Here is a 57,671-nt window from a genome sequence, read left to right on the forward strand (position 1 = left end):
ATTACTATTATAATCTCTAAAAACTTACAAATCATTAATTATTAAAATAAAATACTTGAATATCATTATATAAACGAATAATATTACTTATAAGAGGTGATTATTATGTATCAAGAAGAACGATTATTGAAAATATTAGAATATTTAAAACAGCATCAATCAATGAGCGTAACTGACATATGTACTGAATTTGAAATATCCAAAGATACAGCCCGTAGAGATATTGTTAGATTAGTGCAAGAAGGAGTCGTTATCCGTACTCATGGCGGAGTCTCTTTACCTCAATTAAAAAAAGAAATATTATCGTACCAAGATCGTCTTATTGATGAAGCCGAACCTAAACGAACAATTGGAATGCTTGGCGCTCAACTTATTCAAGATCATGAGACTGTTATTTTGGATGTATCCACTACGGTACAATTCGTCGCAGAACACATCAAAGCTCAACATCTTACAGTGATTACACACTCTATTGATAATGTAGGGATTTTATCAGATAGAGAAGATATGCAGATTTATTTACTTGGTGGCTATTTGAATGTAAAAAATCGTTCTTTATTTGGCCCCTCTATTCTCGATAAGCTTAGTCAGATTCGTGCAGATAAAGCCTTTATTGGGGCTGTAGCTATCGGTTCAGATGGTATCTACTACTCTTATGAAGAAGATGCTCGGGTGAAGCAAGAAATGGCTAGAAGATCAGATCAAGTAATTGTGGTAGCAGATCATACTAAATTTACAAGTAAATCATTTTATCGATTAGATTTTGATTATATAGATATTTTAATTACGAATCAGCCTGTTCCTAACCCCTTAAAAGAAATACTTAGTCAGAACAATATTACGGTTATTACGTATCAAGATGAGGAGCATGGAACAAACTATAATGACTAAGTCATATGATGAGGATGAGAATATTGATGTATACTATTTTGCAAAATGTAGAACTGGTACTTCCAAATAAAATTCTATCAAACGTTCATGTAGGGATCGAAAAAGGAAAAATCGTAAGGATTGATGCAGATCCTATTTCTACATATGAAGAATATCAACAAATCGATTGTAAAGGGAAACGGTTAATCCCTGGCATGATTGATGTTCATATTCATGGAGCGAATGGCTTTGATATGATGGATGGTCGTGAAGAAAGTATACAAGAAGTCTCTCGTACGTGTGCTTCTACAGGGTGTACCTCTTTTCTAGCTACTTCTGTCAGTTCTACGATTGAAGATCTTTTAGCGATGATCCATAGTGTGAAACGCGTCGTCGGTCATGAAGTAGGCGCCAAAATCGCAGGGATTCACTTAGAAGGACCATATTTGAATCCAATACGTAAAGGTATGCAAAATGAGAAGTATTTACGTCATCCTGATATCGAAGAAATGAAGATGATCTTTAAAGAAGCCGACTCTCTTATTCAAATGGTGACGATTGCTCCAGAGTTACCGGGAGGGATGGAATTAATCTCATTTCTCAAAGAACAAGGTGTCATTATATCTATTGCACATTCGGATGCGACTTATGAAGAAGCCAAAAAAGCGTTTGAAGCTGGTGCAAGTCATGTTACACATTGTTTTAATGGGATGCGACCGATCCATCATCGTGATCCGGGAATTGTCGTTGCGGCTTTTGAAGAAGAACATGTCAGTCTTCAAGCTATTGTAGATCATATTCATTTGCATCCTGCTATTATTCGATTAATGCATCGTTCAAAAGGACCTGAAGGAATGGTCTTGATTACAGATGCTTTACAAGCGATGGGTATGGGAGACGGTGATTATCTGTTTGGAGGTCACCATGTAACTGTAACCGATGGTGTCGCTAGATTACATGATGGAACGTTAGCCTCGAGTACAGTTACGATGAATGAAGCACTCCGATATACGGTTGAAACAGGGATTTCTTTAACAGATGCTGTGCAAATGGCTTCGACTACACCAGCACGTATTTTGGGTCTACACCAAAAAGGAGCAATTGCAGTAGGCATGGATGCAGACTTAGTGCTACTGGATGATGCTTTTCAAGTGCAATGGACTATGATCGATGGTCACATAGTATAATAGTGTTAAACAAAAAAGATTACTTACTGTATGCTAGGAAGTAATCTTTAATTTTATTAGGATCAATATAAAGAAATATATTATGCACAAGGTTGAAATACATTGCAAACTCATTAGCGGACTAAGAACTTTCTCTTTAATTTACAGTATATGTTACAAAAGATCTTCACTTCCATCATAGAGAAGAAAAATATTTAAGTTAGATTTAAGACACGTTAAGCTATTTGATCAAAAAACAACAACTTGAATTATTACAAACAGATCATCAAGCCACTAACTAAGACGAAATGCATAAATTATGCATTTCGTCCTTTTTTTATTTATATAATAAAAATCATACTCATTTTATAAATTATAATTGTCTTTTAATACTCCAATTATCACCTGATTATAAGAATATAGTTTACCATCAGCATTTGGTTTTGAATATTCATCTATCAAGTCTTCTAATGAAATATTTTCTTCTTGTTCAATCAAATACATTATACCCTCAATTATTTTACTACGTATTGCATTTAATTTAGCTATATTTAATCCTAAGTTCATTATTGTATTAGTAGTACAACTATCTTTATCATTGCTAGCAATAATTTGTCCATCTTCAGTATATTTAAATTTCAAATTACAATCTTTTGCTAATGGTGATACAGTTTCATTTTCAACATACCAATTAGCTTTTTTATGTCCACAATGTGATTTACTATTACATGATACTAGAAGGTTCTCATACGCTAATTCCATTTTTGGAAATCTATCTTTAGGTTTATGATGTTCAATATGGCTATTTTCTATACTTACTTCCACACCGCAATAACAACATACATAATTTTGTTCTGTTATTATTGATTCTTTTAATTCACATTTAATTATATCTGGAATATCTTTATAATTAATTGATATTCTACGATTTGCATTCTTCCACTTACTGAAATTATGGGGGGGAGGATTCTTAATTATTTCATTCATTATTTGATTTTCTCCAACGTTTTAAAATTACATCAGCTTTAATAAGTTCAGGCTCTTCATCACCAAGTATTTCTATTAAGCGATTTTGAATTTCTACTGCTTTATCTAGATTTTTATGAGTGATCATTTTAAATAGTTCTTTAATTTTATCATCTATTACTTTATCTCTGGAATTTGAATCCATGTAATCTTCTAAAATTCTATTTGTATCCCGTCCATATAAAGATTCTGATTTGTTTATTGAAATACTATTTTCATTCCATTTTAAAATATAAGTATTCATTTTTTTAGTTTCTCCTAGAACTTGTGGTGAGTGAGTAGTAACTATAAATTGCAAATTAGGAAATGTAGTTGTTAAAATATCTAGAATTTTACGTTGCCATGAAGGATGTAAGTGTAATTCTATCTCATCTATAAGCACAAGACCTTCTCCCATCAACGGCTCTTCCAAGTTAGGATTTGCAATAGCCAGTCTTCTTGCTAGATCTCCAACCATTGCTAACATGCACTTTTCTCCTTGAGAAAGTTGATTAACTTCTAAAGGAATATTTCCTTTATGAATTATCATTCTCAAAGGATAACGACTAACTTGTATATCAGTAAACCCAGGTAAAAATGAATAGATGGCTTTCCTTACAGCATTTAATAAAGGATCAATATAATTTTTTGTTGTTCTTACTCTAATTTCATTTTCTAAATCTTCTTGCGCACGAAACCACTCAAAAAAAACACGAAAATCTGCCCCACTTGTCAGAGCACCTTCATAAGAGGAAATTTGATCAAAAAAATGTTTTTTTCTTATTCTTAATGGTACATCTAAAACAGCGCGATTAACTGGATAATAAACAGATAACGGAATATTAGCTTTAGAATTGGCTTCAAGCTCTTCATTTATATTATGAACAAGCATAGAAAGCTGATTATTTTTTTTAATAGTAGTTTTTCTTAAATCTTTATTTTTTGAGAGTGACCAAGTATAAAAAGAATTATTATATTTTACATTTAATTGTGATTGAGAAACTTTATACCCAATTTGTATGTCACTTTCTTGAAACTGCCTTCTTCCTGCTCCAGCACGATTATTAGAAACTCCTGCTGCTACACGCGATAACATAATAGCTAAGCAATCTAAAACGCTAGATTTCCCTGTTCCATTCTCACCGAATAAAACACTACTTTTTCCTTCTAGATGCAATTCGGTTCTACTAATACCACGAAAATTTTCTATTAAAATATTGTGTATTTTCAATTGGTTTCCTCCTATTTCATTTATATATCATAATAATATATTTAACTTATTATATATCAGCATAATATTAAACATTTTTAATTAACCTTTATAAAAAAGAGGTTGCCCTCAGGTGATTAAGCCTGTGGACAACCTCTTTTGTTGAAAGAACAGTTGGATCATGTAAAAGATTCAAAAGAATCTTATTACATCATACCTCCCATTCCCCCCATACCGCCCATACCGCTCATATCAGGAGCGCCACCAGCACCAGCTGGTTCTGGTTTGTCAGCAATGACTGCTTCTGTTGTTAAGAACATAGCTGCTACAGAAGCTGCATTTTGTAGTGCAGAACGAGTTACTTTCGCAGGGTCAACGATACCCGCTTCAAACATGTTTACCCATTCGCCTGTAGCTGCATTGTAACCAATACCAACTACTTCTTTTTTCAGACGCTCAACAATAACAGAACCTTCTTGTCCAGCATTCGCAGCGATTGTGCGGATTGGCTCTTCAAGCGCACGTAGTACGATGTTTACGCCTGTTTGCTCGTCACCTGTAACTTGTACAGCAGATACTGCTGCATATACGTTCACAAGCGCTGTACCACCACCAGATACGATACCTTCTTCAACCGCAGCGCGAGTTGCGTTCAAAGCATCTTCGATGCGTAGTTTGCGCTCTTTCAATTCTGTTTCTGTTGCTGCACCGACTTTGATTACTGCAACGCCACCAGCTAATTTAGCTAGACGCTCTTGCAATTTCTCTTTGTCGAACTCGGAAGTTGTTTCTTCCAGTTGTGAACGGATTTGGTTCACACGAGCATCGATATCCGCTTTGTCTCCAAAACCGTCTACGATGATTGTGTTTTCTTTCGTTACACGTACTTGGCGTGCTGTACCCAATTGCTCGATTGTTGCTGTTTTTAGGTCTAGACCCAATTCTTCAGTGATCACTTGACCACCAGTAAGAGCAGCGATATCTTGCAACATTGCTTTACGACGGTCACCAAATCCTGGAGCTTTAACAGCTACAGCATTGAATGTACCACGCAATTTGTTCACAACTAGCATAGCCAAAGCTTCGCCTTCGATATCTTCAGCAACCAATACCAATGGTTTGCTTTGTTGTACTACTTTTTCAAGTAATGGCAAGATTTCTTGTGTGTTTGTGATTTTTTTGTCAGTGATCAAGATATATGGATTTTCTAGAACAGCTTCCATTTTATCTGTATCTGTAATCATGTATGGAGAAAGGTATCCACGGTCGAACTGCATGCCTTCTACCACTTCAAGTTCAGTAGCGAATCCACGAGATTCTTCAACAGTGATAACACCGTCTTTACCTACTTTTTCCATAGCTTCAGCGATCAATTGACCTACTTCTTCGTCAGCCGCAGAAATAGAAGCAACTTGAGCGATAGACTGTTTGTCTTCTACATGTCTAGAGATGTTTTGCAATTCTTGAACAGCTGCACGAACCGCTTTTTCAATCCCTTTACGGATAACCATAGGGTTAGCACCAGCAGTTACGTTTTTAAGACCTTCACGAATCATCGCTTGAGCCAAAACAGTTGCAGTTGTTGTACCATCACCAGCTACATCATTGGTTTTAGTTGCTACTTCTTTAACCAATTGCGCACCCATGTTTTCGAAAGCATCTTCAAGTTCGATTTCTTTTGCAATCGTTACACCATCATTTGTGATCAATGGGCTACCGAATTTTTTCTCAAGAACCACGTTACGTCCTTTAGGTCCCAATGTTACTTTTACTGCATTTGCAAGAGCATCTACACCACGAAGCATTGCGCGACGAGCATCTTCACTGAATTTAATTTCTTTAGCCATAAGAATAGTTACCTCCTTGATATTTTAAAATCATTATAATGACAGACCGGCTTACACCGACTGTGTACATGTATATTCGTTGGTATTAAGATAGAATAGCGTGAATATCGCTTTCTTTCATAATCAAATATTCTTTACCTTCGAATTTAATCTCTGTTCCAGCATATTTGGAGAAAAGGACACGATCGCCTTCTTTCACTTCCAAAGGAATACGCACTCCATCTTTTAATTGACCGCTACCTACAGCAATAATTTTGCCTTCTTGCGGCTTTTCTTTAGCAGAGTCTGGAAGGACAATACCAAATGAAGTTGTTTGTTCCTGTTCGATCGCTTCTACCAATACACGTTCACCTAAAGGTTTGATCATGAAAAATAGCCTCCTTAAAATAATATATTGATTTGTTTCATGTGATGGTTGTTATTTATGTAATTAGCACTCGACACCTTTCAGTGCTAACAACCAACTTTATGATACTCAACTTGAGCGATAATTTCAAGTCTCTTTGTGTAAATTTATAAAAGTTAGGTTCAAAATAACGATTATTCTACCATACAATCACTCTTACAATTACCCAATCCGAGGGAATAAAACATCAATCGAGTTATAAAAAAAGAAATCAACGCGATTTGGATACATTCACGTTGACTTCTTTTTTCTTACAATACATTGATCGTGATGCAGTTTCTACCTTTGGTTTTGGAGCGATACAAGGCTTCATCTGCTAATCGGTAAATCTTCTCTTCGGTTAATTCATCATCGACAGCCGTCACTACAGCTAGACCTACTGAAACAGTAATATATGGACTGGCATCATTTTGATTATGAGGAATATGAAGATCTTCAATACAAGCACGTAAAGACTCTGCAAATTCATGTGCTTCTTCAATCCCTGTACTGATATGCAAGATCGCAAATTCTTCACCACCCAGACGAAAAGCCATATCTGTTCTTTTTCGCATCTGAGCCGTTAATGTGGAACCGATCATTCGTAGTACATGATCACCTTCATAATGCCCGTAGGTATCATTGTATTTCTTATAATGATCGATATCGAGCAACATAAAAGCAAGCCCTTTTTGCTCTTTGGCTGCTTTCAAAATTTTGTGCACAATACGATCATTAAAATGTCGGCGATTATACAAACCAGTCAAATCATCAATAATAGAGATGCGTTCAATTTGCTTTTTGTCTGTAATATTATGACCGATAAAGGTATATCCTGTAATCTGATTATGATTCAAAATAGGCTCAATAATCATATCCAGCCACAGTAAACTTTCATCTTTTTTCGGTTGAATTAATTCGCCTGTCCATGTATTTTCTTCGTTCATGACAAAGACCTGATAAGAGCCTTCGCGACGATCTTTGGCATATAAGAAACGATGCTTTTTACCAATTAATTCTTCCCGAGAATAGCCAGTCATAATGCAAAATTCTTCACTCACCATCGTGATCTCATCATGCAGATCTGTCTGCACAATAATGACATTTTTATCAACAATGTTAAAGTATTTACTTAGTTGTTCATTTTTGATCGCTAGCTCTTCTGTACGTTCTGCGACCAAGTTTTCCATGTTCGCATACAGACTTGCATTTTCGATAGAATAGACCATATCTCGTGATAGCAAGTTAATCATTTTCAGACGTTCATTGGTAAATGCACCTGTCATCAAATTATTTTCCAGATAAATAATCGCAATCAACTTATTCTGATTATAAAGAGGCATACACAACATCGATTTTGGCTGATATTCTGCAATATACGAGTATGCTGCTAGACCAATTCCTGAACGTGCATCACTATGAAGTAAGATTTGCCCGCTTTCCGCTACATAATCAATAATGTCCCATGGGAAATGCTGTTGCTGATCTCTATGTTGTTCGTGATGAAGCAAGACTTCGATCTGATTTTCGGTATGTTTGTATTCTCCCTCAACCCACAAAGAAAAATTAGACTGCATCACCATACAACCACGTTCTGCGCCTGCGTTCATAATCACAACTTCCATAATTTTTTGTAGTAACTGATCCAATTCAATCTCTTTGGAAATAATCTGCGATGCTTTGAACAACAGATGAATATCAATATTTTCTGTAGAAGAAGTGAGCGTATTCTCGGTATGAGAAGGAATCCATTGCACATGATACATCAGATCCTGATAACGTTTCTCTAGATGCTTAACTTTGGCTTTGGCTCCCCAGACAGAATAATAATAAGAAGCCTGCTTGAAGAAGTAAGCTGCCAGTTCATTTAATCTTCTGGATTGGTAAAAGCGAGCCATAAGTTCACTTGCAATCGCTTTGTATCTTGTAAAGTTACCATGTCCACCTGTAGATAAAGCAAGATGATAATACTTTTCAGCTTCCTTGTGTCTTCGATTAATCCGTAACCATTCTGCTTTCATCATATACTGCTGTGTCAAAAAGTTATGAGGAGAATGAATTGCCCATTTTTTCATTTTTCGGTACTCTTTGCGCATACGTAGACGAGCAGTCTGCTTTTCTCCTACACTCATATGTTCATAACAAGCCGCTATGTTCATAAAGGTGTAAAAAGAGAACTCTTCCAAAAAGGTTGAACCTGCTAATGTGCCTACCACTTTATACGCTTTGTCGATATCACTCAACGATTCACGATAATTTTCAAAAATAAATGCAATCTGGATCTTATTAATATAATAAATAGCGATGCCTGAATAATAATTGGCTTCTGTTAATTGTGCTAAATAAGCTTGTTCGCTAAAAGATTCATCATCAAAAGAATCGGTCTGCTTCAACTCTCCAGCCAGTATCCGGAACTTTTGGCGTGATAACTGAGCGGTTGCCAGCGCTTCTTTATACTTGGTATTTTCGATCATAGAGATCATCTGATCGCTTTCTTGCAAATACTTTTCAATCTCAAGTGCTGGATTCCAGAGATTCATATAATAACAAGCATGTGCCAGATAGAGCATATCACCTGACAATATACTGGAATCGATTGCCTGACTGTATTGTTCCTCTAGCAGTTCCCACTCATGACTCCAACTGTAACAAAACAGTGTGTAGAGCACTTTTACAAGGCTACGCCACTGTAGATCATTGAATTTCTCGTTGATATCCATTGCAAGCTTGCCGTATTCTTGTGCGCCTTTGAGATCACCCATACCAGAGAGCAACATGGCATAACCGATATAAGCACCCGCCGATTCTGGGCCATTTCCATATTGGATAGATAAATAAGCTTTTTTCAGAACTGCCCATGCGAATAAGGTCTGTTCTCCTGAAATAAAGGCAGGTGGAATAAAGCTTACTAACAATCGCATAACCAACTTAATCTTCTCATCTTGTACTTCAGGGCCATGTAATAAGTCATGAGTGGTTTTGCCGCGGAGCTTGAGCTTGACGCGTATCATTTCTTTACCTACAATCGCCATATTGAGCTTAGTGGGCACATATACACCTAGACTCGCCAGACCTAACTTCCCTGCTTCAATCGCTTCTTTCATCATTCCGAGGTACATATAATGATTAGACTGCATCTCATAGATTCTAGCCAGTTCCATCGGAATCTGTACATGTTCGATCAGTGCACGACAAGCTTGATCTCCTGACTCTAGCTGATGAATCAAATACGAACATTCACTGTACAGATAATAAATATCAAATGTAGTCTGATAATGCGTTGTCCAGCTATTGGAGCCTAATAGACTGAGCGCAGTCTCCAAAAACTGACAAGCAATCTCATAGCCAAAAGATTCTTTAGCGCGCTTAGCTGCTTGAAGGTTGATGATAATCATACGTTCGCGCTCTTCTACAGAGTCCACTAGAGATACACCTTTATTCAAATGCCCTGCTATTTCCATACTATTTTCGCGGACTTTATCTACTGACCAATGATCTAATAATAACCAGCCAATCCGAAGATGCAGACTTTGACGGCTCTGTGGATCTATCATTTGGTACAAAGCTTGTTGCAATTTATCATGTCCAAACGCAAACGGAATATCCAACTGCTTCAGTTCAGTACTGACTTCTTCTACACTGCTTAACATTTGGTAATTCGAATGAAGTGGTGTAATGATATCTTCTTGTACTGCGTGTATTAAAGATTCTATGATAACTGTCGTTGTCTCATCACTGACCAGATGAAGAATCTGCCAATCAAAACTACGACCGATCGATGCCGCTAATCCTAAAATATGCTGCATATGGACAGGGAGCGTTTGCATTTTCTGAATCAGATAATCAATCAAATCTTCATTCATTGTCATCTGTTTCACCTGAGTCTGATTCAGGTTCCATGTGCCTAATTGATCATCGAAAAAGATCGCTTTATTTTTGTACAAATCTTTAAGGATTTCATGAATAAAAAATGGATTCCCTTTGGTCTGATGATAAATATTTTCACGCAACGGCTCAATAATATCCGTATTGGTTGTATTTAGCGTATCTTCAATCAGATATTTTACATGTTCAGCAGATAAGGTAGTCAATTGAATATGATGAATCGTCATCTGCTTTTCAATTTCTTCCAACGTAGTTGCTAATGGATGTCCTGGATTCACTTCATTGGGACGATACGAACCGATAATAAACAGCTTTTTCAAACTGCTACTTTCCATCAATCGCCCTACCAATTGAATACTGGCTACATCTGCCCATTGTAGATCATCTAGAAATAATACAAGCGGACGTTGCCCTACTGTTAATCCTTCAAGAAAGCGAATAAACGATAAGAAAAAGCGATTATTTTCTTCGGTTGGATTAAGGGGTTCGACCATTGGCTGTATGCCTAGTATTTGCTCAAGTTCTGGTAACCATTTGGTAATTACACCTGCATTATTCCCTAATCCATTGCGAAGAGCCAATTGTAACTGTTGGGTTTCTTCAGGCAATCCTTTAAGATACTGCACCAACAATGTACGAAATGCTTGAATAATCGCACTATACGGGATGTTTTTATTGTATTGCTCAAATTTACCTTGAATAAAATAACCGCGTTCTTTCGAAATAAAGCTGTGCAACTCATTAACAAAAGCAGTCTTTCCGATTCCTGCTTCTCCAGATACCAGAGCCAGCTGAACATGCTCTTGAATACCTTCTGTTAAAATGTGCTTCATCCGGGCTAATTCTTCATCACGTCCATGCAATCGTTGTGGAATATGAAATAGACTTAAACGATCTTCATGTCCTATTTGAAACTCAGCTTGAGGATCATAACATTTTCTAAGATCCGCTTTGATTCCATATGCACTGCGATAACGATCTTCCGGTGACTTTTCTAACAATTTCATAATGATATCTGATAGCGAGCGAGATACTTGCCCCTGTGTAAGGTCATAAGGAGATGTTGGCTTCTTCGCTATAATCGAATAAATTTGCTCGACAACCGAATCCGAAGGGTATGGCTTTTGACCAGTGACCATTTCGTACAAAACAACACCCAACGAATAAAAGTCAGAACGATAATCGATATTCCGATTAATGCGTCCTGTCTGTTCAGGTGAAATATAAGATAATGTACCTTCCATCACCCCTGCATTTTGAAATTCTTGCTTTTCATTAGTCAGTTTGACAGATAGATCAAAATCGATAATTTGAATCTGGTCACTTTGACGATTCCAGATCAAATTGGCTGGTTTGAGGTCTTTGTGAATAATCTGTTGCTCATGAATACGTCCGACAATATCTACAATCTTTATAGCTAGCCGTAAAATAGTTGATAATTCTAGTTGTTCATCCCGGATTACATTTCTTAGCGATTGCCCGTCGATATCTTCCAAAGTTAGTACAAAAAAACCACCGCGTTCTTCCAGCTGAATCGGTTGAATAACCCCTTCAACTACACCTTTTAATTCGGATAGCATTTTGTATTCTTTTTTGATACGCATCACTGCTTCATATGTGGATGCTTTGGCTCCTAGAACCTTGGCAATGACTGTCTGTCCGGAAAGATTATCAATGCAACGATAGATCGCTTTACTGCCATTATCGGCGATCTCTTCGACCACTGTATATTTCTGATCTTTCCATATCATTAGTGTTCCCTCGCTTTATCCCCTGTTCCGACAATTTCAAAATTAGGATCAAATTTAAATACGTATGCACCTGTCAGCCAAATAATCCAACAATTGACACCAAAGAATAGATAGCCAAAATAACCTAAGATCGGCATTTCTGAGAAGATGTGAATCTTATCTAAATACGGTACAGAATATTTCCAGTAATTCGGATTGACTGGAATCCCTTGATTAAACCATTCACTACCAAAGTTCCACATTTCCCAAAAGAAACCGTTCGCTACTGTAGCAATAGCGATAAGCAGTAATGGTGACCAGTTTCCGTTTTTGATCGAGGTAAATGGTGTCCAAAACCCGATCAGACCCATAGCCGCAGACAACATAGGTACTAAAGCTACCCACAGTACAAAAAATAATTCGAATGGGAAATACCCCATCGCAAAAGCAAGAATTAAACCTACAATGTAAAATGCAATCAACAATGGCTTATTCAAATGAATCTTAGGTCCATTGCTGTATCTTTTTTTCAAGCTTGGGAACGTTTGTAGTAACAAATACCATTCAATAATCGCTGGAAGTACTGTGGTATACGATAACGCAAACCAAAAGATATTACCAAAATTAGAAAATACATCTTTATTCGGATAATACCAATTTTCCATCACGAAAAAGTTCAAATACTCAAATGCAAACCAACTAAAACAAGATACGATTGCCAGCAACTGCATTATGTATAGCTTGCTGGATAAAAGAGATACACCGTTATTTCTTTTGTATACGATACCATCCAGAATCAGAATGAATGCCCACCATAAGGGTACAAAAGTATACGGCTCAAGTAAACTAACAAATCCAGCACGTGACCATATAATAAACCAACAAATCAGCAATATTGGGAAAGCAGCCCAGAACCAGATCGGAAAAGGTACACTTGTTTTGGCGACACGTACAATCTTCTCTTTTTTAAATCCGAACAAACGTGGAAATAATAAAAATATAAGTATGAATGCTGCGATACAACATGCACCTATAAAATAAATTAAATTAAACCCCGGATCTTGTACATTATTTTGTACAGGAAATACTCCATATCCCGGAGGCAATCCATCCCATTTCGCCAAACTCCCCAGTAATGGCAAAATAAAAATCAACGCAAATGTAGACAATAAAAATATGATTTTTTTCATGATACTTATCCCCTTTTTTCGTTCCTTACCTTATCATTTTAAACCAACCACTCTGTACAAATACTGAACAAAACACTCTCTTTTTTGCTTTATCTATGCTTTTATGCAGTATTTGTCATATTTTGACGATTATTTTATTTTCCTTTCTAAAATAAGTTATTTTTTCTATTTCTTCTCTCTATTATTTATAATAGTTGATGTTTAAAAAAGATAGTGATTTTTTTATAAAAACTTCAAATAAAAAGAGTATTTTTGCTAGCTTTGCCTGAATTTCCAGATCATAGCTACTTTGCAAAAATACTCTTTTTCACTTTATAGATAGTATTTACTTTTGGATATATGCTACTCTTCACCTATTGAAATCTTATAGCTCTTGCTCTAATCGTGCAGCATCTAATCGTTGTTGTTTACGATGAACAACACCTGAGAGGATAACACTTAACTCATATAAAAATAACAACGGAATCGCAACCAAAATATCAGATATAAAATCAGGCGGTGTAATCACAATAGCTATAAATACCAGAACCAAGTAAGCAATTTTTCTCCATTTACGCAGTACCGTTGGATTAAGAATACGTAACGTCGTTAGGAACATAATCAAGATCGGCAATTCAAATAGCGCTGCTACTGGAAATACGATATTCGACATAAACGTAAAGTATTGCACGACTCCGTATGTTTCCGCTAATCCCATATTACGCGTGACATTGGAGGTAAACGTGAGCGCCATCGGAAAGACGACATAATAAGCAAATAAAACGCCTAGTAAAAACATCATAAATACAAAAGGAACATAACGTAAAGCAGCTCTGCGTTCTTTATCTAACAGTCCAGGGCTAACAAATGCCCATATTTGATAGACGGTGACCGGTAAAGCAAGTAACAAAGCAACGACCATTGCAATCTTCATATACAAGCCAATTCCATCCCAAAATGAAAAGACATGAAATACAAGATTTCGCGCAGTCTCTGCGGCAACTAAATACTGATATATTGGTTGAGCGACAAATAGCCCCAAAATCATACCTATAAATAACACAGCGATAATCATAATCAATCGTCGCCGTAATTCTCCTATATGTTCGATCAAGGACATCTGCTTTTCAGGATTATCCATAGGCTCCTCCTATCTCAAAAGAAAATCCCTTCCGTAGGGAAGGGATTCGGAATGGTCTGCATCCTTTTAACGTTTATCTTCTGGTTGAACAGGTGGAATAACTTCTGCGGACTGAATAGAATCGGTACGAGTTTTTGATGTTGTATCATCATCTTTCATCATATCCCGTGTGCCTTCTTTGAACTCACGGAAAGTTCTTCCTACAGCACGTCCTAATTCAGGGAGTTTATTTGGACCAAATAAAATAAGCGCCAACACTATCAACAATATAAATCCTGTAGGTCCTATACCACCAAGCATTTGGTATTCCTCCTTATTAATTAGACAAAGCTAGCTTTGTCTTTTTTATCATAGCATATTCAAATGTACAGTTCATCTTTGGAGATAGGATATAACAACGACAAAAAGACACAATTCTTTATTCAAAAAAATTGTGGTACACCTACTCTTATAACGGCTAAGCTTGATCGTTCTTAACGCTCATCTGGATTACTGTATTGCCCTGTAATCATCAGTAGCGCTTCAGGCAATTGATCCATAATAGCGGCTAAGTGTTCATGTACCCCTTTGGGTGTACCTGGCAAGTTCACAATAAGACTGCGTTCACGGATACCACAGATGCCACGAAATAACATAGCAGAACGATTTTTCTTCATTACTGTAGCACGCATCGCTTCTGCCATTCCGGGTACTTCACGTTGAATCACCCGCCGTGTTGCTTCAGGAGTAACATCTCGCTGCGCTAGCTCGGTGCCCCCAGTCGTTAATACCAGATCTGCATTGAAATACTCTGTCATCTCAATCAATGCTGCAATAATTTCATCAGGCTCATCAGGCACGACCCGGTATTCAACGATTTCTCCACCTAATTCTTCTTCGATTAATTCCCGAATGACTTGTGCACTTGTGTCTTCTCTTTCTCCTCGTGCACCTTTGTCACTGGCTGTAAGAATAGCCGTTCTCCAAACCATGCTCTCACCCTCCCCATCTATCTGCCATCTTCCTCTATCTATTACATCTGTATTCATCGATTCAGGTGGATCACTATTCTTACTATAAGGATTCGTCTCTATCACGTATATGGATGACTTCTATTCGTTTCTTTTAAAATCTCCATTTTTTCCGCCGCTTTTGGATAATAGCATCGTCGGTCCAATCACCATATCTTTTTGTAGTGCTTTACACATATCATATACGGTCAAAGCAACAGCAGAAGCCGCGGTTAAAGCTTCCATCTCTACACCTGTTTTACCTTCTGTTTTCACTTGAACTTCAATATGAAGCTCATCATGATCATTATCTCCAAAGGTAATATTTACACCTGTTAAAGGTAAAGGATGGCACATCGGAATCCAATCTGATGTACGCTTGGCAGCTTGGATACCTGCTACCTGTGCAACAGCCAATACATCGCCTTTACCTACCTGTCCTGCTTTGATCGCAGCCAGTGTTGCTGGTAACATCTGAACGGTAGTTACTGCAATCGCTGTACGTGATGTACTTTCTTTATCTGAAATATCGACCATCCGCGCACGTCCTTGCTCATTAAAATGAGTCAGTTTCCCTGCCGGTGTTGGTAGACCTTCATACTCTTGATTATGTTGATCACTCATCGTTATCTATCCCACCTATTGTGTCTACTTCTCGCTTTTTGTTGTTACTTTATATTCAGACGCCATAAACAGCACGTCGATACGGAAATCATGCGATTCCATCGGAATCTTTTCCGTGATTTGCGTGCCAAAAACAAACGCTCCACATACAGGTAGATGAGAAGAAGTCTGCTCTAATCTGGACATAAAACGATCATAGTATCCACCACCATAACCAATACGTCCACCCTGCTTATCATATCCAAGTCCCGGAACAAGAATAAGATCTATCTCTTGCCACGCTGATTCGGGTACTATTGGCAGGTCGTGCTTAGGTTCGGGAATACCAAAAGCTCCGGGTTCGATATCATGAATACCTGTAATTGGGTATAAATGAAAAAGAGCATCTTGCGCTGCATCAATACGCGGGGCAAAAACAGTATCTCCTACTTGCCAGCATTGATGCAATAAGGGCATTGTATCTGGTTCATCACGATACGCTAGATAAGTAAATAAAGTTAGTGTTGATTTTTGTTTTTGTTGACGCAATTGATTCATATATGAGGCAGCAGCAGCGCAAATGTCTGCTGATTCTTGTAATCGTTGTTCAGGAGTTAATGCCATTCGCTTACGTTTCAACTCTTGTCGTAAACGCTGTTTATTTGAGACGATTTCCATGGTTTACCTCCTTGCACAGACCAGGCTGTTGTAGGAATAATAAGCCTGTATGATCATCGCAAATTTCGCAAAAATCCCGATAGTGACAGTGTATCATTGTTCTTTCCAAAAACCAACTTCACCCTCTATTAAAAATGATCTACGGTGCAAATTAACATCCTTTCATGTAAACTAAATACAATAACTTTTTATACAAATTCATGATTTTCAATTATATATATGATGTGGGGGCTCAATCAGTCAATGTTACTGCAAGCAAATGGAATTACTAAACTGTACGGAATTACACCTATTTTAGAAGGCTTAAATTTGCAAATTGAAGAAAGAGAACGGATTGGTCTGGTCGGGGTAAACGGCGCAGGCAAATCAACCTTGCTCAAAATTATTGCAGGTGAAATGTCTTATGATAGTGGGCAGATTTTCCGCAATAAAGAAATGACACTTGGTTATCTAGCGCAAAATAGTGGATTACATCATGGCCATACGATCGGCGAAGAAATGCGTTCTGTATTTGCTAACTTAATTGATACCGAACAAGAATTACGTGTTATGGAACAACAGATTGCTGATCCTGCCATGATGGAAGATGACAAAGGATATGCTGATCTTCTCGCTCGTTATGCAGAACGTTCCGAGTGGTTCCGTGAACAAGGCGGATATGAAATGGATACACGGATTCGCAGTATTTTGCATGGTATGGGATTTGGTGACTTTTCTCAAGAAACGACTGTCGAGACGCTAAGTGGCGGGCAAAAAACAAGATTAGCACTGGCACGTATTCTGTTACAAGCACCTGATCTATTAATGCTGGATGAACCGACCAACCATTTGGATATCGATACTCTGACATGGCTAGAAGATTATTTACGTGGTTATTCCGGATCATTACTGGTTGTATCGCATGACCGTTATTTTCTAGATCGCTTAGTGACTACAATTGTCGAGATTGAGCGTCATCGTTCCAAACGATATACCGGTAACTACAGTCGTTATATTGATATCAAAGCCGCTGAATATGAAACGGCAATGAAACAGTTCGATAAACAACAAGGTGAAATCGCACGTATGGAAGCTTTTGTGCAAAAAAATATTGTACGCGCATCCACGACCAAACGTGCCCAAAGTCGTCGTAAAGCACTTGATAAAATGGATCGCTTGGATCGTCCTGCAGGTGACCTCAAAAAAGCAAACTTCTCATTCGGTGTATCTGTCGTCTCTGGTAAAGAAGTGTTGCGTGTTCATCAATTGACTCTTTCGTATGAAGATAAGCAAAAACTTTTTGAACCGATCTCATTTGAATTAAGACGTGGAGATATGGTTGCACTTATCGGACCAAACGGAACTGGTAAAACCACTATGCTAAAAGCACTTATTGATGAGCATCAGCCAGACACTGGTAAGATCGAATGGGGAGCAAAAGTAAAAATTGGTTACTATGATCAAGAACAAGGTCATTTGAATCCCAACAATACCGTGCTTGAGGAAGTATGGGGTAGTTTCTCTCATTTAGAAGAAGTACGTATTCGTACAGTGCTTGGTAACTTCTTGTTCAGTGGTGAAGATGTACTCAAAAAAATATCTGCGCTTAGCGGTGGTGAGAAAGCCAGAGTTTCTTTGACCAAATTGATGTTACTGGATGCCAATATGCTGATTCTGGATGAGCCGACCAACCATCTGGACTTAATGAGCAAAGAAGTGTTGGAATCCGCGCTGATGGATTATGAAGGCACCCTATTATTTATTTCACATGACCGGTATTTCTTAAATAAAATGGCAGAACGAATCTTAGAACTGCGTCCTGAAGGATTAACGGCTTATCTTGGGAATTTCGATGATTATACAGCTAAAAAACAAGAATTACTCGAAATCGCTGCTGAAAATGCACTCCAACAATCCAAAAATAATACGACTACAACAGGGACAACAGAAGAACCCTTTGCCAATTCATATGAAGAAAGCAAACAAGCCAAACGAGATGAGCGTAATCGTCAACGACGCACAGAACAATTGGAAAAAGATATTGCCGATTGGGAAGAACGTATCAGTGAATTGGAGCAAAAATTAACACTTCCTGAGGTCTATCAAGACTATGAAGCTGTCCAAAAGCATCAAGAGGAAATTGCTCAATTGCAACAGTCATTAGAAGAGGCTTATGAAGAATGGGAAACGTTAGCTGCGGAATAATAGTTCGTTTTGTCAAGACTTGTACACGAGATTGTAAAAGATCAAAAACTTTATTTTAAGCAAGTAAAAAAGTTTACAAACAAAGTTATCCACAAAATTAGCGATTTATTGATCATAAAAAATGACCCATTAGGGTCATTTTTCACTGTTATACTACTATTTTTTATCCATATCCATATTTATCCACCGAGTTATGCACATTATCCACAGATTTCGACCAAATCATGTGATAAACATATCCCCTATTTAATTATTTTGAAAAAGCTTCGTATAATCACTTATTTTGTACTTATACACACTTTGTGGGGGATATGTGGATAACTTTGTTAACATCTTGACAAATCATTCTTCATTCTAATGGTTTCTGTAAACGCCTGATTACATGCAGATACAAAAGCAATCGCCGCCGTTTGTAACGAATCTTGTCCGGAAGCGGTACCACGGAAGGTCTGTTTCTGATAACAGATTGTTGCCACAGCATCTGTGTATGCTATACCGTTCGTATAGAACGATTGCATTTCCATATCTTCCAATTGTATACCTTCTATTTTATCTTCTGAGTGTTCAATCATCTCTTGGCCCATATATTGCTGAACGGCTTGTTGAAGACTATTCATCACCGATTGCATCGCTCCAATAGCAATCGATTGAGTCGTATATGGATGATCATGACTGCTTAAGGTGACTTTGGATGCGATCGTTCCATCTGAATGAGCATTCCACTGAATATCTTCAATCGAAAGTTGAGACTGGGTGATTGCGTTTGAATTTCCTGTCAACATTAATAGCTCTTCATCTGTCACATGATGTTTGTGATCGGCGTATTTTTTGAAATCTTCATACCATTGATGAAGTTGTTGCTCTTCAGGATAAATATCATATTGTGCTAAACGATTAGAAAGAGCATGTCGACCTGAATGCTTTCCTAATATAATCATCGTACGCGGAATACCTAATCGTTCTGGACTCATAATTTCATACGTCGATAGATCTTTTAATAATCCATCTTGATGGATTCCTGATTCATGACGGAATGCATTTCTACCGATTACTGGTTTGTTATAAGCTACTGGAAATCTCATCGCTCGACTCACTTCATGTGAAATCTCATATAATGCTTCCGCGCGTATATTCGTTGTTACATCTAGACTATTACGGCGTGTCTCAATTGCCATGACCAATTCTTCCAATGCACAGTTCCCTGTACGTTCACCGACTCCGTTAACAGTGACTTCTACTTGATCTGCACCTGCTTGAACCGCTGCTAGACTATTCGCTACTGCTAATCCTAGATCGTTATGACAGTGTGCACTCAACTGAACATTTTCAGCTCCTCGTGCTCCTTGACGAACAGCTCTAAACATCTGTCCATATTCGTCTGGCAAAGCATATCCTACAGTGTCAGGCAAGTTAATAATCGTTGCCCCTGCGGCAATAGCCACCTCTACCATTTCAATCAGATCATCTATTGCTGTCCGAGAAGCATCCATCGCTGTAAATTGCACACGATCGGTAAACTGCTTGGCAAAAGACACCATATCATGCGCAATCTGCACCGTTTCTGCTCTTGTTTTGCGTAATTGATGTTGTAAATGGATATCGGAAGAGGACAAAAACAAGTGAATTCTGCGATTAACAGCATCCTCTGTTGCTTTGGCGGCGGCTTCGATATCGATTTTTACAGCTCGTGCAAATCCACAAATTTCAAATTGCTGAAATGTTCTAGCTATTTTCTGTACGGCTTCGAACTCTCCCGGGCTGGAAATAGGAAAACCAGGTTCTAGCACATCGACACCTAACGCTTGTAGCCGTTCTGCCAATGCTATTTTCTGATCCCATTGTAGTGTCGCTCCCGGTGCTTGTTCTCCATCACGCAAAGTGGTATCTAAAATAGCAATCTTTTTGTAGCTTGGTTGACTGATCTGACTCATCTCATTCACGCTCCCAAATTCTTTATTTGCATACATAATTAGATACATTTCAAGAAAAAAGAATACAAAAAAAGCCTGACTTCTCTCACTAATGTAAGAGACGCCAGACGATGCTGTCGCGGTACCACTCTTGTTGGAATCGTATTGATTCCCGCTTTATCTGATCCAGTAGATGTACATAGATAATAAGTATATGTACATCTACTGGATCAGCATTGGATGACGGGAATGACCCGTAAGTAAGTACGATGGTGACATCTATCATCATGTTCCCTACTTCCGCTCCCAGGCGAGTTCAAAAGACCATCTACCGTATTGCGTCGCACCTTCCCGCAACTCTCTGATTGTGGTAGCTTTCTTTTTACTACTCCTGTTCTTTGCGTGTGTGTATATGATGTTATTAGTAAGTTTGTGAATTCACAGTTCGTTATCTATTCCAATAGAGCGATAGTATCTCTTTATGAAAATACCAAAAAACCGCCATCTCTGTAAAAGAGACGACGGTTGATTTACCTTCGCGGTACCACTCTTATTGGACGCTGATTAGAATCATTCAAAACGGCGTCCCGCTTTATCCATTAAAATGCATTATATGAAATACAATCTAATGGTATCCGATCACGGGGATCAACCGTAATGATGTACCTGTCTACTCGTTAGACTTTCCATCATTCCGCTCCCGGGTGAGTTCAGGGTTGCCTTCATACTGCGTTGCACCATCCCGCAGCTCTCTGGATTCAAGCGAATCTCCCTACTAATCCCGTTCCAAGCGTTTATTCTATTTAAGATGAAGATCATTATAGATAATGAATTATTGATATTATAAAAGCGCGAGTTACATTAGTCAATACTATTTTCAGTTTGCTCTACAGGTTGATACGTGACCGACCATTTTTCAAGTGAAAGAGATGGCTCTGCTTTCAGATCCAATGTAGTGAATTGACTATGTTTCCATTTCAAATAAGCAGCCGCTCCGATCATTGCTGCATTATCGGTACAATACTCAAACGGCGGAATCAACAACTCAATCTTTTCTTTTTCACAACGATCAGTTAGATTCGCCCGTAACCCGCGGTTAACAGCTACTCCACCACATAATAACAACTGCTTCGCTCCATACTGGCGCACTGCACGAACAGCTTTTTCCACCAGTACTTCAACTACCGATTCTTGAAAACCTCGTGCGATCTCGCCTATCATCGGTTCTTCGCCGCGCATTTTCTTCTGATTGACTACATTCAAAACGGCTGACTTCAATCCACTCAGGCTAAAATCATATGAATTGGCTTCTAACCATACTCGTGGCAAAGATACTGCCGATTCTGCTTCCATCGCCAGATTATCTACATAAGGCCCACCCGGATAAGGGAATCCTAATGCTCGTGCTACTTTGTCGTACGCTTCCCCTACTGCATCATCACGAGTGCTACCGATCAATTGAAATTGACCTTCAGATTCTAGTAATACCAGTTCAGTATGTCCACCTGATACGACCAATGCCATCGAAGGATATTGTATCTCTGCGGTTAAATTATTTGCATAAATATGACCTGCAATATGGTGGGTTCCGATCAAAGGCTTGTCTAATGCAAATGCCAAACTTTTTGCCGCCATAATGCCTACTAATAAAGCACCTACTAAGCCGGGGCCTTGAGTAACTGCAATAGCTGAAATATCTTCTAATACAACTCCCGATTCTTGGATTGCTTCTTCAATCATCAATGTAATACTTTCTACGTGTTTGCGTGAAGCGACTTCGGGTACCACACCGCCAAAAGCTTTGTGTGTCTCTATCTGACTCGATACGAGATTGGACAGCACGATTTTACCATCTTTTACAATAGACACGGACGTCTCGTCACAGCTCGTCTCTATCGCTAGAATATGGCATCCTTCACGTTGTATATCTTGTTGCATCATGTTTATTCCACGCTTCCTTCCAGATGACCTTGCGCTTCGGCTAACTCGCACCACATAATCATGGCGTCTTCATTATTATCCGAATAATACCCTTTACGAATACCTGCGTTACTAAAACCTAATTTCATATATAATTGCTGTGCGATCTCATTGGAGACACGTACTTCAAGTGTCATGCGTAACATTCCTAATTCTAATGCCCAGTTCATCAGTTCGACTAATAAAGCTTCTCCAAGCTTACGTCCACGATAAGCTTCCCGAATCGCAATATTGGTAACATGAGCTTCATCCATAATCGTCCACATGCCTGCATAACCGATCGTTCGTCCATCGATTACCATCACCATATAACGAGCAAAATGATTCATTGTCAATTCATTACGAAATGCTTCTTCTGTCCAGGGGAGTGTGAATGCTTCATGTTCAATCTCCATCACTTCTGGAATATCATCAATCGTCATTTTACGTAGCACAGGTTGTTGTTGATTCTGCTCGTATCGTAATGCCATGAGCACACTTCCTTTCTATTTTGACTGGCGTAGCAAATTCGCTTCTGCTTCTGACAGTTGTGTGTAATTGGGTAGTAAATGATGGGTATCATCATATTTGCCATCTAAAAGTAAATTTGCTCCGACTTCTCCTGCACATCCTGCATCAAGTCCACATGCTAGTATGGTGATCTTCGCTTCAATAACATCCTGTAAACGCTCTGCTCGCTCTTGATGGTTAGCCGTTTCTCCGACGATCAAAATATGATGCGGACGTTCTTGTTCAGACAACCCCTGATACTGAGCAGCAATCTGATCCATCCAATGATCCATAAGCATAATCCGATCTTCTTCGATACGCTTTGGCAAAGTTACTATCTCTGCTGTAGATTCTGTAGACGTAGATTGAATATCAAATAACGAAGTATATACCTGAGCACGGCGACCATCCATCAGTGGAATAATCCATACGGACGGCTGAGAGGATGCTGTTGTTTGAGATAATTCAGATGATTCTATATGGGTAGACAGATACTCACGATATCCACTCCAAGCCAGCGCTGCTAGACTGGAAAAGCCTACGACTGGAATCTGTAATGTCCATGCTAATGTTTTGGCTGTTGTTACCGCAATACGAATACCTGTGTATGAACCAGGACCCACACCTACAGCAATACCTGCTAATTCACTGCGAGATGTATTAGACTGTTCCATCAGCTTCTGGATTCCATTCACCAGACCGACAGAATGATTGCGATCAGCATAACTATTTTCAGCTACAAGTACTTCATTTTCTTGCATAACAGCTACATTTTGAGAAGCTGTAGATGTATCCAAAACCAAAAACCGCTTGCGCGGCTGTTCGTTGATTTCATTCATTGATTGTCACTAACTCCATTCTGTATTAACTCACGACACCACTCTGAATAAGGTTCTCCATAACCTGTACAGACGAACTTGCGTGTGTTGTCTTCATTGACTGTAATCTCGATCCCTAATCGCTGAGCAGGTAATAAGTCAGGAATAATACTCGCCCATTCGACCAATGTAGCACCCTGTCCATAAAAGTATTCATCTAACCCCAGATCAGCCGCTTCATCTTCGCTAATCCGGTATACATCCATATGATAAAAAGGCATATTTCCTTCATATTCCTTAATGATCGTAAATGTTGGGCTATTCACCAATGATGTTACACCTAGATAACGGGCAAATGATTTGGAAAAATGAGTTTTCCCTGCTCCCAAATCTCCGTCTAGTGTAATAATAGTGCCAGGCAATGAACGCTTGGCTAAAAAAGCAGCTAGTTGATCGGTATCTTCCAAGCTTTGACTGGTAAATGTATATGATGTTGCTGGTAATCGTTCAGACATGTGTTCCTCCATATAAAATGACAAGTGATACGATATCTAATAACTATCGTCTGCCAAATCGTTTGATAGAGCGATTATACCATATTCTTGATCCCATTCCTTGTTAAGATGATAGACGATTATAGAAATACGTTCAGCAATCAGTAGGTTATTTTATAGAAGTGGTGATAACATGCGTGATAACGTCTCCATCGTTTTCTGAACACGAGATCGCTTAATAAACTGCTCATAATTCAATAGACGACTATGTCCAAGATCACGTTCAAAGTCCTCCATTAAGCGCTCGATAGTCGACGGTTCTACCAAAACAGCTACCAATTCAAAATTGCTATAAAAGCTACGCATATCCATATTTGCTGTACCTACTGAAGCCAGTAGATCATCGATCACCATCACTTTGGCATGCACAAATCCTTTTTCATATTGATGAATACGCACTCCAGCACGCATCAACTCTTGCATATAAGATAAGGAAGCATAATGAACAACTTGTGAATCGGATATTTTCGGAATAATAATATCGACTTGTACACCACTGACTGCGGCTGTTTTGAGTGCTGTATAGATGCCTGCATCCGGTATAAAATAAGGCGTAGTGATACAAATACGCTGCTTGGCTACAGCAATCGCACTAAAACACAATTCTTGAATCGCATCCCAGTTCCGATCAGGTCCACTCGATACAATCAATGCTCGTTCATTGCCTTCACATTGATGCTTAGGAAAATAGATCGGATCAGTAATCCGTTGCCCTGAAGCAAATTCCCAGTCTTCCAAGAAGACCGTCTGTAGAAAATAAACAATATCACCACGTGTCTCCAGATGAGTGTCCCGCCAATATCCCAGCTTAGGATCATAGCCCAAATAATCATCACCAATATTTAATCCACCCATAAATCCAACTTCACCATCAATCACCAAAATTTTGCGATGATTACGATAATTCACTTCACGTTGAATAAACGAAGTAAATGGAGGTAAAAAGAAGTGGAACTCTATTCCTGCGGCTTTTAGTCGACGGACAAATGCATATTTCAAATGATAACTGCCCAACCCATCGCACAACATTCGTACTTTCACACCGGCTTGTGCTTTGCGAATCAGAACATCAGTGAATTCTTTGCCAATCATATCATCTCTAAAAATATAAAACTGAATATGAATATGGTGTTCTGCTTGCTCTAACGCTCGAAGCATCGCTGCAAATGTCACTTTACCATCTGTCAGTACTTTAACATTGTTACATGCAGTAATCGGATTTTCAGTCAGATGAGAAAGAAGACCGAATAGACGCTCTTCGGTTTGAAAATGGGGATTCCCCATATCTTGTGCTTCACGTATTACATGTGATTGTCTCCATAACCGATGACGAACTTCGCGGAAAATAATGGTTCCTTTTTTACGAATCGTACGACGAATCCGGTAATTACGTGCTACAAAATAATACAAAACAAATCCTAGAAACGGAACACAATATGAAATAAACATCCACGCAACAGCTTTGGATGGGCGACGAAACTCAAGAATCAATATAATTCCTGTCTGACAAATAAAAACAAGGCAAATCAATACAATCCAAATCATACTGTGCTTCCTTTCCTTGAACTTTCAAATCCAATTTGTTCGATAATCCAATCACTTCTTCTATCCATATAACCAACTCATTGTCTGTTGATTCACAAATTGAAATGCAATTATTACCATATAAAAAACGCTACTCTTCAAAAGAAGAATAGCGCCTCTCTAATCATAGCTTGGTCTAACTTAAGCTCGTACATCTCGTTTTACAAAAGAAAACCATGTGATTGCGATAAACACGATCATATAAACGAGCAATACGCCTAAAGAGAACCCTAATGATGTCATTCCGAATGTTCCTGTAGGTGAAGCAAAATACTGAGTTAGATCCAAGTTCGTGGAGAGCAAATATTTAATAAACTCACGATGTTCTTGCTCTAAAAAAAGACGGAAAATGCCATTCAATGTATTGCCCGAAAAATAAAGCAAAATTGAGATCGTAATCGACAATGCAGTTGAACGGAATAAAGAAGATAACATAAAAGCAACAGTGATCAATACTAATGCACGAATGTAATTGTAGACCACAGTAAGCACTAGATCCGGTGTCGATGAAGCTGCTGATAAAATACTATTGCCTGAAACCGGAAATAAGATATAAGCAAAGATTATATTTAAAATAACAAATACGATCGTAGCCGCTAGTGAAAATAAAATCACTGAAATGTATTTGGATAATAAAATTTTCCAACGATCCCACGGACGAATTAAGAGTAGCTTAATCGTTCCTCTTGAAAACTCACTGGATACCGATTCAGAAGCGATAATAAGCGATAACATAATCACAATAAAATATAAGTTAAATGACTGATAAATAACATCAGGTGCTGAAAAAGGAATATCAATCAATTTGAGAAAAATAGGTACGATCGGTGATCCAATAATCATCAAGATTGTCAAAATCCATGTGGACTTTTTAAGTACAATTTTGAGATTTTCGTTATGCACCAGTCTCCAAAAATCCATTATAATTGTCCTCCCCGCGTTAACTCTAAGAATTGATCTTCTAAGCTTCGCTTGATTGGACGAATTGCATATACGGCTATGCCATTGCTTACAAATAACATATTGAATTGAGCGACTTGTTGACGATCTGCTTCAATGGTCCATGTGTTACCTTGCACCTGTCCTACTGAAGTCAATTCAACTGCTCGCTCGGGTTGATCCAATTCGAAGATAACTGTTGTTTTGGCGATCAGATCCGCTTCGGCTTCAGCAGTCGTATGCAGTTCTCGTACATCGATTAATTTTCCGCCATCAATCACTGCAATCGCATCACACATCAATTCCATTTCGGCGAGCAAATGACTGGATACAAAAACAGTAGTCCCCTCTTCACGAGTTAATGCACGCAAATAATCTCGTAGTTCCCGAATACCTTGCGGATCAAGTCCATTGGTAGGTTCATCCAAAATGAGTAGTTTGGGACGATGAAGAAGTGCTTGAGCTACACCAAGGCGTTGACGCATACCCAGTGAATACGTACTTACTTTTTCATGAATACGTCCGGTTAGCCCTACAAATTGTACTACTTCTTCGACTCGCTGAGGATCTACTCCAGGAGACATACGCGCATACTGCATTAGATTTTGTCGCCCTGTCATATACTTATACATTTCTGGGTTTTCGACAATCGCGCCTACTTTGGCGATCGCTTCTTCAAAGTGCGTGCGTATACTTTGACCATCAATCAAAATATCGCCTTCTGTAATACTCATCAAACCAACCATCATTCGAATGGTTGTGGTTTTACCAGCTCCGTTAGGACCCAGAAAACCGAATACTTTTCCAGCTGGAATATCTAAAGTTAAATGATCAATTAATGTTTTGCCACCGATAACTTTGCTTACATTCTGAAATTGAACGACAGGGAGATGATTTGCTCCATGATGTTCATTGGAATCAGGCATTGGATCTTTGGAGATATGTACGGTAGAAGGTACAACCGGATTGGAGTTGGATTCCATATATTTTCCTCCTGCTCTAAGTATGAATCGAAATAGGCACTACTTCTCTAAATCTTTATCCAGTGTATCACAGTTTATGAACAGACATCATATAGGCAAAAAAAGAACCTGCTTACTGAATACTTCCAGTAACTACAGGTTCTTTAATACATGAACTTTAATGTTGAAGCATAAAATGATCTAACTCTTTTCTATTCTAAAAAGTCGAAAAGTGCCAGCAACCATCCTAGTGAAGACAATAGACTATGCACCGGAACGTGCCAGTTCGCGCATATTAGCTTCAAAGGCTGCCAGTAAAGCGGCTTCGCCTGTTAAGCCTGTATCGTGAACTTTTTGAATCTGCTCGGTCATCCGTTTGTAGTCTTTTGGAATAACACGAACAAAGTCTTGAGATTGTTGATTCCAATCCTGCAATACACGTTGCCCTGCTTGACTACCTGTGTACTCTACATGACGTTCGATCAGAGTACGTACTTCTTCTAGTTCCGCTGCATCTTCAATGGATTCGAGTAGAACCATTTCAAGATTACAACGCTCAACGAAGCTACGATCTGGATCAAGCACATAAGCGATACCGCCAGACATCCCTGCTGCAAAGTTACGACCTGTATCTCCAAGAACGATGACACGTCCCCCTGTCATATACTCACAACCATGATCACCCACGCCTTCAACCACAACGTTTGCCCCAGAGTTACGTACAGCGAATCGCTCGCCTGCGATACCATTAATATAGGCTTCGCCGCTTGTAGCGCCATACAGAGCCGTATTTCCGATAATAATGTTGTCTTCTGCTACAAATGTAGCTTTGGCATCTGGACGAACCACTAATTTACCACCAGACAATCCTTTACCTACATAGTCATTACAGTCGCCTTCCACTTTGAGCGTCATTCCTTTAGGAACAAATGCACCAAAGCTTTGACCTGCTGATCCTTTGAAGTTAAATGTAATGGTATCTTCTGGCAGACCTGCTGCGCCATATTTACGTGTAATCTCGCTACCTAGAATCGTACCAGTCGCACGATTTACGTTACAGATGGCAAGATCGGCTTCAATACGAGTTCCATTTTCCAAAGCTGGAGTCGCCAGAGGAACCAATTGTTGCATATCCAATGTCTCTTCCAATTGATGATTCTGTCTTTGAACTCTATAGCGTTCACTGCCTTCTGCAAGCTTAGGCTCGTGAAGCAATACAGACAGATCCAGACCTTTTTTCTTCCAATGCTCTGCGGCATCGACAGCATCCAGACAATCCATACGTCCAACCATTTCTTGTACGGTACGGAATCCAAGCTCTGCCATGATTTCACGGAAATCTTCCGCTACAAATCTCATAAAGTTAACAACATGAGCAGGATCACCTGTAAAGTTTTTACGGAGTTCTGGATTCTGAGTAGCTACACCTACAGGACAAGTATCCATCTGACAGACACGCATCATAATACAGCCTAATGCTACCAATGGAGCTGTAGAGAAACCATATTCTTCTGCGCCCAATAGAGCTGCTACTGCTAGATCGCGTCCACTCAGCATTTTACCATCTGTCTCCAAGACAACACGATCACGAAGATTGTTCATAATCAATGTTTGTTGTGTCTCTGCTAGACCCAATTCCCACGGTAAGCCTGCATGACGAATCGAACCTTGTGGAGACGCACCTGTACCACCATCGTAACCACTTACCAAAATAATATCTGCACGACCTTTAGCAACACCTGCCGCAATCGTACCTACTCCTACTTCAGCAACCAATTTTACATTGATATCTGCGCGTGGATTTGAATTTTTGAGATCATAGATCAGTTCAGCTAGATCTTCAATCGAATAAATATCATGATGCGGTGGTGGTGAAATAAGACCTACACCTGGTGTAGAACCACGAACTTCTGCTACCCAAGGATACACTTTACGTCCTGGTAATTGTCCACCTTCACCCGGTTTAGCACCCTGTGCCATTTTGATCTGAATTTCATCCGCATTGACCAGATAATTTGATGTGACACCAAATCGTCCAGAAGCAACCTGTTTGATAGCACTACGGCGTGAATCTCCATTCGCATCAGGAACAAAGCGAGCAGGATCTTCTCCACCTTCACCGGTATTACTTTTACCACCGATCCGGTTCATTGCGATAGCCAGACTCTCATGCGCTTCTTGACTGATTGAACCGAACGACATTGCGCCTGTTTTGAAGCGTTTGAAGATCGATTCAATCGGCTCTACTTCTTCCAAAGGAATCGGTGCACCATTAGGCTTAAATTTGAGCATAGAACGCAGTGTAAGACGTTCTTCATTCTCACCTTCAACTAAAGCTGCATATTTTTTGTACAATTTATAATCACCAGTACGGACTGCATGTTGTAACAAATGGATCGTTTGCGGGTTGAACAAATGTTTTTCCCCGTCATTACGCCATTGATAGTCACCACCGGAATCCAATACTTTATCGTTACCATCTTTGTCTGTAAATGCACGATAATGCTGAGACAGACTTTCTGCGGCTACTTCTTCCAAACCAATACCGCCAATACGAGAAGCTGTCCATGTAAAGTATTGATCAACGAAATCTTGCTGCAAGCCTACAGCTTCAAAAATCTGTGCACCGCGGTAAGACTGAATTGTTGAGATCCCCATTTTGGACAGAATTTTAGTTACGCCTTTGGTTACACCTTTAACATAGTTTTTCACAGCTTTTTCATGTGAAATACCACGTAGTAACCCTTGCTTGATCATATCTTGCAACGATTCAAATACCAGATACGGATTGACTGCACTGATACCGTAACCTAACAACAATGCAAAATGATGCACATCACGCGGTTCGCCTGATTCAAGCAATAGACTGACTTTGGTTCTTGTTCCTTGACGAATCAAATGGTGATGTAAGCAAGCAACAGCTAGCAACGAAGGAATAGCCGCATTTTCTTTATCCACACCACGATCAGAAAGGATCAAGAAATTATGACCTTTACGAATAACACGATCTGCTGCTGCACATAAGTTATCCAATGCTTTGCGCAATCCTTCTGCACCTTCTGCTGCGGTGTAGAAAATAGGAATGGTCATTGCTTTGAATCCCGGACGACGAACATGACGGATCTTAGCAAAATCTTCATTCGACAATACCGGTGTATTCAGAATAATCTGACGACAACTTTCCGGTTGTGGATCTAGTAAATTGCGTTCAGGTCCTATAGATGTTGCAGTTGACGTTACAATCTCTTCACGAATCGAATCGATAGGAGGATTGGTTACCTGTGCAAACATCTGTTTGAAATAATTGAACAGTCGTTGCGGGCGATCAGACAATACCGCAAGCGGTGCATCATATCCCATCGAGCCAATCGCTTCTGCACCTGTAGATGCCATAGGCTCTAATACTTTGCGCAATTCTTCAAATGTATAACCAAATGACAATTGCAATTGTTCGATATTGCTATGGTCTGGTTGAATCGCTTCTGGCGCATCTGGAATTTCATCCAAATTCATCAAATGCTCTTCTAGCCATTCGCCATACGGTTGTTCTGAAGCAATTTTATCTTTGATTTCTTCATCTGAAATAATACGACCTTCTGCTGTATCGACAAGTAGCATCCGACCTGGACGCAAACGATCTTTGTACAGGATATCTTCTGCCGGAATATCGAGCACACCCACTTCAGACGAAAGAATAATACGATCATCTTTAGTGACATAATAACGTGCTGGACGCAAACCGTTACGGTCAAGTGTTGCTCCGATCTGAATACCATCGGTAAATGCCATTGCAGCAGGTCCATCCCACGGCTCCATCAGACAACTATGATATTCATAAAATGCTTTTTTCTTCGCATCCATACTGTCATGATTGCTCCACGGTTCAGGAACCATCATCATCGCAACATGTGGCAATGAACGTCCATTCAGATACAAAAATTCTAGTGTATTATCAAACATCGCTGTATCGGATCCATCTGGATTGATCACAGGACGAATCTTATCGATATCATCACCAAATACTTCGCTCTCGAACAGAGATTGACGAGCATGCATCCAGTTTACGTTTCCACGCATTGTATTGATCTCACCATTGTGGATCATAAAGCGATAAGGATGGGCACGATCCCAACTCGGGAATGTATTTGTACTGAAACGGGAGTGAACCAATGCCATCACTGATTCGAATTCTTCGTTACGCAAGTCCAAATAAAATTCGCCCACTTGAATCGTTGTCAGCATGCCTTTGTATACGACTTTACGACAAGACAAACTTGGGATATAAAATGTTTCTCCGCCCTGTTCACTAGCAAAACGAATATGACGTTCTGCCAAACGGCGGATCACATATAATTTACGTTCAAAAGATAATTCATCTTGAGCTTGTAACTCTGAGCTTCTTCCAATAAAAAATTGGCGAACGACTGGCTTCGCATCTTTAGCGGATTTGCCAAGTGTACTGTCATCTGTTGGTACTGTACGTACCCCTAGAAGAACCTGTCCTTCTTGAGCAATAATATCTTTCAACAGGTCTTCATGGCGGTTACGTAGTTCTTCATCACGGGAGAGGAACACCATCGCTACACCATACTGACCTTTTTCTGGCAATTCAAAATTAAGTGCTTTGGCTTCTTTAACAAAAAAGCGATGAGGAATCTGTACCATAATACCGGCTCCGTCACCGGAATTCGGCTCGCTACCTTGACCACCGCGATGCTCCATATTTTCAAGCATCGTCAGCGCCTGGCTAACGATCTGGTGACTAGGTGTTCCTTTGATGTGTGCAGTAAAACCCATACCGCAAGCATCTTTTTCAAATTGAGGATCATAAAGCCCCTGTTTTGGAGGCAAACCTGTAATGTTCATAATACGCAACCTTTCTATTATGAAATAAGATGTCAAGAGAACAGCCAGTGGACGGCACTACGAGGACGACATTGAAGATCGCAAGCTCAAAGACAGGGTATACAAAACAGGCTGCTCTTCCAATCATCACGACCTGTATACGTACATTTACGATACAGATGGTTGGAAGCAGCCTATCTGAATATGATATTAGAAATGAATAGTAGTAGTATAATTATCCGAATCTCTACTAAGAGAGATTATACATAGCACAAGTGTTTATGCTCTTACCCTGGATTAGTTATCTCATTTTAACACTGACCTGACATCGTGGCAATTCAAAATTTTTATAGTTCTGATAAAATATTATTTTGCGTCAAAGCATTAGTGCAATAACGTATCGTATAAGCTACTTAATAATATAGTGTATTATTATACATTAAAATTAATATTTAATATATATGTAGATTCATTATTTTATTCTTTTTGATAAAAAATAAAGCCTACCCTTTTATAGTAAAGGTAGGCTTTCGATTTGGATACGGGTTTATACTATTTATCTAAAGATTCATTCTTTTATTACAAAGTTAACATGTAGACGTTACTTAAATCTCTACACTTTCACCAATCTCTAGTGGTAGTCCTTTGATATTATCCCGTTGCAACTCTGTTGCAAAGGCATGAGCATCCTGCTCAATCGGCGGGAATGTATTGTAGTGGATCGGAATCACTTGATTCGCTTTGATCCATTTAGCAGCAAGAAGGGCATCTTCAGGTCCCATCGTAAAGAAATCTCCGATTGGCAATGCAGCCACATCAATATGATTCAATTCGCCGATTAACTTCATATCTCCGAATAGCGCTGTATCTCCTGCATGGTACAACGTCTTGTCACCCATTGTTAACAAAATACCGGCAGGCTCTCCAAGATAAATATTTTGACCGCCTTCTTCAATCGAGGAAGAATGGAATGCCAACGTGTACTTCACTTTGAACCCATCGAATTGTTTGCTACCCCCAAGGTTCATTCCTACTGTATGTTCAACACCTTTGCTTGCTGTGTATTGAGCCAATTCTACGACTGCAATCACAGGGCAATTGTTGTTATTAGCGATTTCTACTGTATCTCCAAAATGATCACCATGACCATGAGTCAAAATAATCGCATCCACTTTAATATCTTTTGGAGAAACATTTACATGCGGATTACCTGAAAGAAAAGGGTCAATAATAACTGTTTTCCCATCGTGTTCAACCAGTAAACAAGACTGACCGTAATATGTGATTTTCATAAATAAATGCACCTCCGAAATAGATTCATATGCTTCAGAATTGATCTTATCATTCTCATACATGAAAGTATAATTCCTCTACTTCTTATAAACTAGAAAAGAGCAAAATAAAACAAACCAGCACATTTCGTGGTTTTATTTAAAAAAAGTATGATGCCCTATTTGCACCACTTTGGTACGTGTACGTTCAATCGTATCGTCAGTTGCTAGAGATAAAGATACAAAATAATACGTATCATCAGGCACTTGTTTATGACCGGATAGAGCTTCACTTACTGCTTTAACAGAGTCAGCATTAGGCTGAACACGATCAAATCTACCGTTGTTTACAGGCGAAAACTGGTATCTTTGATAAATAACATCTTTGATAGTTTTGGGAAAATTAGCTGACCGTAGCCGATTCAAGACAACGTTGGCAACTGCCACTTTGCCTTCGTACGGTTCGCCTTCAGCTTCTGCCATAACAATACGTTCTAACAGTAGCCGATCTTTACTAGACAGCGCGTAGGTCCAGGTTGCTTCGGATTTCTCCTTCTGGTTAAGTAGCTCGGTCCGAGTAAAGTATAAGTGGGTTGGAGTTGAATGATTAATAGACGAACTTGCCGTTACAATGCCTGACGATGCTTTCGCTTTGGCTGAACGTGCGTTCGCTGCTTTAATTTTTGCATGGGCTGTTTTTATTTTGGCTTGCTCTGCTACTTTTTTAGCTTTTGTCACTTTTGCTTGAGCGGCCACAGTTTCTGCTTTGACTTGTTTAACGACTTTTTTGGTATGGGTATTATTCCAGGTGACAAAATTTATATTTGTCCTTGCTTCTAGTGTAGATGCAGAAGCTACTACAGGCTTAGTTCCCCACATAGGCAACTCGGTAAATGTTTCTTCTTGGGTGGTACGGTTATCCATCCAGAAAGGCATAGACATTACAAATATAAAAAGCACGCCTAGCAACGGCGTAATCCACTGATTGCGTTTAATAAACTCCATTTTTTTCCTCCAATATTGTTAGCTTACTCCATCCTCTATGTAACCTATCCGATTTCATTTGAATACACCAACGATCAAATTTTGAATCATTTTGTCATTTTATGATTCACTCGAATATTCGATTACAAGTCGAAGTGACTAACCTAATTTTGAATTTTCAGCTCTATGAAAATTCGATTTCCATCCCGCCTTCAACTACAAAATTGCAGCAGAACGTATAGTAGTATAGTTACTTATCTTTTGTCAAATTGACAAATAAGCAATATTAGGTATAGGTTACTTGGTCAACAACGGAAATGTTGCTAAATTTTCATAAGTCGGTTGAGATCCTACTCGTATTTTGCACAATACAATCTCTGTAACTTGCCATGAAAGTGACGGCAATTCAAAAGAATGTTCCAGTTCTAAAAAAGGAATCTCACCTTTGTACTTACGAGCGATTGTAATATGCGGACGATACGGACGATCTTCCGGGGAATACCCTAATGCTGTACAAGTATGCCCAATTTCACTTTGTAGATGATTCAAAGATTGAAGATCACCTTCAGGCTCTACCCACCATACTTTAGGCGCTTCGATCAGACCGAATGTATCTAATGATCCTAACTGCAAAGCAAAGGAATGATTTTGCTTGGCGACCTGATAAAGTGCATGCTTTATTGTTTCTATTTCTTCTACCCACACATCACCTAAAAACTGAATCGTGATATGTAAGTCTTGTGGATGTGTCCATTTACGAAAATGATATGTCTCACGTATAGAAGCACTCCAATGACTTAACGATTTTGATGCTTCTTGACCTACTCGCAAAGCAACAAAAATACGTTCTTGTCCTAATTGTGTACCCATGATTCATATCACCTCCTTGATTCAAATCTTCTTATTAACGAACACACGTTCTATCATTACTTCCACCTAGTATACACCAATTGCTCCAAATCTGCAAAACACTACAGTAATGCGTAGTTTCTGATTTGGTGTGCGGGTTATTATTTGATATGATTTAAAAAGGTCATAGATCGATCAGCTTGATCACTCAGGGAGGGAATACGATGTCTACTATTCTATTTCTACAAGAACTAGATGAAGCTCAACAACAACAGATTCAATCCACAGCACCCCAATACCAATTAAAAGCAGTTCCTGCTAAACAAGCCGATGCCTCGCTTTTTAAAGATGCAGAAATTATTGTAGGATGGTCTAAAAAGTTAGCCGATTATATTCTAGCGGAGGACTGTCCGGTTAAATGGATTCAAACATGGTCAGCCGGTGTAGATAATATGCCTTTAGAAAAATTGCATCATAAACAAGTGCAGTTGACCAGTGCGAATGGTGTACATACCGTTCCTATCTCCGAACAGATTTTTGGATATATGCTTGCATTTTCTCGTAACTTTCATCAAGCTATTCGTCAGCAAAGTAAACAGACTTGGGATACCAGTGGAACATTTACTGAACTCAAAGGAAAGTCGATCGCTATTGTAGGTGTTGGTAATATCGGACAAGAAACAGCTCGACTTGCTCAAGCATTCGGTATGCATACAATCGGTGTTCGGCGTTCTGGTGAAGCAACAGAATATATTGAACAGATGTATACAATGGATAAATTAGATACAGCTCTCGCTGAAGCTGATTATGTGGTGAATATTTTGCCACTGACCGATGAGACGCAGCAATTGTTCAATCAAGAACGTTTTGCAGCGATGAAGAAAAATGCTATTTTTATTAATGTCGGGCGTGGTTCTACAGTGGACACCGATGCATTGGTTCATGCTTTGGAAGAAAAAGTGATTGCAGGCGCTGGACTTGATGTGTTCGATCCAGAACCTTTGCCTGAAGATCATGTGTTATGGAATATGGAACAAGTCATTATTACTCCTCATATTGCTGGCAGTAATGAGCATTATACAGAACGTGTTTTAGACATCTTTTTAACCAATTTAAAATCATATCAAGAAAATCAGACTCTTCCTGTTAATCTGGTTGATTATGGTAAAAAGTATTAAATAAAATAGCAAAAAGACTCGTTCCTCAGTAAAGGGCGAGTCTTTTTGTTGTGTAAAAAAGTATCATTTATTCAACGGTTCGATTATTTATTCAATTGATCGCATCACATTGTTCCCTATGATAATTTCCAGTTTTAGTAGTTTATTATGCTAAAAATGAAGATACCGATTGATTCGCTTCAGCGATTTTTTGATATACGCCGATACGTTCATCATACGTCTGTAATGGACAAATCACTAATAGTTCATCCGCCTTATATTCCGTCTGTAATTGTTGAAGTTGCTGAATAATATTTTCGGTGCTCGCTACAATAGGAGATGGGGATTCTTCGGTACTTCCTCCCTGTGCTTGCGAATTACTTTTCCAGTTTTCATATAATTGCTCTGCTTCTGTTTGCGTATCTGCGCAAATAATAGATACTGCCATCATGACTTTAGGATGAGATTGCAATGAGGTAGATTGATATTGATCAAGATAATGTTGTATCGCTTTTTGACCATCATTATCACTCATAAAATATCCAAAAACATATCCTGTTCCATATTCAGCAGCCAAACCTGCACTTTTAATATTCGTGCCCAGTAACCAACATTCTGGCTCTTGCGCAGGAATCGGTCTTGCCTGAACTTGTCCGCCTTCAATCTCATAGTTATTTTGCAATAATTGAGTAAGGTCTTGCATTAATGAAGTCATCTGGGAAACATGCGCTAAATAATTACCACTTAGCGCAATCGATGCATGGGCTGATCCTCCCGGTGCACGTCCAATACCCAGATCGATTCTTCCCGGATAAAGCGCAGATAACATCCGAAACGTTTCTGCGATTTTGAGTGCACTGTAATGAGGTAATAATACACCTCCAGAACCCAGACGTATTGTAGACGTATGTGCTCCTATATAAGTGATCATAATTTCAGGTGCTGTACAAGCAAGTCCAGCCATATCATGATGCTCAGATAACCAGAATCGCTCATAACCTTGTTCTTCTGCCATTTGTGCTAATCGTACAGATTGTTGTAAAGCTTCTTCAACCGATACGCCTTCTAATACAGGTGACATATCTAGAATACCAAGGGATATTGCTTTCATGGTCTCACCTCTTCTATGATGTTTCTTCTATATATATGCTTCGGTAGACAGAATACGATTTAATCAAGATCGTATATCGAACCCACTTTGAGCCCATACAATTCATTATAAATTTTCTCAGCAAAAGCATCAGTCATTCCCGCAATATAATCAATGACCATTCGTTCCCATGTCCATACCGGGTTAGGACTTAATTGATCACGTTCAAATCGTTGTAACCAATCGGAAGGAATAATCGAAACGGACGATTCTTGATCCAGAAAAGCATCCCACAAGCGGCGAATAATCCATTCACTGCGTTTTTGCAATCGTTGTACCCGTAGATCACGAATCATTGTCACCCATGCAAAACTTTTGAGTACACTCACAGTTCGTAACAGATCTTCATCTTCTGATTGATCGTTGATAAAAGTTACCTTTTTCCAATCTCCATCATCAATTACACCTAGATGACTGACAAAATGACTGACCCAGTACGCCTTCACTTCACGACGAGTACGAGAAAAATCATGATCACAGACAGGCAGTTTTTCACGCCAAATACGCAAATAAGCTGTAAGCACTTCATCCACTTTAGCCGCTATACTTTCACGGCTCCATCCTAACCAGAAGCGATCTTCAAGTGTCATAATTTTTTCAATAATTAATTTATGTGTATACGGATCATGCATAAAATGTTCATGTACTTCAATCTTGCCTGCTTTGATCCCATCTTCTAGATCATGAGCAGAATAAGCAATATCATCACACAAATCCATCAATTGCGCTTCCAGTGTAATTTTGCGATCAGGAATTTGCCATTGTTGACGAATCTCATTTATATATTGCCATTCCCGATGATACAGCCCTTTCTTGTTAACAATACCGGTATACGGATATTTATTAATTCCAAGTAGTACTGCATCACACAGATTAAGCCCATCTAAGTTTTCACGCTTTTCCAAAAACATAATCAAACGAAAATTATGTGCATTGCCTTCAAAATGTTCATATTTCTCTCGCATTTGCTGACGCACCGCTTCACGTTCAGCAGGCGTTACTTTTTTGCCTTTCAACGCTTTTTGCGTTTTCTCTGTAATTAAATTTTCTAAAATGCTTTCCAGTACTTCTTCTCCTTTATGCCCAAACGGAGGATGTCCAAAATCATGAGCGATCGAAGCGCATTCGACCACTTCAGGATGAATAATCAGACCTGGATTACTGGCAGCCGATTCATCAATTTCAGGATAACGACTAAGCAGACTTTTGGCGGCTTGTCTTGCAATCTGCGCTACTTCCAAAGAATGCGTTAATCGTGTACGGTAATAATCACCGGTACCTGCTCCAAACACCTGTGATTTTCCTTGTAAACGGCGAAAAGTAGGTGAATGGATAAGACGTGAATAATCACGTTCGTATGCTTCTCTGGAAGCTTCATGTTTGTCTTCTGTGTATTGACGGTGTTCACGCATCGATTTCAAATTATTTTCCATATGGTTTCTCCTATATCTCTATATCGATTGTCTATACATGGTTGGAGTGATTATACACATTTTTGCTCACTTATCAAAGTAAAGCACGGTTGCGAATCCATGTCTATCTAGATCGTAAACTATTTATACCCATTTTACACTGAAAAATATACGATACAAAATGACAGTATATTATAGAAGAAAAAATTTAGCACTTCTCTATTTATAATCAAAAAAGAAGATACACGAGCCTACAAACGGTTCGTATATCTTCTTTTCCTTTTATACAGTTAGCTCAAGATTAACGCTTCATTCGTGGATCAAATGTATCCCGTAATCCATCGCCCATAAGATTGAATCCAAGAGAAGTCAGCAAAATCGATACCCCTGGAAAAATAACAGTCCACGGAGCCGTCTGAATAAACTGACGTGAATCGGATAGCATTTTGCCCCATTCGGGTTCAGGGGGTTGCGCACCCATTCCTAGAAAGCCTAATCCTGCGGCTTCTATAATCGCTGTCGCTACACCTAGAGTACCTTGTACAATAATCGGTGTTAGACTGTTCGGCAAAATATGTCTAAACAAAATCCGTGCATCTCGAACACCTGTCGCTCGAGCCGCTGTAATAAATTCTTCTTGCCGTAATGAAAGCACACGCGATCGTACCAACCGACCATAAGTCGGAATATTGACGATAGCGATCGCATAAAGCGCATTTTGCAAAGAAGGTCCTAATATAGCTACAATCGCAATAGCTAACAAAATAGCTGGAAAAGCGAGCAAGATATCGAACACACGCGAGATGATCATATCTACCCAGCGACCATAAAATCCAGCCAGTATTCCTAAAAAAGTACCGATAATAATAGAACCGATCACCGATACAAAACCAACCCATAATGAAATACGTGCTCCATACAGTGTACGGGTCAAAATATCTCTGCCTAAATCGTCTGTGCCAAACCAGTGTGTAGCGGATGGAGCTTGCAGACGTTCAGACAATACCTGTGCTTTATAATCGTAAGGCGAAATAAGCGGCGCAAGTAAAGCCAGTATAATAAAGAACACTACAATTGCGAATCCGACCACGGCTGTTTTGTTACGCATAAATGAACGTATACCATCACGCCAGGGACCAGACTTTACTTCTTTGACGTTGCCACCTGATCCGGTATTCAGGGATGCTTGTGTCATCTAATCACCTCTTACTTGTACTGGATACGTGGATCAAATAAGGCATACAGCAGATCCACCAGCAGATTAATAACAACAAAAATGATAGCAATAATTAAAATGCCTGATTGGATTACCGGATAATCACGATTGCTAATTGCTTCATAAATATATCTGCCTACGCCTGGCCAAGCGAAAATCGTCTCGGTCAATACGGCTCCACCCAGAAGTGCTCCTGTCTGAAGACCGATAACGGTCAGGACTGGAATAAACGCATTTTTCAACCCATGTCGATAAACGACATAAAATTGAGATAATCCTTTGGCTTTGGCAGTACGAATATAATCAGACTGCATTACTTCTAACATACTGGAACGTGTCATCCGTGCAATCACTGCCATCGGAATCGTTCCGAGTGCTATTGAAGGTAAAACAAGATGCTTAATGACTGTCCATAACTGCGAAGTCTGCCCTGAAATAATAGCGTCAATCACATAGAATCCTGTCACAGCTTCTAACGGTTCGCGTACATTGAGCCGCCCAATAGAAGGTAACCAATGCAGTTTATTTGCAAAAATCCATTGCTCCATTAAGCCTAGCCAGAAAATCGGCATCGATACACCTACAAGAGCAATAATCATACAAATATAATCGAACCATGAATTATGTCTCCAAGCACTGACAATTCCTGCATTTACCCCGATAACGATAGCAAATAACATACTAGCTACTGTTAATTCCATCGTTGCCGCTAGGTAAGGACCTATTTCTTGCGAAATAGGCTCCTTCGTGCGGATCGAACTTCCTAGATCACCTGTCAGTAAATCACCCAAATAAGCGAAATACTGTTCTAACCACGGACGATCTAATCCTAACTGTTCACGCAAAGCTTGCTTAGATTGCTCTGTCGCTTTTTCACCTAGAATTGTATCTGCTGGATCACCTGGAATCGCATGGATAATCGAAAATACAATAATAGTCATTCCTAACAATACTGGAATCAGTACAATCAGACGCTTCAAAATGTAAGAACCCATGTCGTTGATCACCTACCATGCTTTTATTGTTCGATATACACATTGGTGTATGCTTCTGAGCCGGTTGGTGAAGGTACATAACCTTTCAATTCAGCCTTAGCTGCGAGTAGCGGTGTAGAATGTACCAACGGAACCCATGGTGCATCTTTTTTCACAATGACTTGAGCTTGTTCATACAACTTACTACGCTCAGCTTGATCGGTCTCTTGTTGAGCTTTAACGACCAAGTCATGGAATTCTTTACTATCATATTGACTGTAGTTGTTACCACCAATAGAATCTTTATCAAGTAATGGATAGAAGAAATTATCAGGGTCACCGTTATCACCTGTCCAACCAATAATAAATAGATCGTCTTTAGTACCATTTTTCAAATCTTCCAGATACGTTGCCCATTCTGGAGATTCAATTTTCACTTTGACACCAATTTGTTCAAAGCTTGCTTGAATGACTTCTGCTACTTTACGTCCATCTGGCATATACGGACGTGGTACAGGCATTGCATAAAACGTTAATTCTTGCTCAATTCCATTCGGGTAGCCTGCATCAGCTAGCAATTGCTTCGCTTTGGCTAAATCATATGGATAATCTTCTACTGATTTGTTGTATCCCCATAATGTAGGTGGGATTGGATTGACAGCTGGTTCTGCTTGTCCTGCGAAGAACGCATCAATTAGACCTTGTTTATCAACAGCATGATTTAGTGCTACACGCACTTTAGGATCATCAAATGGTTTTTTGGTTGTATTAAAACCGAGATAAGCAACATTGAATGGTGGACGATTGATTTTTTGAAGAGCTGGATTGGCTTCCAAGCTTGCCAGATCATCTGGACTTAAATCTTCCATCATATCAATTTCGCCGTTTTGAAGGGCATTGTAACGAGCAGTGTTATCGGGAATAGAGCGGATAATGACTTGATCCATTTTTGGCAATCCTTCTTGCCAGTAGTTAGGATTTTTGTCGAGTGTGATTGAATCGCTACGTTTCCATTCTTTAAATACAAATGGGCCTGTACCGACTGGATTAGATTTGAAGTTTTCTTTTTCATCTTCAATCGCTTTAGGACTTGCAATCCCAAAACAAGTCATCGCTAGATTTTGGAGAAATGGAGCTTGAGGTTTGTTTAATTTGAACACAACCGTTGTTGGATCAGTTGCGGTTACGCTTGCAATAACGCGCTCTTCTTCCGGTCCAAACATGGAATCATAATAATCGAAGGAATCGCCTTCGAATTTATATTTACTTTTGGTGTCACTCCAACGTTCGAAGTTAAACACAACAGCATCTGCATTAAAATCAGTACCGTCATGGAATTTGACACCTTCACGCAATTTAAAAGTATACGTTAAAGCATCTTCTGAAATCGTCCAACTTTCTGCGAGAGATGGCATAACTTCAGTTGTTCCTTCTTTGTAATCTAATAGTGTATCAAATACCTGTTGTGCAATCTTAAGTGATTCGCCATCAGTAACAATGGCTGGATCGAGTGCGGCTGAATCTCCACCACGACCTACAATTAATGTTCCGCCTCCTGTAGCAGCGGTTTCTTCTGTTCCATTTGCTTCTGGTGCTGTTGTAGCTGATTTGTTTCCGGTACAACCTGCCAATAATAAAACAGACGTAAGCATCAACGTAAACATTAACAATAATCCCTTTTTCACAAGCAACAAACTCCCTTCTGAATTGGAAAATCATGGATACGTACTCAATCCTTTTTATCCAACATATTCTCTTGTATATGTATTTTGAGAATGATGGCTAAAATTGGAATTGACCACAGGTTGAACTTAATTTACATCATTGTTACTTGTTTGGCAATGTTTTTTCACATAAAACGTTTATTTGTTACAAAAGGCTACATCATACGACAGTAATATCGATTTATTGCGGTTTTATTATATGAATGTTTCTTTTATTTGAGTTCTATTTTCTTTTGTTCTCGCAATATACTTTGATTTTAAATTTCTAATTTCCTTTGCTGTGACTACTTTTATATACATAATGTCATATTAACTGACTTTTATTATATTTTTTACAAATAGTTTATGGAAACCTAGTGACACTGTTAACAATTAGCTGATAGAATAAGTAGAATACAATCAAAAGGGAGGCATATTATTCATATGTTAAAAAAGAAAACGGTTTTATCAATAGCTGCGTCAGCATTGCTGACTTTAAGCTTTTCAAGCATCATGTCTGCAGCTGTACCTTCATCACTTACGGTAGAAGGTATTAATCAACAGGTACAGCAAGATGCTGGTACTGGGAAGCATATCACTCTCTTACATACGAATGATGTTCATGCTCATGCTACAGAGGCTACTCCTTATATGGGATACGCCAAACTTTCAGGAATTGCTAATCTATATCGCGAAGCGAATCCGAATACGTTGTTGTTAGATGACGGAGATCAGATTCATGGTACTTCTTTTGCAACACTGGTTAAAGGTGAAAGCGTTATTCAAACGATGAACCTTATGGGTTATGCTGCAATGGAGCCGGGTAATCATGAATTTGATTATGGTTATGATCGTTTGCTAGAACTTTCCAAAATGGCGAACTTCCCTATCATTTCTTCTAACATTGTTGAAAAAGATGGAACTTCTCCATTCGAACCTTATATTATCCGTGAATTGGACGGAGTCAAAATTGGTATTTTCGGATTAGAAACGCCTGAAACAGCTTACAAAACAAATCCTAAAAATGTAACGGATGTTGAATTTACTGATCCTGCGGTAGCTGCTAAAAAAATGGTAGCCGAACTACAAGGTAAAGTGGATGTGATTGTGGCTTTGGGACATTTAGGTATGGACCAATCCAGTACAGACACAAGCTTGAAAGTAGTTAAAGAAGTGCCAGGTATTGATGTATTTATCGATGGCCATAGCCATACTTTGCTTGAAAATGGTCAAACCGAAAATGGAACACTGATCGCAAGTACAGGCGAATACGGTGAACATATGGGTGTTATCGATCTATGGGTAGATGGTGGTAAAGTCACGAAGAAACAAGCTTATGTATTAGACGAAAAAGCAGCAGCAAATGTTACTCCAGATCCTAAAGTAGCAGCACTTGTAAGTTCTATTCAAGAATCACAAAAGTCGATCCTTGAAGAAACGGTTGCTGAATCTTCTGTCAAATTAGACGGTGAGCGTACTCAAGTTCGTGCAGGTGAAACAAATCTTGGTGATCTGTTAACAGATGCTATGCGCAAAACAGCGGGTACAGATGTAGCGATTACTAACGGTGGTGGTATCCGTGCTTCAATCGCAGCCGGTAAAGTGACCAAAGGTGATGTGATCACTGTTCTTCCTTTTGGTAATCTAATCGTTTCGATCAATGTAACCGGTGCTGAACTATTAGCAGCACTGAATAACGGTGCTAGCGATTTTCCGAACGAAAAAGGCGCATTTACTCAAGTCTCAGGTATGACTTACAAAATTGATACAGCGAAAGAAAAAGGCGATCGTGTCCACTCTGTCACTGTAGCTGGTAAACCACTTGATTTGAAAGCTACGTATAGTCTAGCAACCAACGACTTTATGGCTGTAGGCGGAGACGAATACACGATGTTCAAAGGAAAAGCACAAACAGGTATTTATGGTTCATTAGACGAAGCATTGATCGAATATATGCAGTCTTTAGGCAAAGTCAATATCAAAACAGATGGACGAATTAGCGAAGCAACAATGCCTGCTAAAGATGCAGCTACTAAGCCAGCAACTCCAGCGAAGCCAGTTCCTGCTAAACCATCTACAACCAAGCCAGCAACTCCGGCCAAACCAGTTCCTGCTAAGCCATCTACAACTAAACCAGCAACGCCTGTAAAACCAGTTCCTACCAAACCGGTTCCAGCAGCTAGCGATGTTTATGTTGTTAAAGCGGGAGATACATTGTATTCAATCGCTGTAGATCATGGTACAACTTGGAAAGTTTTACGTGATCTTAACGACCTTACAAATGCACACTGGATTTATCCAGGTCAAAAACTTCAATTACCTGCTATGACTGCAACAGCTGCATCTTAAGCTAACCTTTTCATAAAGATGCTATAAGAGTCATCGGATATATGTAAATAAAGAAGTTATTCCATCATGCAATTTGGTAGCTTTCAACGTAAATGTGGTAACTTTCAAATTGAAAAGGATCTGGATTATTCCAGATCCTTTTTTTGTTATCCATTTAGAAAAATAAAAGATAGTATGAATAGCAGCAATATTCAACAATGAGTCAAATAGCTTCCATCGTTTCATTCTCTTATAGATCTAGACATGCTTTTTATATCGTAAACTAGATAGTAGTACTCACTTACCAATATAGTGATATACCAAGGATCTTTTTATTGTATATACATTTTAAAAATCATAGGATCTGTACCTTACACTATTAGATGCTTTTACTGGTTCCTACTTTCGGATTAAAAGCTAATTCAAATAATCCAGTTGCAGATAAACCAGCAAGTCCACCTGCCCATAGACGAGGAACTAATCCCAATTCTGTAAACGGATACGCCGCCGCGCCAATACCTACACCGATCACAATGCCAATCACTGGAATTAGATTTTTAGGAATAGCTACTGCTGTTTTGAGTGCTTGTACAAGTGCCAAGATGATCAGAGATAAAGTAGATGCAAAGGCTAAAACAATATTTAATTCTTCCATCGTTATTCTCCTTTCTATTTCCCAAAAAGTTTATTAATATCATTTTTATTTTGTTTATTTGTTTATAGCTATTCATGAATAGAAATATTCATATTACGCAGAGGGTATTAAATCAGACCTTTGCGATGCAATACAGTTAACAAGCGATAAAAGTCGTAACTACCGCCTTCTGGATCTTGAATAACACCTGTAGCTAATGCGCTACTTACTGCTTCTTTTGCCCATGTAGGGATATCCATTTTTTGCGTTTGTTCGATACGTTGAATACGAGTATCTACTTTGTTAATACTGGTTTTGAGTAAATCCCGACTGTCTGTTAATGCAGCAATGCGTTCAGCTTGTGCTTTGACTGTAGCTTCTAAAGCTTGAAATGCTTTTTTCTCTTCGGCTGTCATCGGTTCATCTCCTTTGTCGGTTGGTTTTTCTTCTGGCTTTTTGCCATACGTAGAGATCAATTGGGCTAGTGTTCCTTTGTAAATATTGAGATCGACATTACCACCGATTCCTCTAACATATCCAGAATCAGAATATTGCCAAAAATCCCATAACTTCCATGCAGTACAATCATCTGGAATTCGTGTGGTGCTATATCTTGCGATCCACAACGAATATGAGCTCAGTGAGGTATCAAAGTTAGCCGCAAAAGCATTACCTGTATAGATCATAGGTTTGATCTCTGTTAAGCGCTCTACTTCTTCCAAAAAAGCTCTAGCAATAGCGCTAATCGTACTTTTATCCAGTCGACCCGGATTGTTCTCATAGTCGAGTACAGGCGGGAAATCCAATACGTTGGCTCCACCGATCTCTTGTAGTCTTTGCACAAAATGGTTCGCTTCTTGTCTGGCTACTGCCGTACTGGTAGCATTCAAAAAATGGTAAGCACCTACTAACAATCCAGCAGCTTTAGCACCTTTGATATTAAAAATGAATTTAGCATCTTTATTCCGGGTACCTTCTGTTGCTTTGATAAACGCATAATGTTTCCCATCCACTTTGACTTTGTTCCAGTCGATGCTTCCTTGCCAGTGAGATACATCAATCCCCTGCGCACCATCTGGTGTTTTGGGTTGCATAGATTCACCTTCTTTCAGCTTTATTTGCGGTTCGATTTGGTGTGAGATTCATGTTCTTTATAGATTACGATGAGCAATAATATCACTCTGGAAAAATAAAGTTTTCTAACGTGTTTTCTTTACGTACAAATTGCTGATCTCGTTCAGCTTGTGTCATTGGAGACAGTTCGTCAGTAACGGTTGTATCTTCATCTTGCTTTGGCTTATCATCTGCTGTTGGATTGGATGGGTTATTGTGCGAATCGTTAGGCTCTACATTTCCATTTGTATCAGACTCAATCTGTCTATTCGTTGTAGAAGTGACAGTTGTCGAAGAAGGGTTAGAACGATTCAAAGAAGAATTAGTATCTTCATTGGGTTCATCTTCTCCACTGTGCGATTCGAATATTTTCACAGCATGACGTAATACTTTAGGCATTGGAACACCCATCCGCCCCATATTTTCGATCACAGATAACAATTCATTCGCTAAATAGAAAAAGATAACCGCATCTTGAAAATAATGCAGATCACCTACCGCTTTATCGATAAAATGAGCGATCGTCACCATCACGAAAATAGCGACTTTGCGAGCGATCCCTCTATAACCTGTCCGGCTTTTTAACTCTCCATTAATCCATGCAGCTGCCCATCCTGTTACCCAATCGACGATGACAAGCATCAATAGTAGATTGATCATTACACTCCACTCCCCGAAAAAGTACCCGATCATGGCCCCCGCACCAGTCGATACCGATTTGACAATGGCTTCAACCTCCCCACCCATGGACCTTTCCTCCTGTTATTGTGTAGTATGTTGCTTCATTAGGCTAAAAAAGAGCCTCCAGGCGTAATGCCGGAGGCTTTGGGAAAAGATTTAAGATTCTTTTACACTATTCAATAATTCTTGTACCTGATTGCGCATCCCCTGATACGTAGGTACATCTTCAATGGTTTTTAAGCCTTTTTGAATTAGACTCACATAAATTGCAGCCATATTACTTGCCACCCCCTTGAGCTGAAGTTACACTCGTGAGTTGTTCATACAGATCAGCGACAGCCAGCTGGAGATTAGTCGTTTCTTGTTGAGAAGTAGCCAACTGTTCAAACGTATCGGCTAGGGCTAACTGGGTATTCGTCAGTTCTTGTTGCATTTGTGTTAGATTAGTTGCAGGTTGACTATTGGATAATTCTTTTAATGCATCAATCTCTGCTTGTGTTAACCCTTCCACCCATTGCTCATTGTCCAAGTCCCATTTCGGTTGATACAATCCAGATGGAACAGCAGTTCCGATTAGATAACTAACTACAGAAGATTCGGTATCTGCTGGATCGGTATAAAAAGGAACGATACCACTAAAGGCATCGTCCTGGATAACATCTTCGATATATAGACCATTTGCGTCTACTTTGGGTACAGCTTTCATAGAATTAACCTCCTTTTATTGTTCGGCTTCAAAAATACCACTAACCATATACGCACCGTTTTGTGGAACTCCTGTTCCAACAAGCGCATATCCTGTGCTACGAATTTCAAAAGCTGTAGTTGCCAAAACTGAGCTATCGCCACTTCGACTAAATCCAGTAAAAATAACATTTTGCTTTGGTCGATAATTTTCTGGAAATTTAAAAAGTATTGTACTAATAGAGGTTAGTCCTCCATACAAACAGAAGTGAAAAACAACCATATTTGTACCTGCAATTTTCTTGTAACCATTTGTATACCCTGTAGTAAAAGGAGACCAGTTGCTTTGGAATGTAGGTTGAATCCAAGATGAACTGTCTTTATCAGCTTTTTTATTTTCAACTACAGATAAACGAGTATCCAGTTCACTTTCTAATTTTATCAGCTTATTCAATAATGTATTCTCATTCACAAAAAGTTTTCCTACAAAAGAAGTTAGAGGTGATTTGTTCAGCATCATATAAGTTACTGAATATACAGCTGTTTGATCATACTCTATATATTCTTTTTGTGCTATAGCACCATTTGCAGTAAGATTTTTATCATAATAAGTCCATTGATCTCTTCTATTGTTTTTAAAGATATTTAAAAATCGATCTATCTTATTTTTTGTTAATGAAATGCTGCTAGTATTCGGATTATTAATATTGTACCCTAACCGATCCGCATTTATTCCGATCTTTCCAAGTTCAGGTTTGACTGATTCTCTTACAATTATTCCTGCTCCTACTTCAATTTGATTATTACCTTGAGATAAACTTATAGCTCCATCTGAAATTATCGGTTCAATTAAAGGTTTGGCAAGCTGATAAACCAATTGATAAGGTGTGTATCCACTCACTATATTATTGGGAACAACTGATACAGCTGTACCATTTGAAGTACTTGCATCATTTAAGTTAATTGTACTCATTCTCCAATATTTAGTTCCTGAAGAATATGGAAGATTATTATTTGTACCATCATACATTTTCCATCCTAAAAAATAAGCTTTAATCTCATTTGAAGTAGGTGTATAACTATCTCCCCAACCACTATCTGTTGCAGAAATAGAAACAAATAAACGTTTACCTTCTGTTGCATTATTCAATTGTATTTGATCTTTACGATCTGATGATGTTTTGTAATCCAAAATGGATCCATCGTGCTTGACAGCAAAATAACTAGATGTATCATCCAAAGTAGCATTGAAAGTTGATGCATCCACTTTGACAATTTTCATACCATTTAAAGATGTGAATAATTCCCATGGTAAATTATCATCTAACAAAATTTTTTTCCATTTAGATAACTTGGAATATTGCCCTTCCTTTTCAAATACTTCATCTGCATTTGTTCCTGTAACTGGATTAGCATATAAATCTGTTTGTAATGCTAACATCGTATCTTCTCGTGGTTTGAATGATTTAGCTGTGCTACCTACATTCAGCATTACATTAGAAAGATTAACAGGAGTTGTACCAGTACCTAGCAACCTGACTTCAACTACGTTTACTCCAACTGGTACTTTAAATGTTGCAGATATTGATCCGCTACCTGTACTATCTGCTAAAGCTATTGCCCCATTAGTGTTGTATACAAAAATGCGTCCGGTCGAACCACTAGAAACAGCAGATAATGTATACGTAGCGCCTGGCACAACAGCTACATAATTATGAATAATCTTATTAGCGCTACTTACATCAACACTGTACCGATTATTTATAACTGGTGTTCCTTCTATATTTGACCATTCTTGCAAAGCAGGCAACAAATTTTCACCGTATGCAATAACATATGGATTACGTACAGGCGAAATGCTATCCACATAAGGATAAGCAGCAGCAATTTGGTCGGATGTCATTGTAGGAAGAGCTGTGTATTCTGTATCTGAGATTTCATATAAACGTAATGCGTCTGCATAGCCTGCATTTCCAACTGCACTAGCAGTTAGCCTTGCAATCGGATACGCATTACTAACATTTCCTCCAGCAACGAATGGAATATAAATAAACTCCCATTTATTTTTGGAAGTTGTTGTTGGACTTTCTATTGCAGTGTTTTGAATAACTAGTTTCATACTTTGCCCTGTTTCGTTATAAAGATGTCCTAGAGCAATATATTTTTTTCCTGAAATTAAATTGACTGCATTTTTACCAAATCCATCCGCTATGCTATTCGCTACAGCTGCTGTAATTTTAAGAGCATTTCCACTGGTTACACTTTTATTATTATCTATACTCAATGTAGATTGATAATTGATAAATCTTGTGATGTTTTTAGTCGGTGTCCAATCAGATCCACTTAAGTTTAACAAAGTACGACCTTTTAAGCCTGTTAATTGGAAAGGTGAATTTTTTTTAGCATTTATAATTTGTAGACCTGGTTTTAAGGTGAGTTGTTCATAGGAATCAACATCCAAACGCTCATGCAGATCGCCAAGACCAGCTTCGATTCGATTCATATCTTGCTCTGTTACTGTATCATTATAAGACCAATCTGTTTTTGCCTGATAATCCATGCTTAAACCCCTTTCACTTCAATAAATTGTTTAATAACAGTATCCGCAATAACAGGAATATAGACTTCATTACTACTGATAATATCTCCATTACTGGCTTTTAGCTGTAGCAAAGAGACCGCATTAATATCTGCAGCCTTAATCATGTATTCAAGTTCAATGGTTGAAGTAGATACTTTTTTAACAGTAAACGTTGTAATATCGTACGATCCATTGAGAGTAACTTTTGCAATACGGCGATCTGTATATGCAGCTACCTCTTGTAAATATTTAGTTGTAATCATATTACTCGAATCTCCTCTCCCTGTTCGGTAAACGGAGTACTTCCTAATTTCCAACGTGTAGATAATTTAGTATTACGTGTTGTCCCTGAGAAATAAGCTTTTTCTGCTAAAACCAGTGATTCTTGCAAAGAAGTTCCTTGTACATATAGTAAGTTAGCAGGTTTGATACTTTGTACCGTATAATTGACCTCATTAAATACGGATGCATCTGTAAGATTTGCAGTGATTTTTAAAATGAAATTCTGAATATCTACGGTTGCAACTGCTTTATTTGTACCTAGCAATTGATCTAATTTTTGTTGCAAATAACGAATGGTAAAGGGCGGTTTGGTTGTATAACGATTAATAATTCGACGGCGACGGAAATCTAAAGATTCTTGTACAGGATCAGCTTGAATGTGTAATTGCAATTCCCGACGACGAATAGAAAGTTCACTTGAAGTCATAACAAATTGATCTTCTAGCAAACGAATTCTTTTCTCTTCTAAAAGATCTAATTCTGGTTCTTCCGCATCAAGTAAAGCAATAAATTCACGTACTTGATGATAATATTCGGGCTCATATTGCATTAACCTTTTACTCAAGCTTATCGACTCCTCCCCAAATTGCTATTTGTTCAGGTTGCAGAGTAAAATTACTAGCATTTCCATTAATTTTGGTGTTATTCACATCAGCAATTCCTCGAACACTCACAATACGCGCATCTAATTGACTTAGACGAATAATAATTTGTTCTACATCTTTCCAAGATGTTGTCAATTCCTTGATATACGCAGATAAAATATCATTAAGGTCTGCTTGTACTTGTCCTACTGTTGTTCCAGTATCCAATATAAGACGTGTGCTAATAGTAATAGGAACTTCTTGTACTCCAGTAATAGTCACTCGATGACCAATAGGAGCAATACCTATTCCTGTGCCTTGATTTACAATAGGATCAATAATGGTCTGAACTCGATTTAATAATTCACTAGAAGGAGCACGACCATCACTTGCTATAATCGTACATTTCACTGTACCTCCACCTTGCCACACTGGAAATACTTTTACTCCACCCACACCCTCAATTTCATTAATTTCTTTCTTATAATCTGAGATATTACCTCCAAAAGGTTGCTCATTGATCGCTTGTATATATCTGGCACGTAACGTTTCATCATTTTCGATGTCTTCACCAGGTACAAGAACTTCTCCTAACTCTGCTACAGCAAGACCTTGGATATAGTCTAGTGGTAGAAGCGTTCCAGAAGGTGAGTTCCCTATTTCACCTGCCGTTTCACAAGTCAATGTATATTCACCTAGTGCAAGTTTTTGACTAACCATATAAATTAAATCTCCACTTGCCAAACGAATACCAATAGCAACGTCTACTTTACTACCGTCTCCTTTAAAAAATAATCCTTTACGTACAGCATACGTAGCAGCTTGACGCTTGATCCCATATTCTGCTGTACGTCTCTCCAAATATTCACCACTTGCTGTATCTGCAAAAGACAAATTCATTTGTATATCTAACTCTGCATACATTTGGGCTAACTCAATAGCAGCAGGTGCTAATGCATCATAAATAATACTACCTTCACGCTTATCTAATTTATCAGAGACTCGATCAAGCATACGTTCAAGTAAAACTTCGTACGTTTGTGATTCATACATAGATCTAACTCACCTCCTTATTAATTTGAAATGATCCATAACGTGTCTGTACCGTAAAGCTCACTCGAATGTCTTCACCAGATGTCCAATACGTCTGAAAATCCACAATTTGCTCAATTCGATCATCTTGAAGTAATGCTTCTGTGATCATACGTTGAATCTCAGCACGGACAAAAAGATGGTCTTGTCCTAGAATCTGCTGCCATTCTGTACCATAATCTTCACTGTAAATAAGATATTGATATCGTTCTGTATTGAGTATTTTCAACACAGCCTGACGAATAGAATCTAATCCATCAATCATCCCTGTGATTACACCACGTTCCCAACCTACCTGATACGTTAAACTAGGCATTGTAACAGTTTCGGTATCTATTGCTTGTTCAGGAGGTAATTGTAAACCAATAGGAATCATAGGCTGTCCACCACACGATCTAATACAACATAACTTTGGCCGCCCTGAATACGAAGTAACAATACTCGGTCTCCTGGCTGTAAACCTAGCTTAACAATAGTTTCAGGAATGACTAAGGCAGAAGCAGGCAAACTGAATCGTTGTTCTACACTAATTTCTAGTGGAGAACTACTAAGAACGGTCCCGTACAAAGCTGCCATTGGATTCGTATTAGATACTGCTCCAAGACTTGCTTTACGAATAATATCTAACATATCTTTACACCACTTTCACATCAAGAGACATAGTATGTTCGCCCCCAGAAAATTTGTGACTGCATTCTTCTACAAGATACACTTGGTTTTTAAATTCATTTAGCAAAATATATACGAACTTGCCACCTCTTACGCGATGATCGCCTAATGCTTCTACAGATAAACTAATCTGTTCACGATTATAAAGTGTAAGCATCTTAGCTGATGCTTCTTTAATCTGTGCATCATTCCAGCTATCTTCGGCTTTCTCATATTTTTGCAGCAAACCCCAATTTGCAATATTGTGACTATCTTGATCAATATAAATTTCGCGTTTACCGCTTTTTTTGTTATCTTTATACATTTTGATACGATTATATGTCTCGGAATCAATACTCTTTTTTATAGAATAATCATATAAAAAGTGTCCTTTCCCTAACACAACAACAGGTTCAGTGGTTGTATTACTTTCTAGTGTAAGCTGTCCATAATTATCATAGAAAACAAGTAATTGTGTACCATAAGCTAACGTATAATCTAGAGCTTTCATAATCGTATCCAGCAGCTTTTTATTATCTTCAATCATAGAAGGAATAATATAACTACCTTTTGCAAGTGTACCTATTTTTAAATTATTTTTAACCGCAATAGTACGTATGACTTCGTCTGCTGTTACATTTGTAAATACAAAAGTATCGTTTCCTAGTAAATATCGTACTTGATCATAAGCGGTAAGTTTAATTTCATTATCTGTACCTGTGCTCACTGAAAAAACATACCCATAAAACAGATTTTTTAAATTGTGACTAAATCGAACAATATATCCATTTTGCACATCAAAATCTTTCCATTGATATAATCCATCACTAACAAGTGTAAATTCAAGAGTAGCTGGTTTGCCTGTACGACTAGTTTTCCAAGTGATATCAGTTACAATATTAGAAACATCCCACATTTTACCCATTTTATTATCAATATATAGTTTAATCATTTAGCTGCCTCTTTCTGTGGCAATTTGATGACTTTACCTATAGAAAGTTTACGAAGTTCGCTATCTGGGATCTTATTCAATTTTTGAATTTCTCGATAACGACTACCATCACCTAGCTTCTTTTTAGCTATTTTCCAGAGTGAGTCACCGGCTACCACTGTATACGTACTTGATGCTTCTTTAGTATCAGCACGCTTTTTTTTGACTTCCGTTTTAGCTTCTTTAAATTTAAGTTTTAGCGCTTGATAAAAAACATATTCTTTCAAAGATAACTTAAATTGAATATCTCCTGAATCCCCAGCTACAATTGACCAATCAAATTTTTCAATACTGACTGCCATATTGATAGCCATAAATGCTTCATTTGATCGAAAACGTTCAGATTCGATGTCTCCAATCTGTGTGTTTAATTTTATTTTCTCATCGAGAGAGGATTCAGGTACATTCAGTCCTGAGAATACAAAACGAAGGGGGCGCTTTTTCTCCATCCACTTTTGAATCATTTCAACATAATGATAAGGAGTATATAAAGTATTACCTACTACAAATGGATAGCGTTGTCCTGGGAAAAAGCTTTCGATTGTAATTTCACGCAGTTTATTAGGCTGAATCGAGTTAATTTCTCCCAGATCAACAATATTGTAAGATTTTCCATCTCCAGATGCGTTAATTTCTAATTTTTCTGGATTTACAGGAAGTCGCATCGCTTCAGATTCATTATTAAAACTCAGAAAAAAACCGTACTCCTCCATTTAGATATACACCCCCTGAGCGGTCGATACAAATTCTTCTTCTAGTTTTCGACCAATATGTCCAACAATCGTATCCAGGTCAGCACCACTGTTAATATCGCCTGTAGTGACTTGGACAGTAGGAGTGAGACTTACAAAATTTTGGATTGCTTGGAGTTCTGCTAGATCACGCATCATTTTGAGATCTTCACTTGAAATGTCAACAGTTCCCTCAATGTTACCAACATTATTTACATTGTTTACATTATCAACTGTTGCTGGCATTGTTGGTGAGGATATCGCTGGCATAGCACCAGAAGTCGAAGGCATGCCAGCAGATGGCATAGTGGCTCCAGCTCCTTTTGGTAATTCCTGCTTGAATTGACTTGCAGCACTTGTATCTTTGGGTGCTTTTGGAGAACTACCTAGCAAATTATCAAGATTTAATGAATTTGTAAGCTTATCCATTGAAAAATCTTTAATAAAATTTTGGCCTGACTTTTTAATTCCTGAAAAATCTGCTGTAGCCTCAATCAATGGAATTTCTTTCGATTCTATTCCAAGTAAATCAGCGAAAAATCCAGAAACTGCATTTATACCTTTAATTCCTGCATTAATAACAGCGAGTATAAAATTCACAGCATTCTCGGCACAATCCATAATAAAGCCAAAAGCATTACTTAAAACTTCTTTGACACCACCAGCTATGCTTCCTAGTGTAAAAAATGCTGTAACTACTCCCAATATTAAAGCGATAATTATACCTAGTGGATTAGCACTCATTGCTAAATTAAAAATTCTTTGTGCAACTGCTGCAATATTTGCACCTATAGCGTATGCTACAGCAGCGACTCTTCCCATAATCATTGCTGCATTTAAAAATAACCACATTACTGCTAACGCAAGAATAAATGGAATAAGTCCAATAATAATAACCATAATATTATATAAAACATTTCCAAGTACAGATATAGAATCGACTATGACCTGCCATGCAACAGGCAAATTAGTTATTAGCCATACAAATCCTTGAGATACAAGCGCTAAACCATTTGTAAGCATATCAAAGAAAGGTTGAAAGGTTCCTGCTTGAAAAGCTGTATTTAACATATCCAATAATGGTAATAATGCTGTTAATGCTCCTAAACCAATATCAATCATAGTCATTTTGAAATTAGTCATCAAAGTTCCCCAACGTTCGGTTGGTGCATCCATCATTGTCTTTAAAGCTTCCTCAGTCATACCCCTTTTTGTCATAATTTCGTTCATAGCAGTGATATAACCATCAATATTTCCTGCTTTACCAAGTTCCATTAAATTATCATTTTCAGCTGCAGTTGCTGGAATATTAAAAGCTGTTAAAGGTGCTTCTCTACCTTTCATTCCTCCATAAATAATTTTAGCAATTTCTGATTCGCTATTTTCAGTTCCTGAAAGCTTTTGAAGTCTTACTGTTAGACTATTCAAATCTCTAATCTGATCCGTGTTTTCAGTACCAGACATAAATATTTGAGAACCTTTTAATGCTTCTTTTACGTTAGCTCCGGAATCAATTGCATCCTGTTTGAATTGCTCAAACATTGCTCCACCAACTTCAGGATTTCCAGCACGTGATATAAATATTTGTTTTGTGGATTGATCTTCGCCCGCGCTAATTAAAGCATCTTTAGCATAACTTCCAACAAACTTTAAACCTGTCCAT

The 57,671-nt window shown here is 38.5% G+C and carries 46 protein-coding genes, 1 pseudogene and 2 other annotated features (1 of these 49 running past the window's edge); of the genes and pseudogenes, 5 read left to right on the forward strand and 42 right to left on the reverse strand.

What is annotated here, in order from left to right; all coding sequences use genetic code 11:
- Positions 1 to 105 precede the first annotated feature (105 nt).
- Entirely contained in the window at positions 106 to 891 is a 786-nt protein-coding gene (locus PaeCFBP13512_RS02440; RefSeq protein WP_137220895.1) for a DeoR/GlpR family DNA-binding transcription regulator, read from the forward strand.
- 23 nt (positions 892 to 914) lie between these two features.
- A complete protein-coding gene (nagA, locus tag PaeCFBP13512_RS02445; RefSeq protein WP_241669273.1) occupies positions 915 to 2,057 on the forward strand; it encodes an N-acetylglucosamine-6-phosphate deacetylase in 1,143 nt (380 codons plus the stop codon).
- A gap of 345 nt (positions 2,058 to 2,402) precedes the next feature.
- Here the strand turns inward: nagA and PaeCFBP13512_RS02450 are convergent, their stop codons facing one another.
- The 11 genes from PaeCFBP13512_RS02450 to PaeCFBP13512_RS02500 all read right to left on the reverse strand — a co-directional run bounded on the left by PaeCFBP13512_RS02450 (position 2,403) and on the right by PaeCFBP13512_RS02500 (position 16,678).
- Positions 2,403 to 3,023, reverse strand: a complete 621-nt coding sequence (locus PaeCFBP13512_RS02450) for a retron system putative HNH endonuclease (protein WP_137220899.1) — start codon at positions 3,021 to 3,023, stop codon at positions 2,403 to 2,405.
- Entirely contained in the window at positions 3,016 to 4,272 is a 1,257-nt protein-coding gene (locus PaeCFBP13512_RS02455) for an AAA family ATPase (protein ID WP_161594192.1), read from the reverse strand. Before PaeCFBP13512_RS02455 ends, PaeCFBP13512_RS02450 begins: the two co-directional genes overlap by 8 nt.
- A 185-nt stretch (positions 4,273 to 4,457) precedes the next feature.
- Positions 4,458 to 6,098 carry a chaperonin GroEL gene (gene groL / locus PaeCFBP13512_RS02460; RefSeq protein WP_137220903.1) on the reverse strand — a complete coding sequence of 547 codons (1,641 nt, stop codon included), beginning with the start codon at positions 6,096 to 6,098 and terminating at the stop codon, positions 4,458 to 4,460.
- Positions 6,099 to 6,183: 85 nt separating this feature from the next.
- Complete coding sequence (gene groES, locus PaeCFBP13512_RS02465; protein WP_069326136.1) at positions 6,184 to 6,465, reverse strand: co-chaperone GroES; 282 nt, start codon at positions 6,463 to 6,465, stop codon at positions 6,184 to 6,186.
- A gap of 290 nt (positions 6,466 to 6,755) precedes the next feature.
- Positions 6,756 to 12,119, reverse strand: a complete 5,364-nt coding sequence (locus PaeCFBP13512_RS02470; RefSeq protein WP_137220905.1) for a diguanylate cyclase domain-containing protein — start codon at positions 12,117 to 12,119, stop codon at positions 6,756 to 6,758.
- Positions 12,119 to 13,288, reverse strand: a complete 1,170-nt coding sequence (locus PaeCFBP13512_RS02475; RefSeq protein ID WP_069326138.1) for a small-conductance mechanosensitive channel — start codon at positions 13,286 to 13,288, stop codon at positions 12,119 to 12,121. The genes PaeCFBP13512_RS02470 and PaeCFBP13512_RS02475 overlap by 1 nt, the downstream gene beginning before the upstream one ends.
- 364 nt (positions 13,289 to 13,652) lie before the next feature.
- The gene (gene tatC / locus PaeCFBP13512_RS02480) at positions 13,653 to 14,408 is read right to left on the reverse strand and encodes a twin-arginine translocase subunit TatC (protein ID WP_137220907.1); all 756 of its coding nucleotides are present in this window, start codon (positions 14,406 to 14,408) and stop codon (positions 13,653 to 13,655) included.
- 66 nt (positions 14,409 to 14,474) lie between these two features.
- The gene (locus tag PaeCFBP13512_RS02485; RefSeq protein ID WP_137220909.1) at positions 14,475 to 14,708 is read right to left on the reverse strand and encodes a twin-arginine translocase TatA/TatE family subunit; all 234 of its coding nucleotides are present in this window, start codon (positions 14,706 to 14,708) and stop codon (positions 14,475 to 14,477) included.
- Positions 14,709 to 14,881: 173 nt separating this feature from the next.
- On the reverse strand, positions 14,882 to 15,379 hold the full coding sequence (locus tag PaeCFBP13512_RS02490; RefSeq protein ID WP_069326141.1) for a MogA/MoaB family molybdenum cofactor biosynthesis protein: 498 nt from the start codon (positions 15,377 to 15,379) through the stop codon (positions 14,882 to 14,884).
- 120 nt (positions 15,380 to 15,499) lie between these two features.
- Entirely contained in the window at positions 15,500 to 16,021 is a 522-nt protein-coding gene (gene moaC / locus PaeCFBP13512_RS02495) for a cyclic pyranopterin monophosphate synthase MoaC (RefSeq protein WP_137220911.1), read from the reverse strand.
- Positions 16,022 to 16,045: 24 nt separating this feature from the next.
- A complete protein-coding gene (locus PaeCFBP13512_RS02500; RefSeq protein WP_137220913.1) occupies positions 16,046 to 16,678 on the reverse strand; it encodes a 5-formyltetrahydrofolate cyclo-ligase in 633 nt (210 codons plus the stop codon).
- 243 nt (positions 16,679 to 16,921) lie between these two features.
- Here PaeCFBP13512_RS02500 and PaeCFBP13512_RS02505 point away from each other — a divergent pair, with 243 nt between their 5' ends.
- Entirely contained in the window at positions 16,922 to 18,862 is a 1,941-nt protein-coding gene (locus tag PaeCFBP13512_RS02505) for an ABC-F family ATP-binding cassette domain-containing protein (protein ID WP_137220915.1), read from the forward strand.
- Positions 18,863 to 19,188: 326 nt separating this feature from the next.
- Here the strand turns inward: PaeCFBP13512_RS02505 and PaeCFBP13512_RS02510 are convergent, their stop codons facing one another.
- The 12 genes from PaeCFBP13512_RS02510 to thpR all read right to left on the reverse strand — a co-directional run bounded on the left by PaeCFBP13512_RS02510 (position 19,189) and on the right by thpR (position 36,068).
- A complete protein-coding gene (locus PaeCFBP13512_RS02510; protein WP_137220917.1) occupies positions 19,189 to 20,793 on the reverse strand; it encodes a 2-isopropylmalate synthase in 1,605 nt (534 codons plus the stop codon).
- A gap of 93 nt (positions 20,794 to 20,886) precedes the next feature.
- Positions 20,887 to 21,180, reverse strand: a binding site (T-box leader).
- Between the two features lie 103 nt (positions 21,181 to 21,283).
- Positions 21,284 to 21,570 (reverse strand) — a binding site (T-box leader).
- Between the two features lie 63 nt (positions 21,571 to 21,633).
- Positions 21,634 to 22,713 (reverse strand): tRNA (adenosine(37)-N6)-threonylcarbamoyltransferase complex transferase subunit TsaD, encoded by a 1,080-nt coding sequence (gene tsaD / locus PaeCFBP13512_RS02515; protein WP_137220919.1) that lies wholly within the window; start codon positions 22,711 to 22,713, stop codon positions 21,634 to 21,636.
- A gap of 2 nt (positions 22,714 to 22,715) precedes the next feature.
- Positions 22,716 to 23,222 carry a ribosomal protein S18-alanine N-acetyltransferase gene (rimI, locus tag PaeCFBP13512_RS02520; RefSeq protein ID WP_069326147.1) on the reverse strand — a complete coding sequence of 169 codons (507 nt, stop codon included), beginning with the start codon at positions 23,220 to 23,222 and terminating at the stop codon, positions 22,716 to 22,718.
- Between the two features lie 15 nt (positions 23,223 to 23,237).
- Complete coding sequence (tsaB, locus tag PaeCFBP13512_RS02525) at positions 23,238 to 24,080, reverse strand: tRNA (adenosine(37)-N6)-threonylcarbamoyltransferase complex dimerization subunit type 1 TsaB (RefSeq protein ID WP_137220921.1); 843 nt, start codon at positions 24,078 to 24,080, stop codon at positions 23,238 to 23,240.
- Entirely contained in the window at positions 24,077 to 24,574 is a 498-nt protein-coding gene (gene tsaE / locus PaeCFBP13512_RS02530) for a tRNA (adenosine(37)-N6)-threonylcarbamoyltransferase complex ATPase subunit type 1 TsaE (protein WP_137220923.1), read from the reverse strand. Before tsaE ends, tsaB begins: the two co-directional genes overlap by 4 nt.
- 153 nt (positions 24,575 to 24,727) lie before the next feature.
- Complete coding sequence (gene cls / locus PaeCFBP13512_RS02535; protein ID WP_137220925.1) at positions 24,728 to 26,158, reverse strand: cardiolipin synthase; 1,431 nt, start codon at positions 26,156 to 26,158, stop codon at positions 24,728 to 24,730.
- 180 nt (positions 26,159 to 26,338) lie between these two features.
- Positions 26,339 to 27,118: an ABC transporter permease gene (locus tag PaeCFBP13512_RS02540; protein WP_137220927.1), complete on the reverse strand. Its 780-nt coding sequence runs from the start codon at positions 27,116 to 27,118 to the stop codon at positions 26,339 to 26,341.
- A complete protein-coding gene (locus PaeCFBP13512_RS02545) occupies positions 27,118 to 28,062 on the reverse strand; it encodes an ABC transporter ATP-binding protein (RefSeq protein WP_137221425.1) in 945 nt (314 codons plus the stop codon). Before PaeCFBP13512_RS02545 ends, PaeCFBP13512_RS02540 begins: the two co-directional genes overlap by 1 nt.
- 300 nt (positions 28,063 to 28,362) lie before the next feature.
- Entirely contained in the window at positions 28,363 to 32,964 is a 4,602-nt protein-coding gene (gene gltB / locus PaeCFBP13512_RS02550; RefSeq protein WP_137220929.1) for a glutamate synthase large subunit, read from the reverse strand.
- Between the two features lie 584 nt (positions 32,965 to 33,548).
- Positions 33,549 to 34,235: a metal-dependent hydrolase gene (locus tag PaeCFBP13512_RS02555; protein ID WP_069326196.1), complete on the reverse strand. Its 687-nt coding sequence runs from the start codon at positions 34,233 to 34,235 to the stop codon at positions 33,549 to 33,551.
- Positions 34,236 to 34,370: 135 nt separating this feature from the next.
- The gene (locus tag PaeCFBP13512_RS02560) at positions 34,371 to 35,219 is read right to left on the reverse strand and encodes a cell wall hydrolase (RefSeq protein WP_137220931.1); all 849 of its coding nucleotides are present in this window, start codon (positions 35,217 to 35,219) and stop codon (positions 34,371 to 34,373) included.
- A gap of 276 nt (positions 35,220 to 35,495) precedes the next feature.
- Positions 35,496 to 36,068, reverse strand: a complete 573-nt coding sequence (thpR, locus tag PaeCFBP13512_RS02565; protein WP_137220933.1) for an RNA 2',3'-cyclic phosphodiesterase — start codon at positions 36,066 to 36,068, stop codon at positions 35,496 to 35,498.
- A gap of 203 nt (positions 36,069 to 36,271) precedes the next feature.
- Between thpR and PaeCFBP13512_RS02570 the strand changes: the two genes are divergently transcribed.
- Complete coding sequence (locus tag PaeCFBP13512_RS02570; protein WP_069326155.1) at positions 36,272 to 37,225, forward strand: D-2-hydroxyacid dehydrogenase; 954 nt, start codon at positions 36,272 to 36,274, stop codon at positions 37,223 to 37,225.
- Positions 37,226 to 37,370: 145 nt separating this feature from the next.
- On the opposite strand, the gene PaeCFBP13512_RS02575 is transcribed toward PaeCFBP13512_RS02570, so the two are convergent.
- The 5 genes from PaeCFBP13512_RS02575 to PaeCFBP13512_RS02595 all read right to left on the reverse strand — a co-directional run bounded on the left by PaeCFBP13512_RS02575 (position 37,371) and on the right by PaeCFBP13512_RS02595 (position 43,620).
- Positions 37,371 to 38,315 (reverse strand): MsnO8 family LLM class oxidoreductase, encoded by a 945-nt coding sequence (locus PaeCFBP13512_RS02575; protein WP_137220935.1) that lies wholly within the window; start codon positions 38,313 to 38,315, stop codon positions 37,371 to 37,373.
- A 59-nt stretch (positions 38,316 to 38,374) separates the two neighbouring features.
- On the reverse strand, positions 38,375 to 39,787 hold the full coding sequence (locus tag PaeCFBP13512_RS02580) for a deoxyguanosinetriphosphate triphosphohydrolase family protein (RefSeq protein WP_137220937.1): 1,413 nt from the start codon (positions 39,785 to 39,787) through the stop codon (positions 38,375 to 38,377).
- Between the two features lie 280 nt (positions 39,788 to 40,067).
- Positions 40,068 to 40,961, reverse strand: a complete 894-nt coding sequence (locus tag PaeCFBP13512_RS02585; RefSeq protein WP_069326158.1) for an ABC transporter permease — start codon at positions 40,959 to 40,961, stop codon at positions 40,068 to 40,070.
- A gap of 11 nt (positions 40,962 to 40,972) precedes the next feature.
- Positions 40,973 to 41,977, reverse strand: a complete 1,005-nt coding sequence (locus PaeCFBP13512_RS02590) for an ABC transporter permease (RefSeq protein ID WP_069326159.1) — start codon at positions 41,975 to 41,977, stop codon at positions 40,973 to 40,975.
- 23 nt (positions 41,978 to 42,000) lie between these two features.
- Positions 42,001 to 43,620, reverse strand: coding sequence for an ABC transporter substrate-binding protein (locus PaeCFBP13512_RS02595; protein WP_069326160.1), 1,620 nt, complete (start codon positions 43,618 to 43,620; stop codon positions 42,001 to 42,003).
- Between the two features lie 483 nt (positions 43,621 to 44,103).
- Between PaeCFBP13512_RS02595 and PaeCFBP13512_RS02600 the strand changes: the two genes are divergently transcribed.
- The gene (locus PaeCFBP13512_RS02600; protein WP_137220939.1) at positions 44,104 to 46,008 is read left to right on the forward strand and encodes a 5'-nucleotidase C-terminal domain-containing protein; all 1,905 of its coding nucleotides are present in this window, start codon (positions 44,104 to 44,106) and stop codon (positions 46,006 to 46,008) included.
- A gap of 358 nt (positions 46,009 to 46,366) precedes the next feature.
- Here PaeCFBP13512_RS02600 and PaeCFBP13512_RS02605 read toward each other — a convergent pair whose 3' ends face one another.
- From PaeCFBP13512_RS02605 to PaeCFBP13512_RS02665, 14 genes and pseudogenes are all read right to left on the reverse strand, one after another.
- Positions 46,367 to 46,642 carry a holin gene (locus tag PaeCFBP13512_RS02605; protein WP_069326162.1) on the reverse strand — a complete coding sequence of 92 codons (276 nt, stop codon included), beginning with the start codon at positions 46,640 to 46,642 and terminating at the stop codon, positions 46,367 to 46,369.
- 107 nt (positions 46,643 to 46,749) lie between these two features.
- Positions 46,750 to 47,715 carry a glycoside hydrolase family 25 protein gene (locus PaeCFBP13512_RS02610; protein ID WP_137220941.1) on the reverse strand — a complete coding sequence of 322 codons (966 nt, stop codon included), beginning with the start codon at positions 47,713 to 47,715 and terminating at the stop codon, positions 46,750 to 46,752.
- A gap of 331 nt (positions 47,716 to 48,046) precedes the next feature.
- Positions 48,047 to 48,481, reverse strand: a pseudogene (locus PaeCFBP13512_RS23450) (phage holin family protein); the annotation flags it as partial.
- Between the two features lie 90 nt (positions 48,482 to 48,571).
- Positions 48,572 to 48,691, reverse strand: coding sequence for a CD1375 family protein (locus tag PaeCFBP13512_RS23560; RefSeq protein ID WP_275094477.1), 120 nt, complete (start codon positions 48,689 to 48,691; stop codon positions 48,572 to 48,574).
- Between the two features lies 1 nt (position 48,692).
- Positions 48,693 to 49,121, reverse strand: coding sequence for a hypothetical protein (locus PaeCFBP13512_RS02620; protein WP_137220945.1), 429 nt, complete (start codon positions 49,119 to 49,121; stop codon positions 48,693 to 48,695).
- 15 nt (positions 49,122 to 49,136) lie between these two features.
- Positions 49,137 to 51,659, reverse strand: a complete 2,523-nt coding sequence (locus PaeCFBP13512_RS02625) for a hypothetical protein (protein WP_137220947.1) — start codon at positions 51,657 to 51,659, stop codon at positions 49,137 to 49,139.
- A 2-nt stretch (positions 51,660 to 51,661) separates the two neighbouring features.
- Positions 51,662 to 51,943, reverse strand: coding sequence for a ketopantoate hydroxymethyltransferase (locus PaeCFBP13512_RS02630; RefSeq protein WP_069326166.1), 282 nt, complete (start codon positions 51,941 to 51,943; stop codon positions 51,662 to 51,664).
- Complete coding sequence (locus PaeCFBP13512_RS02635) at positions 51,940 to 52,527, reverse strand: putative phage tail protein (protein WP_069326167.1); 588 nt, start codon at positions 52,525 to 52,527, stop codon at positions 51,940 to 51,942. Before PaeCFBP13512_RS02635 ends, PaeCFBP13512_RS02630 begins: the two co-directional genes overlap by 4 nt.
- Positions 52,520 to 53,599: a baseplate J/gp47 family protein gene (locus PaeCFBP13512_RS02640; protein WP_137220949.1), complete on the reverse strand. Its 1,080-nt coding sequence runs from the start codon at positions 53,597 to 53,599 to the stop codon at positions 52,520 to 52,522. Before PaeCFBP13512_RS02640 ends, PaeCFBP13512_RS02635 begins: the two co-directional genes overlap by 8 nt.
- A gap of 4 nt (positions 53,600 to 53,603) precedes the next feature.
- Complete coding sequence (locus PaeCFBP13512_RS02645; RefSeq protein ID WP_137220951.1) at positions 53,604 to 54,014, reverse strand: DUF2634 domain-containing protein; 411 nt, start codon at positions 54,012 to 54,014, stop codon at positions 53,604 to 53,606.
- A complete protein-coding gene (locus tag PaeCFBP13512_RS02650) occupies positions 54,011 to 54,268 on the reverse strand; it encodes a DUF2577 domain-containing protein (RefSeq protein WP_137220953.1) in 258 nt (85 codons plus the stop codon). Before PaeCFBP13512_RS02650 ends, PaeCFBP13512_RS02645 begins: the two co-directional genes overlap by 4 nt.
- 4 nt (positions 54,269 to 54,272) lie before the next feature.
- Complete coding sequence (locus PaeCFBP13512_RS02655) at positions 54,273 to 55,238, reverse strand: XkdQ/YqbQ family protein (protein ID WP_137220956.1); 966 nt, start codon at positions 55,236 to 55,238, stop codon at positions 54,273 to 54,275.
- Positions 55,235 to 55,990, reverse strand: a complete 756-nt coding sequence (locus PaeCFBP13512_RS02660) for a LysM peptidoglycan-binding domain-containing protein (protein ID WP_069326172.1) — start codon at positions 55,988 to 55,990, stop codon at positions 55,235 to 55,237. Before PaeCFBP13512_RS02660 ends, PaeCFBP13512_RS02655 begins: the two co-directional genes overlap by 4 nt.
- A protein-coding gene (locus tag PaeCFBP13512_RS02665) for a hypothetical protein (RefSeq protein ID WP_137220958.1) crosses the window boundary here: on the reverse strand, positions 55,991 to 57,671 show its 3' portion. Its footprint extends 275 nt past the window's final position; 1,681 of the gene's 1,956 nt are visible here — the last part of the coding sequence; the start codon falls outside the window, past its right edge; it ends in the stop codon at positions 55,991 to 55,993.

The sequence above is a fragment of the Paenibacillus sp. CFBP13512 genome (genome assembly GCF_005233705.1).
GTDB lineage: Bacteria > Bacillota > Bacilli > Paenibacillales > Paenibacillaceae > Saccharibacillus > Saccharibacillus nuruki.

Bases quoted from the DNA above. Each gene is read 5' to 3' on its own strand.
- PaeCFBP13512_RS02655 (WP_137220956.1), bottom strand. From the start codon at position 55,238: ATGATTAAACTATATATTGATAATAAAATGGGTAAAATGTGGGATGTT.
- rimI (WP_069326147.1), bottom strand. From the start codon at position 23,222: ATGGCATTACGATACGAGCAGAATCAACAACAACCTGTGCTACGTAAA.
- tsaD (WP_137220919.1), bottom strand. From the start codon at position 22,713: ATGATGCAACAAGATATACAACGTGAAGGATGCCATATTCTAGCGATA.
- PaeCFBP13512_RS02620 (WP_137220945.1), bottom strand. From the start codon at position 49,121: ATGAAAGCTGTACCCAAAGTAGACGCAAATGGTCTATATATCGAAGAT.
- PaeCFBP13512_RS02610 (WP_137220941.1), bottom strand. From the start codon at position 47,715: ATGCAACCCAAAACACCAGATGGTGCGCAGGGGATTGATGTATCTCAC.
- PaeCFBP13512_RS02490 (WP_069326141.1), bottom strand. From the start codon at position 15,379: ATGGTTTGGAGAACGGCTATTCTTACAGCCAGTGACAAAGGTGCACGA.
- PaeCFBP13512_RS02570 (WP_069326155.1), top strand. From the start codon at position 36,272: ATGTCTACTATTCTATTTCTACAAGAACTAGATGAAGCTCAACAACAA.
- PaeCFBP13512_RS02630 (WP_069326166.1), bottom strand. From the start codon at position 51,943: ATGATTACAACTAAATATTTACAAGAGGTAGCTGCATATACAGATCGC.
- PaeCFBP13512_RS02595 (WP_069326160.1), bottom strand. From the start codon at position 43,620: ATGTTTACGTTGATGCTTACGTCTGTTTTATTATTGGCAGGTTGTACC.
- PaeCFBP13512_RS02540 (WP_137220927.1), bottom strand. From the start codon at position 27,118: ATGGATTTTTGGAGACTGGTGCATAACGAAAATCTCAAAATTGTACTT.
- PaeCFBP13512_RS02625 (WP_137220947.1), bottom strand. From the start codon at position 51,659: ATGGATTATCAGGCAAAAACAGATTGGTCTTATAATGATACAGTAACA.
- PaeCFBP13512_RS02605 (WP_069326162.1), bottom strand. From the start codon at position 46,642: ATGGAAGAATTAAATATTGTTTTAGCCTTTGCATCTACTTTATCTCTG.
- PaeCFBP13512_RS02600 (WP_137220939.1), top strand. From the start codon at position 44,104: ATGTTAAAAAAGAAAACGGTTTTATCAATAGCTGCGTCAGCATTGCTG.
- PaeCFBP13512_RS02505 (WP_137220915.1), top strand. From the start codon at position 16,922: ATGTTACTGCAAGCAAATGGAATTACTAAACTGTACGGAATTACACCT.
- PaeCFBP13512_RS02450 (WP_137220899.1), bottom strand. From the start codon at position 3,023: ATGAATGAAATAATTAAGAATCCTCCCCCCCATAATTTCAGTAAGTGG.
- PaeCFBP13512_RS02545 (WP_137221425.1), bottom strand. From the start codon at position 28,062: ATGCCTGATTCCAATGAACATCATGGAGCAAATCATCTCCCTGTCGTT.
- tsaE (WP_137220923.1), bottom strand. From the start codon at position 24,574: ATGTCTGAACGATTACCAGCAACATCATATACATTTACCAGTCAAAGC.
- gltB (WP_137220929.1), bottom strand. From the start codon at position 32,964: ATGAACATTACAGGTTTGCCTCCAAAACAGGGGCTTTATGATCCTCAA.
- cls (WP_137220925.1), bottom strand. From the start codon at position 26,158: ATGATTTGGATTGTATTGATTTGCCTTGTTTTTATTTGTCAGACAGGA.
- groL (WP_137220903.1), bottom strand. From the start codon at position 6,098: ATGGCTAAAGAAATTAAATTCAGTGAAGATGCTCGTCGCGCAATGCTT.
- thpR (WP_137220933.1), bottom strand. From the start codon at position 36,068: ATGGGTACACAATTAGGACAAGAACGTATTTTTGTTGCTTTGCGAGTA.
- PaeCFBP13512_RS02590 (WP_069326159.1), bottom strand. From the start codon at position 41,977: ATGGGTTCTTACATTTTGAAGCGTCTGATTGTACTGATTCCAGTATTG.
- PaeCFBP13512_RS02560 (WP_137220931.1), bottom strand. From the start codon at position 35,219: ATGGAGTTTATTAAACGCAATCAGTGGATTACGCCGTTGCTAGGCGTG.
- PaeCFBP13512_RS02440 (WP_137220895.1), top strand. From the start codon at position 106: ATGTATCAAGAAGAACGATTATTGAAAATATTAGAATATTTAAAACAG.
- tsaB (WP_137220921.1), bottom strand. From the start codon at position 24,080: ATGAATGAAATCAACGAACAGCCGCGCAAGCGGTTTTTGGTTTTGGAT.
- PaeCFBP13512_RS02575 (WP_137220935.1), bottom strand. From the start codon at position 38,315: ATGAAAGCAATATCCCTTGGTATTCTAGATATGTCACCTGTATTAGAA.
- PaeCFBP13512_RS02580 (WP_137220937.1), bottom strand. From the start codon at position 39,787: ATGGAAAATAATTTGAAATCGATGCGTGAACACCGTCAATACACAGAA.
- PaeCFBP13512_RS02640 (WP_137220949.1), bottom strand. From the start codon at position 53,599: ATGTATGAATCACAAACGTACGAAGTTTTACTTGAACGTATGCTTGAT.
- moaC (WP_137220911.1), bottom strand. From the start codon at position 16,021: ATGAGTGATCAACATAATCAAGAGTATGAAGGTCTACCAACACCGGCA.
- PaeCFBP13512_RS02500 (WP_137220913.1), bottom strand. From the start codon at position 16,678: ATGGAAATCGTCTCAAATAAACAGCGTTTACGACAAGAGTTGAAACGT.
- tatC (WP_137220907.1), bottom strand. From the start codon at position 14,408: ATGGATAATCCTGAAAAGCAGATGTCCTTGATCGAACATATAGGAGAA.
- PaeCFBP13512_RS02475 (WP_069326138.1), bottom strand. From the start codon at position 13,288: ATGAAAAAAATCATATTTTTATTGTCTACATTTGCGTTGATTTTTATT.
- PaeCFBP13512_RS02585 (WP_069326158.1), bottom strand. From the start codon at position 40,961: ATGACACAAGCATCCCTGAATACCGGATCAGGTGGCAACGTCAAAGAA.
- PaeCFBP13512_RS02650 (WP_137220953.1), bottom strand. From the start codon at position 54,268: ATGTTAGATATTATTCGTAAAGCAAGTCTTGGAGCAGTATCTAATACG.
- PaeCFBP13512_RS02510 (WP_137220917.1), bottom strand. From the start codon at position 20,793: ATGAGTCAGATCAGTCAACCAAGCTACAAAAAGATTGCTATTTTAGAT.
- PaeCFBP13512_RS02555 (WP_069326196.1), bottom strand. From the start codon at position 34,235: ATGAAAATCACATATTACGGTCAGTCTTGTTTACTGGTTGAACACGAT.
- PaeCFBP13512_RS02470 (WP_137220905.1), bottom strand. From the start codon at position 12,119: ATGATATGGAAAGATCAGAAATATACAGTGGTCGAAGAGATCGCCGAT.
- PaeCFBP13512_RS02660 (WP_069326172.1), bottom strand. From the start codon at position 55,990: ATGGAGGAGTACGGTTTTTTTCTGAGTTTTAATAATGAATCTGAAGCG.
- groES (WP_069326136.1), bottom strand. From the start codon at position 6,465: ATGATCAAACCTTTAGGTGAACGTGTATTGGTAGAAGCGATCGAACAG.
- PaeCFBP13512_RS02485 (WP_137220909.1), bottom strand. From the start codon at position 14,708: ATGCTTGGTGGTATAGGACCTACAGGATTTATATTGTTGATAGTGTTG.
- PaeCFBP13512_RS02645 (WP_137220951.1), bottom strand. From the start codon at position 54,014: ATGATTCCTATTGGTTTACAATTACCTCCTGAACAAGCAATAGATACC.
- PaeCFBP13512_RS23560 (WP_275094477.1), bottom strand. From the start codon at position 48,691: ATGGCTGCAATTTATGTGAGTCTAATTCAAAAAGGCTTAAAAACCATT.